General features: G+C 62.5%; 61 protein-coding genes, 6 tRNA genes and 1 other RNA gene (2 of these 68 only partly in view). 46 read left to right on the top strand and 22 right to left on the bottom strand.

Features of this window, described 5'->3' with window-relative positions:
• Positions 1–1679: the 3' end of a DUF6079 family protein gene (locus K5554_RS02520; RefSeq protein ID WP_221039584.1), read on the top strand. The gene continues 3199 nt to the left of window position 1, outside the view; only the last 1679 of its 4878 coding nucleotides appear in the window; its start codon lies beyond the left edge, outside the window; the stop codon is at positions 1677–1679.
• Between the two features lies 1 nt (position 1680).
• On the opposite strand, the gene K5554_RS02515 is transcribed toward K5554_RS02520, so the two are convergent.
• Positions 1681–1947, bottom strand: a complete 267-nt coding sequence (locus K5554_RS02515; protein ID WP_221039583.1) for a MoaD/ThiS family protein — start codon at positions 1945–1947, stop codon at positions 1681–1683.
• 241 nt (positions 1948–2188) lie between these two features.
• Here K5554_RS02515 and K5554_RS02510 point away from each other — a divergent pair, with 241 nt between their 5' ends.
• The 6 genes from K5554_RS02510 to K5554_RS02485 all read left to right on the top strand — a co-directional run bounded on the left by K5554_RS02510 (position 2189) and on the right by K5554_RS02485 (position 8421).
• Complete coding sequence (locus K5554_RS02510) at positions 2189–3256, top strand: redox-regulated ATPase YchF (protein WP_221039582.1); 1068 nt, start codon at positions 2189–2191, stop codon at positions 3254–3256.
• Between the two features lie 49 nt (positions 3257–3305).
• Positions 3306–3599, top strand: coding sequence for a CC/Se motif family (seleno)protein (locus tag K5554_RS14545; RefSeq protein ID WP_264175356.1), 294 nt, complete (start codon positions 3306–3308; stop codon positions 3597–3599).
• A 39-nt stretch (positions 3600–3638) separates the two neighbouring features.
• A complete protein-coding gene (locus tag K5554_RS02500; RefSeq protein WP_255565571.1) occupies positions 3639–5345 on the top strand; it encodes a sensor histidine kinase in 1707 nt (568 codons plus the stop codon).
• Positions 5323–6114: a LytTR family DNA-binding domain-containing protein gene (locus tag K5554_RS02495; RefSeq protein WP_221039580.1), complete on the top strand. Its 792-nt coding sequence runs from the start codon at positions 5323–5325 to the stop codon at positions 6112–6114. The genes K5554_RS02500 and K5554_RS02495 overlap by 23 nt, the downstream gene beginning before the upstream one ends.
• 116 nt (positions 6115–6230) lie before the next feature.
• Positions 6231–6782, top strand: coding sequence for a hypothetical protein (locus tag K5554_RS02490; protein ID WP_221039579.1), 552 nt, complete (start codon positions 6231–6233; stop codon positions 6780–6782).
• 19 nt (positions 6783–6801) lie between these two features.
• Positions 6802–8421 (top strand): carbon starvation protein A, encoded by a 1620-nt coding sequence (locus tag K5554_RS02485; protein WP_221039578.1) that lies wholly within the window; start codon positions 6802–6804, stop codon positions 8419–8421.
• A 118-nt stretch (positions 8422–8539) separates the two neighbouring features.
• Here the strand turns inward: K5554_RS02485 and K5554_RS02480 are convergent, their stop codons facing one another.
• From K5554_RS02480 to K5554_RS02455, 6 genes are all read right to left on the bottom strand, one after another.
• Positions 8540–9532 carry an AIR synthase family protein gene (locus tag K5554_RS02480; protein ID WP_221039577.1) on the bottom strand — a complete coding sequence of 331 codons (993 nt, stop codon included), beginning with the start codon at positions 9530–9532 and terminating at the stop codon, positions 8540–8542.
• A 587-nt stretch (positions 9533–10119) separates the two neighbouring features.
• Positions 10120–10602 (bottom strand): hypothetical protein, encoded by a 483-nt coding sequence (locus K5554_RS02475; protein ID WP_221039576.1) that lies wholly within the window; start codon positions 10600–10602, stop codon positions 10120–10122.
• 12 nt (positions 10603–10614) lie between these two features.
• Positions 10615–10929, bottom strand: coding sequence for a YbaB/EbfC family nucleoid-associated protein (locus tag K5554_RS02470; protein ID WP_221039575.1), 315 nt, complete (start codon positions 10927–10929; stop codon positions 10615–10617).
• Between the two features lie 121 nt (positions 10930–11050).
• The gene (locus tag K5554_RS02465; RefSeq protein WP_221039574.1) at positions 11051–11605 is read right to left on the bottom strand and encodes a hypothetical protein; all 555 of its coding nucleotides are present in this window, start codon (positions 11603–11605) and stop codon (positions 11051–11053) included.
• Between the two features lie 44 nt (positions 11606–11649).
• Complete coding sequence (locus tag K5554_RS02460; RefSeq protein WP_221039573.1) at positions 11650–11868, bottom strand: hypothetical protein; 219 nt, start codon at positions 11866–11868, stop codon at positions 11650–11652.
• Between the two features lie 26 nt (positions 11869–11894).
• Positions 11895–12899, bottom strand: a complete 1005-nt coding sequence (locus K5554_RS02455; RefSeq protein WP_221039572.1) for a S1 family peptidase — start codon at positions 12897–12899, stop codon at positions 11895–11897.
• A gap of 194 nt (positions 12900–13093) precedes the next feature.
• Between K5554_RS02455 and K5554_RS02450 the strand changes: the two genes are divergently transcribed.
• Both K5554_RS02450 and ypeB read left to right on the top strand, forming a co-directional pair.
• Positions 13094–13612: a cell wall hydrolase gene (locus tag K5554_RS02450; protein ID WP_221039571.1), complete on the top strand. Its 519-nt coding sequence runs from the start codon at positions 13094–13096 to the stop codon at positions 13610–13612.
• Positions 13613–13627: 15 nt separating this feature from the next.
• On the top strand, positions 13628–14989 hold the full coding sequence (gene ypeB / locus K5554_RS02445; protein WP_221039570.1) for a germination protein YpeB: 1362 nt from the start codon (positions 13628–13630) through the stop codon (positions 14987–14989).
• Positions 14990–15045: 56 nt separating this feature from the next.
• Here ypeB and K5554_RS02440 read toward each other — a convergent pair whose 3' ends face one another.
• Both K5554_RS02440 and K5554_RS02435 read right to left on the bottom strand, forming a co-directional pair.
• Positions 15046–16005 carry a patatin-like phospholipase family protein gene (locus tag K5554_RS02440; RefSeq protein ID WP_221039569.1) on the bottom strand — a complete coding sequence of 320 codons (960 nt, stop codon included), beginning with the start codon at positions 16003–16005 and terminating at the stop codon, positions 15046–15048.
• A 14-nt stretch (positions 16006–16019) separates the two neighbouring features.
• Entirely contained in the window at positions 16020–16928 is a 909-nt protein-coding gene (locus K5554_RS02435) for a glycosyl hydrolase family 18 protein (RefSeq protein WP_255565473.1), read from the bottom strand.
• 147 nt (positions 16929–17075) lie between these two features.
• On the opposite strand from K5554_RS02435, the gene K5554_RS02430 reads away from it, so the two are divergent.
• From K5554_RS02430 to rsmI, 30 genes are all read left to right on the top strand, one after another.
• Positions 17076–17450 carry a hypothetical protein gene (locus tag K5554_RS02430; protein ID WP_221040640.1) on the top strand — a complete coding sequence of 125 codons (375 nt, stop codon included), beginning with the start codon at positions 17076–17078 and terminating at the stop codon, positions 17448–17450.
• Between the two features lie 58 nt (positions 17451–17508).
• Complete coding sequence (gene clcA, locus K5554_RS02425; protein ID WP_221039568.1) at positions 17509–19116, top strand: H(+)/Cl(-) exchange transporter ClcA; 1608 nt, start codon at positions 17509–17511, stop codon at positions 19114–19116.
• 284 nt (positions 19117–19400) lie between these two features.
• Positions 19401–20669 carry a serine--tRNA ligase gene (serS, locus tag K5554_RS02420; protein WP_221039567.1) on the top strand — a complete coding sequence of 423 codons (1269 nt, stop codon included), beginning with the start codon at positions 19401–19403 and terminating at the stop codon, positions 20667–20669.
• 296 nt (positions 20670–20965) lie between these two features.
• Positions 20966–21052: transfer RNA gene (locus tag K5554_RS02415), tRNA-Ser, on the top strand.
• 39 nt (positions 21053–21091) lie between these two features.
• A tRNA-Ser gene (locus K5554_RS02410) sits at positions 21092–21186 on the top strand.
• A gap of 9 nt (positions 21187–21195) precedes the next feature.
• Positions 21196–21272: transfer RNA gene (locus tag K5554_RS02405), tRNA-Arg, on the top strand.
• Between the two features lie 5 nt (positions 21273–21277).
• Positions 21278–21356: transfer RNA gene (locus K5554_RS02400), tRNA-Arg, on the top strand.
• A 129-nt stretch (positions 21357–21485) separates the two neighbouring features.
• Positions 21486–21959 (top strand): tRNA adenosine(34) deaminase TadA, encoded by a 474-nt coding sequence (gene tadA, locus K5554_RS02395; protein WP_221040492.1) that lies wholly within the window; start codon positions 21486–21488, stop codon positions 21957–21959.
• Positions 21960–22070: 111 nt separating this feature from the next.
• Positions 22071–22162, top strand: a tRNA-Ser gene (locus K5554_RS02390).
• A gap of 38 nt (positions 22163–22200) precedes the next feature.
• Positions 22201–22295 (top strand) — tRNA-Ser (locus tag K5554_RS02385).
• A 22-nt stretch (positions 22296–22317) separates the two neighbouring features.
• Positions 22318–22581: signal recognition particle sRNA large type (gene ffs, locus K5554_RS02380), an RNA gene on the top strand.
• Positions 22582–22613: 32 nt separating this feature from the next.
• A complete protein-coding gene (locus K5554_RS02375; protein WP_221039566.1) occupies positions 22614–22772 on the top strand; it encodes a hypothetical protein in 159 nt (52 codons plus the stop codon).
• Between the two features lie 259 nt (positions 22773–23031).
• Entirely contained in the window at positions 23032–24651 is a 1620-nt protein-coding gene (gene dnaX, locus K5554_RS02370; protein WP_221039565.1) for a DNA polymerase III subunit gamma/tau, read from the top strand.
• Positions 24652–24656: 5 nt separating this feature from the next.
• Positions 24657–24971: a YbaB/EbfC family nucleoid-associated protein gene (locus K5554_RS02365; protein ID WP_370636937.1), complete on the top strand. Its 315-nt coding sequence runs from the start codon at positions 24657–24659 to the stop codon at positions 24969–24971.
• Between the two features lie 12 nt (positions 24972–24983).
• Complete coding sequence (gene recR / locus K5554_RS02360) at positions 24984–25580, top strand: recombination mediator RecR (RefSeq protein ID WP_221039563.1); 597 nt, start codon at positions 24984–24986, stop codon at positions 25578–25580.
• A 64-nt stretch (positions 25581–25644) separates the two neighbouring features.
• On the top strand, positions 25645–25920 hold the full coding sequence (locus K5554_RS02355; RefSeq protein WP_221039562.1) for a YaaL family protein: 276 nt from the start codon (positions 25645–25647) through the stop codon (positions 25918–25920).
• Positions 25921–26006: 86 nt separating this feature from the next.
• Entirely contained in the window at positions 26007–26276 is a 270-nt protein-coding gene (locus K5554_RS02350; RefSeq protein ID WP_221039561.1) for a pro-sigmaK processing inhibitor BofA family protein, read from the top strand.
• Between the two features lie 283 nt (positions 26277–26559).
• A complete protein-coding gene (locus tag K5554_RS02345; RefSeq protein ID WP_221039560.1) occupies positions 26560–27138 on the top strand; it encodes a 2-oxoacid:acceptor oxidoreductase family protein in 579 nt (192 codons plus the stop codon).
• Entirely contained in the window at positions 27135–27437 is a 303-nt protein-coding gene (locus tag K5554_RS02340; protein ID WP_221039559.1) for a 4Fe-4S dicluster domain-containing protein, read from the top strand. The genes K5554_RS02345 and K5554_RS02340 overlap by 4 nt, the downstream gene beginning before the upstream one ends.
• 19 nt (positions 27438–27456) lie before the next feature.
• Positions 27457–28641 carry a pyruvate ferredoxin oxidoreductase gene (porA, locus tag K5554_RS02335; protein ID WP_221039558.1) on the top strand — a complete coding sequence of 395 codons (1185 nt, stop codon included), beginning with the start codon at positions 27457–27459 and terminating at the stop codon, positions 28639–28641.
• A 13-nt stretch (positions 28642–28654) separates the two neighbouring features.
• On the top strand, positions 28655–29581 hold the full coding sequence (locus K5554_RS02330) for a thiamine pyrophosphate-dependent enzyme (protein ID WP_221039557.1): 927 nt from the start codon (positions 28655–28657) through the stop codon (positions 29579–29581).
• 134 nt (positions 29582–29715) lie between these two features.
• A complete protein-coding gene (locus tag K5554_RS02325) occupies positions 29716–29913 on the top strand; it encodes a sigma factor G inhibitor Gin (RefSeq protein ID WP_221039556.1) in 198 nt (65 codons plus the stop codon).
• A gap of 37 nt (positions 29914–29950) precedes the next feature.
• Entirely contained in the window at positions 29951–31405 is a 1455-nt protein-coding gene (locus K5554_RS02320) for an aminotransferase class I/II-fold pyridoxal phosphate-dependent enzyme (RefSeq protein ID WP_221039555.1), read from the top strand.
• Positions 31406–31408: 3 nt separating this feature from the next.
• Positions 31409–32035, top strand: a complete 627-nt coding sequence (gene tmk / locus K5554_RS02315; RefSeq protein WP_221039554.1) for a dTMP kinase — start codon at positions 31409–31411, stop codon at positions 32033–32035.
• Positions 32032–32361 (top strand): cyclic-di-AMP receptor, encoded by a 330-nt coding sequence (locus K5554_RS02310; RefSeq protein ID WP_221039553.1) that lies wholly within the window; start codon positions 32032–32034, stop codon positions 32359–32361. The genes tmk and K5554_RS02310 overlap by 4 nt, the downstream gene beginning before the upstream one ends.
• A 10-nt stretch (positions 32362–32371) precedes the next feature.
• Positions 32372–33361, top strand: coding sequence for a DNA polymerase III subunit delta' (gene holB / locus K5554_RS02305; protein ID WP_221039552.1), 990 nt, complete (start codon positions 32372–32374; stop codon positions 33359–33361).
• Positions 33362–33377: 16 nt separating this feature from the next.
• Positions 33378–34046: a stage 0 sporulation family protein gene (locus K5554_RS02300; protein WP_221040491.1), complete on the top strand. Its 669-nt coding sequence runs from the start codon at positions 33378–33380 to the stop codon at positions 34044–34046.
• Positions 34047–34128: 82 nt separating this feature from the next.
• A complete protein-coding gene (locus K5554_RS02295; RefSeq protein ID WP_221039551.1) occupies positions 34129–35235 on the top strand; it encodes an RnfABCDGE type electron transport complex subunit G in 1107 nt (368 codons plus the stop codon).
• An 88-nt stretch (positions 35236–35323) separates the two neighbouring features.
• Positions 35324–35605 (top strand): initiation control protein YabA, encoded by a 282-nt coding sequence (locus K5554_RS02290; protein WP_221039550.1) that lies wholly within the window; start codon positions 35324–35326, stop codon positions 35603–35605.
• 3 nt (positions 35606–35608) lie between these two features.
• Entirely contained in the window at positions 35609–36463 is an 855-nt protein-coding gene (gene rsmI / locus K5554_RS02285) for a 16S rRNA (cytidine(1402)-2'-O)-methyltransferase (protein ID WP_221039549.1), read from the top strand.
• A gap of 99 nt (positions 36464–36562) precedes the next feature.
• Here the strand turns inward: rsmI and K5554_RS02280 are convergent, their stop codons facing one another.
• On the bottom strand, positions 36563–36814 hold the full coding sequence (locus K5554_RS02280; protein ID WP_221039548.1) for an AbrB/MazE/SpoVT family DNA-binding domain-containing protein: 252 nt from the start codon (positions 36812–36814) through the stop codon (positions 36563–36565).
• Between the two features lie 515 nt (positions 36815–37329).
• Here K5554_RS02280 and metG point away from each other — a divergent pair.
• Genes metG through K5554_RS02265 form a run of 3 tightly spaced genes read left to right on the top strand, consistent with a single transcriptional unit; the run spans position 37330 to position 40655 of the window.
• Complete coding sequence (metG, locus tag K5554_RS02275) at positions 37330–39297, top strand: methionine--tRNA ligase (RefSeq protein ID WP_370636959.1); 1968 nt, start codon at positions 37330–37332, stop codon at positions 39295–39297.
• Positions 39298–39301: 4 nt separating this feature from the next.
• Positions 39302–40156, top strand: coding sequence for a TatD family hydrolase (locus tag K5554_RS02270; RefSeq protein ID WP_221039547.1), 855 nt, complete (start codon positions 39302–39304; stop codon positions 40154–40156).
• Entirely contained in the window at positions 40137–40655 is a 519-nt protein-coding gene (locus K5554_RS02265) for a BON domain-containing protein (RefSeq protein WP_221039546.1), read from the top strand. Before K5554_RS02270 ends, K5554_RS02265 begins: the two co-directional genes overlap by 20 nt.
• A 131-nt stretch (positions 40656–40786) precedes the next feature.
• On the opposite strand, the gene K5554_RS02260 is transcribed toward K5554_RS02265, so the two are convergent.
• From K5554_RS02260 to K5554_RS02240, 5 genes are all read right to left on the bottom strand, one after another.
• Entirely contained in the window at positions 40787–41263 is a 477-nt protein-coding gene (locus K5554_RS02260; protein WP_221039545.1) for a chemotaxis protein CheX, read from the bottom strand.
• The gene (locus K5554_RS02255) at positions 41244–42623 is read right to left on the bottom strand and encodes a hypothetical protein (RefSeq protein ID WP_221039544.1); all 1380 of its coding nucleotides are present in this window, start codon (positions 42621–42623) and stop codon (positions 41244–41246) included. Before K5554_RS02255 ends, K5554_RS02260 begins: the two co-directional genes overlap by 20 nt.
• Before the next feature lie 118 nt (positions 42624–42741).
• On the bottom strand, positions 42742–43245 hold the full coding sequence (locus K5554_RS02250; RefSeq protein WP_221039543.1) for a hypothetical protein: 504 nt from the start codon (positions 43243–43245) through the stop codon (positions 42742–42744).
• Positions 43246–43265: 20 nt separating this feature from the next.
• On the bottom strand, positions 43266–43418 hold the full coding sequence (locus K5554_RS02245; protein ID WP_221039542.1) for a hypothetical protein: 153 nt from the start codon (positions 43416–43418) through the stop codon (positions 43266–43268).
• Between the two features lie 327 nt (positions 43419–43745).
• Positions 43746–43988 carry a helix-turn-helix transcriptional regulator gene (locus K5554_RS02240; protein WP_221039541.1) on the bottom strand — a complete coding sequence of 81 codons (243 nt, stop codon included), beginning with the start codon at positions 43986–43988 and terminating at the stop codon, positions 43746–43748.
• Between the two features lie 145 nt (positions 43989–44133).
• On the opposite strand from K5554_RS02240, the gene K5554_RS02235 reads away from it, so the two are divergent.
• Positions 44134–44499 (top strand): helix-turn-helix domain-containing protein, encoded by a 366-nt coding sequence (locus K5554_RS02235; RefSeq protein ID WP_221039540.1) that lies wholly within the window; start codon positions 44134–44136, stop codon positions 44497–44499.
• Between the two features lie 1072 nt (positions 44500–45571).
• Here the strand turns inward: K5554_RS02235 and K5554_RS02230 are convergent.
• From K5554_RS02230 to K5554_RS02205, 6 genes are all read right to left on the bottom strand, one after another.
• A complete protein-coding gene (locus K5554_RS02230; protein ID WP_221039539.1) occupies positions 45572–47071 on the bottom strand; it encodes a sodium:solute symporter in 1500 nt (499 codons plus the stop codon).
• Positions 47068–47322, bottom strand: coding sequence for a hypothetical protein (locus K5554_RS02225; RefSeq protein WP_221039538.1), 255 nt, complete (start codon positions 47320–47322; stop codon positions 47068–47070). The genes K5554_RS02230 and K5554_RS02225 overlap by 4 nt, the downstream gene beginning before the upstream one ends.
• Positions 47323–47358: 36 nt before the next feature.
• On the bottom strand, positions 47359–47862 hold the full coding sequence (locus K5554_RS02220; RefSeq protein WP_221039537.1) for a 3-isopropylmalate dehydratase small subunit: 504 nt from the start codon (positions 47860–47862) through the stop codon (positions 47359–47361).
• A 4-nt stretch (positions 47863–47866) separates the two neighbouring features.
• The gene (gene leuC / locus K5554_RS02215; RefSeq protein ID WP_221039536.1) at positions 47867–49174 is read right to left on the bottom strand and encodes a 3-isopropylmalate dehydratase large subunit; all 1308 of its coding nucleotides are present in this window, start codon (positions 49172–49174) and stop codon (positions 47867–47869) included.
• Positions 49175–49230: 56 nt separating this feature from the next.
• Positions 49231–50097: an oxaloacetate decarboxylase gene (locus K5554_RS02210; RefSeq protein ID WP_221039535.1), complete on the bottom strand. Its 867-nt coding sequence runs from the start codon at positions 50095–50097 to the stop codon at positions 49231–49233.
• A gap of 299 nt (positions 50098–50396) precedes the next feature.
• Positions 50397–52433 (bottom strand): sigma 54-interacting transcriptional regulator, encoded by a 2037-nt coding sequence (locus K5554_RS02205; RefSeq protein ID WP_221039534.1) that lies wholly within the window; start codon positions 52431–52433, stop codon positions 50397–50399.
• A gap of 529 nt (positions 52434–52962) precedes the next feature.
• Here K5554_RS02205 and K5554_RS02200 point away from each other — a divergent pair.
• The 3 genes from K5554_RS02200 (at position 52963) to K5554_RS02190 (ending at position 55507) form a co-directional block, all read left to right on the top strand.
• Complete coding sequence (locus tag K5554_RS02200; protein ID WP_221039533.1) at positions 52963–53961, top strand: 3D domain-containing protein; 999 nt, start codon at positions 52963–52965, stop codon at positions 53959–53961.
• A 70-nt stretch (positions 53962–54031) separates the two neighbouring features.
• A complete protein-coding gene (gene rsmA / locus K5554_RS02195; RefSeq protein ID WP_370636958.1) occupies positions 54032–54925 on the top strand; it encodes a 16S rRNA (adenine(1518)-N(6)/adenine(1519)-N(6))-dimethyltransferase RsmA in 894 nt (297 codons plus the stop codon).
• Positions 54926–55027: 102 nt separating this feature from the next.
• Entirely contained in the window at positions 55028–55507 is a 480-nt protein-coding gene (locus K5554_RS02190; RefSeq protein WP_370636957.1) for a ribonuclease H-like YkuK family protein, read from the top strand.
• 240 nt (positions 55508–55747) lie between these two features.
• Here K5554_RS02190 and K5554_RS02185 read toward each other — a convergent pair whose 3' ends face one another.
• On the bottom strand, positions 55748–55896 hold the 3' portion of the coding sequence (locus tag K5554_RS02185) for a PFL family protein (RefSeq protein WP_221039532.1). Its footprint extends 1219 nt past the window's final position; the window shows 149 of its 1368 coding nt (coding positions 1220–1368); the start codon falls outside the window, past its right edge; it ends in the stop codon at positions 55748–55750.

Here is a 55896-nt window from a genome sequence, read left to right as displayed (position 1 = left end):
CCGGCGCCGCCGCCAATGACAAGATCAAGGTGGACCGGGAACTTGCCCGGATTCTCAACCTGTCCTGCCCGCGCGGCGGCGGAGACCTGGTGGCCTTTCCTGTTTGCCGCTGCGGTTTTATCTTGGGACAAGAGGTGAGCCTGCCGCCGGTGAGCGAACTGGCTCAAACTATCGAGCAGGGCGTGCGCGAGTACGTCCAAGCTCTCCAGGCACCGCCGGTGAAGGCGGAGATCGAGGGCCTGGCTGCAGCGCTGGTGGAGGTGGGCCGGGGGAAAGAGGCGGCGCCCCTCAAGGAGCTTTTGGCGCTGGCGGCCGAAGACGCCGACCTGCCGGCGCGCCTCGGTGAACTCCTGAACCGGAATGCCCTGGCCCTCCTGAAGCAGGCGCTGGCGCGGCGGGCCCTGGTGGTGCGGCGCAACCTGGACGAGCTGTACGAGAACCTGGTGGGCCGGAGCTTTACGCCGGAACGTCTGGAGGCGATTTTCCAGGAATGGCTGCGCGGCCCCGGCGACCTGGCTGAGGGTTGCTACGTCCGCCTGGAGGGCGGCCGGGAAAAAGCGGCGCTGCCGCTGGCAGCGGAAGAGGAGCCCGCGGTCTTGCCCGGCGGCCACGAGGACCTGTCTGCGCTCCTTAAAGGCCTTCGAGCGGAGAAGGCGGCGGCAGCGGTGGTGGCCCAGGCGCGCCTCTGCCTCAACCGGCTCACGGCTGCTGCACCCGAGGAGCTGGAGGCGGCGCTTGAGGTTTTGGGCGCTGACCCGGGCCTTACCGCGGCGGTGGCGCCCCGCACCGGGGCGGAAGCGGCGCGGGCGGGTTGCCGCGCTGTGGCCAAGCTCATACGGGCGCTCGCGGCCCTCGCGGGCGGGCCGCCGCCGGCGGATTTCGCCGGGTGGGAGGAGCAGGCGCCGGAACTGGTGCGGCTGGAGCTTTATCTCGCCCAAGCCGAAGCCTATCTTAAGGCGGCAGGTCTTGATGCGGCCTTTCCGTTCGCCGCCTACGCTGAGCGCGCTGCCCAGGTCGGGCGCCTGTACGCGCAGTCCTTCCAAGCCTTTACGGCGGCCCACTGGCGGCCGGAGGCGCCTGTCCAGGGAAGGGCCGGCCGGCCGCTCACCCTGGATGGGCTCCTGGCGCGGCCGGAGTTTCAGCCGGCGGCACACCCGGCCGGGCTTTACCTGGTCTTTCTCGACGGCCTGCGCCTGGATCTAGGCGAGCTCCTTACGGCGGAGCTCCAGGCCCGGGGCGGCTGGCGCCTGGGCGCCCAGGGCGTGCTCTGGGCCTATCCGCCGCCGGTTACGGAGGTGCAGCTCGGCTTCCTGCGCGCCGCCGGCTTCAGCGGGCGGATAACGCTCGCGACCGAGGTGGCGCTTCCGGACCTGCCGTATTTAAGGAGCACCCGGGCGTGGCCGGCGCCCGAGCTCCTGCGCTTCAACTTCATCGATGAAAAGGTTCACTCTTCGCCGTCGCCCTATCTTACCTTCCTGGCCGAAATCGGTGTGGCGGCTGAGCGCGAGCTCTACCCCTTCCTCGCAGCGCTGCCGGAGCGAGCGGGCCTCGTCATCTTCGGCGATCACGGCTACCTGCAGGGTCACCAGGAGAAGGAACACGCCAGCGCTTACCTGCACGGCCAGGGCCTGCCGGCGGACACGCTGGTGCCCTGGTATTTTCTGGAACGCCGCTCTTAACCTAGCCGCCCGCGACCGGGGGAAAGAGCTTGACGGTGCCGCCGGCGGGGAGCACATCGCGCACGGAATAAACATGCCCGGCGCCGAGCGGGAGAAGCCGGCTGCGCAGGGCTTCATCGCCGGCTTCGCGCGGCAGTTCCCGCGCGAAATCCGGGTGCTCCCGGGCCAGGGCCTGAAGGAGTTCCCAGAGGGTAATGTCCTGAAGCGGGAGGGTGATCTCCCGCGCGCCCAGGAGGGCGTCAAAAGGGGGGTAGGCGATGACCTGCATGTTCAAAACCTCCTCAGCGTAAGAGTAAACAGCGCCGGCATGCGGCGGGTGCGGGACCGGCGTCCGCTAAACCGGCCCCTACGGGGAAAGGCGTGCAGGCGAGGCGGGGGCGCACTTCGTGGCGCCCGGCGTCTTACAGCGGTATTCGACGCGGCGGGGCGGCTTCCTCTTTCGCAGGGTCGGCAGGCGCAGCTCGCTGTGGTATAATTTAAGGGAAAAGTGAAGCAGTAGGAGGAACAGCATGAAAATCGGTCTCTTAGGGCTGCCGCTTTCCGGCAAGACCGCTTTCTTCAACCTGCTTACCGGTGCCGGAGCGGCTACTTCGGCCTTTGCCCGCGCACGGGAGAGTCACGTGGGGGTCGCGCGGGTGCCGGATGCCCGGGTTGACTTCTTAAGCCGGCTCTTTCAGCCCCGGAAAACCACCTACGCCCAGATAGAGGTGCTGGACATTCCGGGACTCACCCGGGATGGGGGTGCAGCTGCGCTGGCGGACCCGCTGCGCGACGCCGATGCGCTGGTGGTGGTGCTGCGGGGTTTCACCAACCCGGCGGTCGGCATCGGCGAAGAACCGGCGGCGCTCCGAGACCTCAGCAAGCTCATGGCCGAACTCATCCTCACCGACCTGGCCGTGGTGGAAAAGCGCCTGGAGCGCCTGGCCAAAGGGAAAAAGGCGGGCGGTGTCCTCCCGGGCGAGGAAGAGGTGCTGCGCCGCGCCCAAGAGGCGCTGGAAGCGGAACAGCCCGTGGTGAGCCTGGGGCTTGCGCCGGAGGAACGTCTGCCGCTTAGAAACTACGGCCTGTTTACCGATAAGCCCTTTCTTATTGTGCTTAATACCGATGAAGAAGGCTTAAGGAGCGGGCAGGCGCCGGGCCAGGCGGAGCTTGCCGCGTATGCCGCCGAGCGTAACCTGCCGCTCCTCGTCGTCTGCGCCGAGCTGGAGGAGGAGATCGAGGAACTGCCGGCTGCCGAGCGCGCCGCCTTTTTGGCCGACCTAGGGGTGAGCGAGCCGGGGGTGGCGCGCCTGGCGCGCGCGGCCTATGCCCACCTGGACCTGATCTCTTACTTCACCGTAGGCAGCGATGAAGTGAAGGCCTGGACCATCCGCCGCGGTACCACGGCCAAGCAGGCCGCGGGGAAGATCCACTCCGACCTGGAGCGCGGCTTCATCCGTGCCGAGGTGGTGTCCTATGAAGACATGGAGCGGGAGAAGAGCTTTGCGCGCCTGAAGGAAAAGGGCCTGCTGCGCCTGGAAGGTAAGGACTACGTGGTCGCGGACGGGGATATTATGAACTTCCGCTTTAACGTTTGATGGCGTGCCTGGTGCTCCCCATATCCGGTGCTTAAGGCAGGGAACTGGTATGGAGAACGTTCCTGTATGCGACGCCAGGGCGCGCACGTTCATCCTGGCCCATGGGGGTGCGGTGACCGTCTTCCGCCGGAAACCGGCGGGAACGTGAATCTCGGTGCCGCTCCCAGCCGTACGACTGGGTGAACCGCGCACCGGGGAAAAGTATGTGCCGTTCGTTGTGGACGGGGTGCGCATCTTTGTCAGCCCGTCGCTTCTCCGGGACGGGAGACTGCGGCTCAGCCTCGCGGGCTGGGGACCCTTCCGGCACCTGGAGGTCGACGGAGCCGGGATTTTCAGCTGGTGAGGAGCCGCGGCGCAGTTGTTCAGCGCCTGGAAGCAGGGGGTGGTTGGTTTGCTTTCCCTGTTGCTCGAGCTCGCCGTCCGCATGTGCGTCATCTCTACGAGCGCCTTCCTCTTCAGCCGCATTCCCGTCTTTAAGCGGGTCCTCGGCCAGATGGCGAGCGGCCGCGATAAAGTTATCATCACCCTGGGATTCGGACTCTTCACCCTCCTCGGTACCTACTTCGGAATCGAGGTGCAGGGGGCCATCGCCAACTCCCGCGCTGTAGGTGCCGTGGTGGCGGGGCTCCTCGGCGGACCCTGGGTCGGACTGGGCGCCGGGGCCATCGCTGGGCTGCACCGCTGGTGGCTGGGAGGATTCACCGGCTTTGCCTGTGGGCTTTCCACCACCCTGGAAGGGCTCCTGGGCGGCCTGGTGGCAACCCGGGTGCACAAGGTGGACTGGGAGGTGGGGCTTGCCACGGGACTGGCGGCGGAGCTCATGCAGATGGCCATCCTCCTTATGGTGGCGCGGCCCTTTACCGCCAGCCTGGAGCTGGTGAAGGTGATCGGCGTACCGATGACCTTGGTGAATGGAGCCGGCGTGGCCATCTTCATCACCATGCTGCGTAGCCTGCAGGCTGAGGTGGACCGGGCCGGCGCCGCCCAGACGCAGAAGGTGCTGGAGATAGCGCGGCTTTCCCTGCCGCACCTTAGGCACGGACTGATGCAGTGCTCGGCCATGTACACGGCCCGCATCATCCTGGAGCTCACCGGGGTGGATGCCGTTGCCCTCACCGACCGGGAAGTGGTGCTCGCCCACGTGGGCCTGGGAGCGGATCACCACCTGCCTGGACACCCCTTCCTTACGCGGGCCACCGCGCGGGTGCTGGAAGAGGGCTGCCTGCAGGTGGCGCAGACGAGGGAGGAGATCGGCTGCAATCGTCCCGACTGCCCGCTGGGCTCGGGGGTGATCGTCCCCCTTTACTGCCGAAACCGTATTGTGGGGGCGCTCAAACTTTATCGCGCTCGTCCAGAAGGCATCACGCCGGTAGACATGGAGGTAGCGTCCGGTCTCTCGCAGCTCTTTTCCACCCAGCTCGAACTGGCCGAGGCCTCGCGCCGGGCGGAGCTGGCGGCTCGGGCGGAGCTTACGGCGCTGCAGGCGCAGATTAACCCGCACTTTCTTTTCAACGCCATCAATACCATTGTCTCGTACTGCCGCACCGAGCCCAACACGGCCCGCCGCCTGCTCCTCGACCTGGCGGCTTACTTCCGCCGCAACCTGGAACGGGCCGGGGATTTCTGCACCCTGGAGGAGGAACTCGCCCACGTGCACGCCTACCTGGCCCTGGAACAGGCCCGCTTCGGCGACCGGCTCAGGCTGGTGGAAGAAATCTCTCCCGACCTGAAAGCCATTAAACTCCCGCGGCTCACGCTGGAGCCACTGGTGGAAAACGCCGTCAAGCACGGGATTGCACCGCTCGCCGGCGGCGGTACGGTGTGCATCCGGGCCGAGCGCCGGGACCATGGGGTTGAACTTACCGTGGCGGATACGGGTGTGGGCATGGCGCCCGAAACCCTGGCCGCCGTGCTCAAGGGCTGCCCGGCGAGCGGGGGTATCGGGCTCTGCAACGTCGAGGAACGCCTGAAGAGCATCTACGGGCTGGAGCAGGGCCTGAGGATCGAGTCGGCCCCCGGTGCGGGAACGGTCGTCAGTTTCTCTCTGCCGGAGGAGGGCATGAAGCGTGCGTACCTCTCAGCCAGTTAAAATCACCGCCCTTCTGGCCGACGACGAAGAGCCGGCCCGGCGCGAGCTGCGTTTCCTTCTGGAAGAGACCGAGCGGGTGGAAGTGGTGGGGGAGGCGGCCAGCGGCGAGGCGGCCTTGGAGCTGGCCCACAAGCTCGGCCCAGATGCGCTCTTCCTCGATGTCCAGATGCCAGGGCTGGACGGCTTTGCCGTGGCCGAGCGGGTGCTGGCGGAGATCGCGCCGCCGCCGCTTTTTGTCTTCGCCACCGCTTACGATGCTTATGCCCTCAAGGCTTTCGAGGTGAGCGCCGTGGACTACCTCCTTAAGCCCTTCCAGGCAGAAAGAGTGGCGCAGACCGCAGAGCGCCTGATGGAGCGGCGGCGCGGGGCGGAAAGCCAGGTCCTGGCGGCCGGCTTGAGGCAGCTTTTGGAGCAGGTACGGCAGGAGCGCGCGCCGCTCAGGATCCCGGTGGAAAAGAACGGGCGCATTGTTCTTCTTCCCGCGCGCGATGTCGTTTTCGCCGCCTGTCGGGAGGGCGGCACCTACGTCAAGACGGCGGCCGAAGAGTTTCCGGTCCGCACCACCCTGGGTGAGCTGCAGGAGCGGCTGGGTTACCGCTTCCTGCGCGTGCACAAGGGGTACGTGGTGAACCTGGATCGCATCGCCGAACTCATCCCCTGGTTTCATGGAACGTACCTCCTCGTCATGGCCGACTGCGAGCGTACGGAGATCCCGGTGAGCCGCCGCCTGGCGCAAACCCTCCGGGAAAAATTGGGACTGACTTTGTAGAGAACCTTTCATCCTACAATTCGTCCCGTTCAGAGAAAAATTGGACCCGGTAAGGGCCATCCCCTGGCTTAGGGAGGGCCTTTTTTGTTACGTTAATTACGGAGGGGTGAGTGGAGTTGCCGACCCCGCGCGCTGAATATATCGACGTCCTGGCGAAGCGCCTGAGCCGCTACTACGACCTCGCCTGGGATGAGGAGGTGGCCGGCAGGCGTCTCGACCTGGTGGCCCGTTTCAAGGTCCGCAACGAAAAGTACTTCTTCGTTAAAAGCTTAACCCTCTTCGCCTATGAAAACCACGATATTGTTCTTGTGGAGGGGGGGGAGAAGCTGGATAGGGCCGAGGCGGAGGGGTTTGGCGCCTACCTTAAGACCCTGGTTCCTCTGCTGGTTGAGCCGAGCGAGGAGCACATGTCCACCACCCTTACGGGGGTTCTGGTGGCGGAGGAAGGGGTAACGGAGGAAGCACGGACCTTTGTCGAGGGCTTCCGCCACAGCCGGGGCTTCAAGTGGCTGCTCGAGGGCTGGTGCGACGTGCGGCTCCTGGCAGTGGACCTGGCCGCCGGCCGGGTGTATAGCAATAAAGCCGCGCGCGCGGTGCGGGAGGCCTACCGCGTGCCGGCCGAAGGGGGGAGAGCGCAGGGTACGTGCCTCCAACTGGAAGATAAATAAAGCGATTAAAGGGGGTTTTATGGTGAATACCACGCTGATGGTAGTGGTGGGGGGAATCATCCTCTTCATCGGCTACGTGTTTTACGGACGCTACCTGGCGGAAAAGGTGCTTAAACTCGACCCGAATGAAAAAACCCCGGCTCATACCCTGTACGACAACGTGGACTACGTGCCGACGCCGGCTCCTATCCTCCTGGGGCACCACTTCTCCAGCATCGCCGGTGCGGGCCCCATCACCGGTCCCGTGGCGGCGGCGGCGTTCGGCTGGGTGCCGGTGTTCCTCTGGATCGTCATCGGCAGCGTTTTCTTCGGCGGCGTGCACGACCTCACCTCCCTGGTGGCCTCGGTGCGTCACGAAGGTAGGTCCATCGGCGAGATCGTCCGGCGCCACATCGGCGAGCGCGGCCAGTTCCTTTTCCTCTGCTTCTCTTACCTGGCCTTGGTGCTGGTGGTGGCCGTATTCACCATCCTAGTGGTACAGACCTTCGTTGCCGTACCGGCGGTGGCCACTACCTCGCTCCTCTTCATGGCCCTGGCGGTGGCCTTCGGGCTGGCCGTCTACCGGGCGAAGGTTCCCCTCGGGACCGCCACCATCTTAGGTGTAATCCTCCTTTTCGCCTGCGTCTTCCTGGGGGTTCGCTTCCCCCTTACGGGTTCAGCTCCCTTCTGGACTTACTTCTGCTTAGTCTACATCTTCCTCGCCTCCACTTTGCCGGTGTGGATTCTGCTGCAGCCGCGTGACTACTTGAACTCCTTCCTCCTTTACGCCAGCCTCTTGGGTGCCCTGGTGGGGCTTATCATCGGCAATCCGTCGCTGAAGTTCCCGGCTTTTATCGCCTTTAAGACCTCGGGCGGCTACCTCTTCCCCATGCTGTTTGTCACCGTGGCCTGCGGCGCCATCTCCGGCTTCCACTCCCTGGTCTCTTCCGGTACCACGGCCAAGCAGCTGGCGAATGAAAAGGACGCCCGCCTCATCGGCTACGGCGCCATGCTGATCGAGGGCCTGCTGGCTCTGGTGGCCCTGGGCACAGTGGTCTACCTCACCAAGGACGGCTACGCCCAGACGCTGAAGGACATGGGCGGCCCTACCGGTCTCTTTGCCGCCGGCGTCGGCCAGTTCATGAACTACTTCGGCGTGCCGGTGGCCTTCGGCACCACCTTCGGTGCCCTCGCCGTGAACGCCTTTTGCCTCACCTCGCTGGACACCGCCACCCGCCTGGCCCGCTACGCCTGGGAGGAGTTCTTCTCCACCCGCGTCCCGGCCCTGGCCAACAAGTATCTTGGGACGCTGGCGACGGTCATACTGGCCGGTGCCCTGGCGCTCTCGGGCAAGTGGAGTGAGATCTGGCCGATTTTCGGTGCTTCCAACCAACTCTTGGCCGGCCTGGCGCTGCTTTCGGTCTCGGTCTGGTTGGCGGGCCTGGGGCGCGACAACCGCGCTACGCTCTATCCCATGGGCTTTATGCTGGTGGTTACTCTGACGGCCCTGGTTTTCCTCATCAGGGACAACCTGGCCAAGGGTAACCTGGTGCTCGGCATTCCCGGCATCCTGCTCGTTGTCCTGGCCATCTTCTTGGTGGTTGAGGCGGTGAACGTGCTGGGCAAGATCAAAAAGACCGGCCCCGACATCAGCGCCTGAACGTACGGGAGCGGCGGGCAGCCCACCCCCGGCAGGGTGAAGCGGCTGCGAAAGAAAGAAGGCGCGGAGAACTACTTCCGCGCCTTTTTTTTTTGTTTTGTCCCCGCCTTCCTGCGGCTTATTCCCCGGCGAAGGCGCGGTAGAGCTCGTCCCGCGGCGGGACGATGAGCGGTTGGCGCACGCCGGCGGCGCTGAGCCAGAGACCCTCCGCCTTCGGCAGTAACCGGCCGATGGCGGCGACCGCGATACCGGCCCGGGCCAGGGGCTCTTGAACAGCTTCGGGCTCTGCGGCGGCGATGAGCAGCGAGCCGCTGCCGATAAGCCCCAGGGGATCGAGGGACAGCGCCTCGCAGATGGCTACAGTTTCCGGGGCGAGCGGCACCTGGTCGGCCCAAAGCTCGGCACCGCAGCCCGAGGCCGTGGCCAGCTCGGCCACGGCGCCGAGGACGCCGCCTTCGGTGACGTCGTGCATGGCGTGGGCGCCGCAGCGCGCTGCGATACGTCCCTCCGGTACCACGCTGATATGGGCGGTGAAGCCCTGGGCGCGGGCCACGAGTTCGTGCCCCAACCGTTCCGAAAGCGGCGCGGCCAGGTCGGCGGCCAAAATGGCGGTGCCTTCACAGCCGGCCGTCTTGGTGAGAAGCAGCGTGTCGCCGGGCCGTCCCCCGGCGGCGGTGATGCACCGGCCTTTGACGGCGCGTCCGAGGGCGGTCACGGCGGCTACCGGTCGGTGCACGGCGGGGGTGAACTCGGTGTGCCCGCCCAGCACCGCCATATTAAGGCTGGCCGCGGCAGCGTGGATCTCCTGCATGATGGCCTCGATTTCCGCCGGCCGGGTGCCGGGCGGCAAGAGGAGGGTGAGGAGAAGCCCTACCGGCTCCGCCCCCGTAGCGGCCACGTCGTTGGCCGAGACATGTACCGCCAGGTAGCCGAGGTGATGCCCGCTCGCGGTAATGGGGTCGCTGGAGAGAACGGCCAAGTCAGAGCCGAAATCCACCACGCTGCAGTCCTGCCCGATGCCCGGGCGCACGAGGACGTCCTGGCGCTTTGCCCCCAGGTAGGGAAAGACGATTCGGTGTAAGAGCTCGGGCGCAAGTTTTCCCGGTTGCAACCTTTACTGCCCCCCGTCCTCTGGGTACTGCCTTGGGTATACCACTCCCATTATACTATAGCCGCCGGCGGCCGCAAAGACCGCGCGGGCGGGGTAACGTTTTGGCGCCGGCCGCCATAGTATAGACTGACCCCACGGGAAGGCGTGGAACGGCCGGTTCCCGCCAGGTTGTAACATCTAGGGCCCGGGTGTCATAGGATAAAAAAGGCCGGCACAGGCCGGCCATCCCGTCAAACTGTGAAAGGAGGATTCTCCATGGCTGAACCCCTAGCTCCTGATCCCGGCGGCCGCCGTACGTTCCTGGTTTTCCTTATCCTGATCCTGCTGCTTTTGGGCGATTGGTTCTAATGGGCTGACTGCACGAGGAGGATCAATATGGGAGGCTTCTTGGCTGATCGCAGGTCATTCCTGGTTTTCCTGATCCTCATCCTGCTCCTCCTGGGTGACTGGTTCTAAGAGCCGGTAGGGAAGGAGGGTCAAAATGGCTGACCGCAGATCATTTCTGGTTTTCCTGATCCTCATCCTGCTGCTTTTGGGCGACTGGTTCTGATACAGAGGGCAAAGAAGCTAGGGGGTAGGCCCGGTGCCTACCCCCTGCGCGTGTGTCCTTCTTTTGTTTCTTTGCTTTCCAGCCGTTCCTTGTCCGGCGCCGCCTCGCTGGCGTACTGCGCCCGGGTGGCCGGCTCCTCGCGGCCGGCCAGCGAGCTTACCAGGCTCATCAGCGCCGCCGGGTCGAGCTTGCGCCCACCGCCCCCCTGCGTGCTTAGGGAGCTCAAGAGGCCGGCCAGGGCGGCGTCTTTTTTCCCACCCTCCCCCTGCGATCCAAGGAGGGAGAGCAGGGTACTGGTGAGAGCCTGCTTATCGATGCCTTCGCGCCCGGCTCCGGCACCGGACGGAACCGGCACGCCGCTTTGCGCATTGAGGTAACCCACTATCCCGAGCAGGTTGGTGAGGCTGAGGAGGGCTACAAGCAGCTGGGGACTCAGGTCCTTTTGCCCGCTGAGAAGGCTCGTGACCAGGTTGAGGTAGCTATCCCCGGACAGGCCGGGCAGGTCAGTTCCTTCGGCCATCCTAACCACCCCTCAGTCCAGGTTGGGATAGCGGCCCAGTTCCAGGTTGCCACCCGTCAGGCGGGCGATTTCTTTATTCAGCTCCAGGCGCGCCTGCTTCAGGGCGGCATTGCAGGCAGCAACAACGGCCTCGCTCAACTCGGCGGGCGGCAGGCCACGGATGATTTCCGGGCTGACGTCCAGGGCGACCAGCATTTGGAGTCCGTTGGCCCAGGCCTTGACCTTACCTTCGTGCGCCGCCCCTTCGAAGGTCGTGTTTTCCAGCCGGTTCTGCAGGGCGGTTATCTCAGCTTGAATCTGTTCCATGAGCATGCCCATATTAAACATGAACCTCACCTCCAAGCCTTCTTCTTAAGTTTATTCCGGGGCGCCGCAAAGAGACCACCCGGCAACAAAAACCCCGCCCGGGCGGCGGGATTTTTGCTCAGGCCGGCAGGGGAAGGTTGTGTCAGGCGCCGGGAACTTCCGGCTCCGGCGGCAGCGGGACGTAGCCAGGGAACGACGGCGGCGCCGGTTTAAGCTCCGGTTTCGTTTCCGCCGGGGGCTTTTCTTTCGTCCCCTCGCTGGCCTGAGCGATAAGGTTGATCAGGTTGGCCAGGGCCTCCGGGTCGACCTTTTTCTCCGGTGGGTTGTTGACCACGGCCAGAAGGTTGACCAGGGCATCCACCAGGGTTTGGCTCTTCGAGGACAGAAACGGCTTTATCGCCAGCATGAGCGATACATCTTTGGTATCAAAGGGCACCTTGGACACTAAACGTCCCTCCTCCGCTGAGCCAGCGGCAAGCGACCGGGCACCCGCTTGGGCTTTAAGCTCTGAGCGGGTGTGGAAGAAGTTCAGAAACTGTAGCGCCGGCAGGGGGGATAAGTCCTGCTGCAGCTGCCTGCTCGTCAGGCAGGCAAAAGCGAGCAGCCCGTCCACCAGATCGCGCCCGCGCAGGCTCAGGTGTGGTTTGAGCAGCTGGAGCATCTGGACGTCCTGGGCGGTAAAGGGCAGAAGTTCCACAGCGGTCACCTCTGGTCTTCAGCATACCAGGGCATTGCCCCGACCTACTTTAAGCTATGCTGACCGGAGCCGGAGTGTTCGCCTGCCTCACGCCGGGACGGGGCGGCCAATTGCTCGGTGGCTCCCAAAAGCAGGATGAGGATCAAAAACAGGGTGAAGGGGCTGACGCGGGCCCCAGGAGGAGGCGGCGCCTCGCCCGGCGGCGCGGCGGCCGCGGGAGGCTTTGCCGGTACGGGCAGAACGGCGGGTAAGTGTTCCTCCATGGCAGCATTCTCCTTCCTTCCTGACCCTAGAAAGTAACGGCGAGCTCGTGCATGACGTTTTGGATGCGGTTGAGGATGGTGGAGCGGTCAGAGCCGGCAAAGAGGAGCCCCACCGCCTCGTTGCGCTCGTTGAGGACCAGCGATCCGCTGTCGCCGCCCTGGCTGTTTAAGTTGGCGACGATCTGGTCGGTGAACAGGGCGTAAACGCCGGAGTGCATCTGAATACGCAGCGTGGCGGCCAGGGCGGTCACCGCGCCGCGGGTTAACCCGCTGGTGCGGCCGCTTTTCACCAGGGTTTCACCGAGTTTAGCCTCGGCCACACTGCGCACCGGCCCTACTTCCATAATCTCCGGCGTCACCAGGCGGTCGGACAGGGGCCTGGCCACGGCGCAGTCCACCAGGTTGCCGTCGCTGTTGCGCTTGTGGAAACGCACGTCGTAGTTAGGGCGTACCAGATGTACAAACAGGTTCTCGGTGCGGGCGAGACGCTGGCTGATGGGGCAGGTGGATTCCTGGTATTCGGTTATCACCGGCGTAAAGCGCTCCAGGTGGGCGATGGTGTCGTCGCTTGTGCCGCCGTCGTACGGGCCGGGCTGGTAGATGGGGTCGCCGATCTTGGAACGCCCGTCCCGCCCGTTGGAGGAATTGGCCAGGATGTGATTGTTGGAGAGGATTAAGGGAGCGCCGGTGTGTGCGTCCTTCACCACAGCTCCCAGGGTGCCGGCGGTGATCTTGTAGTGGCCGATGCTCACGCCGGGCGGGGCGGGACGCTGGCGCGTGGTGCGGGAACCGAGGAGGCGTACCTCACCGATTTCCACCACGTCGGTCTCGACCTCGCCGATGGCGCGGGGCACCACCTCAGCAGTGGCCAGATCGCGTGCGGGCACCTTTTTGGAAACGAAGATCACCACGGCCAGCTTATCGGTGCGTTCACGGCCTTTTTCTTTGTAGCCAATCCCCACCCCGATCACGTTGGGCAGGGAACTGCAGCGGCTCCAGGCTTGGCGCAAGGCCAAGGTGTAGTTCTCCATGGTTTCACCTCCAGAGCGGCCGGCCTGCTTTGGGCGCGCACGCTGCACGCACTCGGCAGGCCGATCCTGACTTACTACACTATATTCAGGGGGCCGGCGAAGGTGAAACCGCTGCGCGGCTGCATAATGTCTGAACGACCGGAACATGCTAAAGCCGCACTAGCCTTGGAGCTAGGGAGGAGGAGGTGGCAAGCATGCACAAGCCGGAGCCTCTCGGGCGCTTTCTGGGCGTGGCCCTGGCCGTCCTCGTGGTGGCCGCTTTTGCCCGGGCTCAGGGCGGGTGGCGGGGTGCAGCGGTGCCGCAGGCCGCTTCCGCCCTGAGTCAGGCCGCCCTCTCGCCCCAGGTGGGTTACCCCACCTACGACGACCTCTGGCTGCTGGCGCGCCTGGTATCCGGTGAGGCCCACAGCGAGCCGTACGTCGGCCAGGTGGCGGTCGCTTCCGTGGTGCTCAACCGCGTGCAGAGCCCGCGCTTTCCGCCCAGCGTCCCGGGAGTGATCTTTGAGCCGGATGCCTTCGAGTCGGTGAGCAACGGCATCATGTGGGGCCTGCCCCCGACCGACGAAAACATTGCGGCGGCCCAGGCGGCCCTGGACGGTTGGGATCCCACCTACGGAGCACTCTATTTCTGGAACCCGGCCAAGGCCGTGAGTCCCTGGATCTGGACCCGCAATGTCATCACCAGCATCGGCCGGCACGTTTTTGGGCGTTAGGAGAGGTGGGATAAGATGCAGCGTTCCCGATGGCTTACCGTCGGCGTTGTCCTGGCGCTCCTTACAGGCGGGATTTGGTTCTGGAATTACAACCTGGAGAACACGCGGGCGCGCAACTCGCTCGAGGCCAGCTACCAGCGGGCCCTCTTCTCCCTGGTGGGCCATGTTCAGAACCTCAACACCCTCCTGGCCAAAGGGCAGGTGACGCAGGACAACGGCCAAGGGGTGCTCACCCTGGCCAGCGCCTGGCACGAGGCGGAGAGCGCCCGTACTTCCTTGAGCCAACTGCCGCTCGGGCGTTTCGATCTTACGGCGGCGCAAAGGTACCTCGCCCAGGTGGGGGATTACTCTTACACCTTAGCCCGGAAGCTTGCTTTAGGGCAGCCTCTTTCCACCGCGGAGCAAGACAACTTGGCCGCCCTGTCCAAGGAGACCGGTAAACTCAATAAGGACCTGCAAAAGATGATCGGCGGCCTCAGTTCCAAGCCGGCCTGGGGGACGACAGGGGTGACCGTGGGCCTCAAGGGTAAGCCGGTGGCGCCGGCCGGGAGCATTGCCGACGGCCTGGCCAAAATGGACTCTCGGCTCAAGGACGAGGCACCCACCCTTACCTACGACGGGCCCTTCTCAGAGCACATGGAGAACATTAAGCCGCGTGGCGTCACCGGGAAGCCCGTCACCATCGAGCAGGCGGGCCGCATCGCCGAGGAGTTCGTGAACCGGGGCGGAGCCGCCCGGTATACGGCCGTGAGCTCCCGCCGGGTGGCCGGCGCCATCCCTGCCTATTCCATCACGCTGCGCCCCCAGGGCGGCCGGCGCCTGCCGGACATCACCGTGGATGTTTCTCAAACGGGCGGTCACGTGGTGTACTTCCTTAACCCCCGCCCCCTGGGGCCGGTGCGCCTCGACGTGGGGGAGGCCGTGCGGCGGGCCGAGGACTTCGTCCGCGCCCGCGGCTACAAGGACATGCTTACCACCGGTTCCCTGCGCCGCCCCAACAACATCGTGGTGACACAGGCCTGGACGCAGGACGGCGCCGTAGCCTATCCTGACTTCGTCAAAGCGACGGTCGCCCTGGATACCGGCGAGATCGTGGGCTTTGACGCCCGCGGCTACCTCACCTCCCACCGACGGCGCGACCTGCCGCAGGCCCGCTTCAGCGCCCCGGCGGCGCGGGAAAAAGCCGCCGGACGGATGACGGTGGACCGGGTGCGGGCGGCCATCATCCCCATGAGCGATGCCAGCGAGCGCTACTGTTGGGAGGTGCGCGGCCGGGCGAACGGCCAGACCTTCCTGGTTTACTACAATGCCACGGACGGGCAAGAGGAGAAAATCCTGCAGGTGATCGAAAGCCCGGACGGTACCTACACCATGTAACAGCAGACGAAACGAGTTACCAGAAAAGCGGAGGGGTAACCCCTCCGCTTTTGCGTTCACTCTTTACCCTCGCCGTTTCCTCTTTCCCCGTCGCCGCTTTCAGTCCGGGCGTGCCAGATGGCCTTTTTGATGTCCGGCAGGGCGGCCGTGGCGGCCAGGACGCCTTTTTCAATGGCCTGCGGGATACGGTCAAAGTCGGTGAGCTTCATCGCACCCACCCGGGGGCGGATGACCAAGGCGCGGCTCGCCTTAAGGTGCAGGTCCGTGATGGTTTGCCCCATGATATCGCTGGACTGCAGCAGCACTTGAATGATGTTGCCGACGTCGGCGTCTTCAACCGAGAACCCCAGATCCACCGCCAGAATCACCCGCGCGCCCCAGGCCTCCAGGAGGTGGACGGGCACGTTGGCCTTCAGGGCCCCGTCGGCCAGGTCCAGGCCGCCCACCTGTACCGGGACAAAAATGCCGGGAATGGCGGAGCTGGCGGCGACGGCCGTGCCCAGGAGTACAGTGGAGACAAAGACTTGCTGCGCCGCATTGCGCAGAAGGTACCGGCGCGCGCCCTCCGGGGCGAAGATCACCTCGCGCCCGGAGCGGAGGTCCGTAGCCAGGAAAGCGGCCGGTATTCTCAGACCGCTTAAAGAGCGCTGATCGGTCAGCCGGTTGATGAAATCACGCAGGAAATCGGTCTTTAACAGCCCGCGCGGCAGAGCGAGGCATTGGGCGCGGGGCCCATGTGCGATGAGGCCAAAGCGTTCCAGCAGGGCCAGGATGAGGGTCAAGGGTGAAATGGCGGGCGGAAAGAGATTGGCGGGCAGGTGGCGGAAGGTCTCTTCGATTTGCCCCAGCGGGAGGCCGGCGGCGTAGAGGGCGCCCACCATACTGCCGGCGCTGGTGCCTGCCAAGAGGTCCACCTTGATCCCCTGTGCCTCGAGGACCTTAAGGATGCCGATATGGGCCGCCCCCCGCAGACCGCCGCCGCCCAAGGCAAGGCCGACCAGGGGCCTGGTGCGCACGAGCAATCTCTCCCTTACGGGTCGACTCCGGCTAGGACGTCCCAGACAGCGGGATCCTCCAGTCCCAGCCGCCAGACGCCGATACCGGGCAGGCTGAGGCTACGGGCCAGGCTGAGCTTAGCCGCAAAGCTGCGCGCCTCCTCGAACCAAACGATGTGGCGGATGCTGTTTTCTACGTACTGGAACGTGGCTTCCTGGGCAGTAGGGTCGTAACGGATGGTCGCGCCGGTGCGCTCAGCCAGGGCGACGGCCTGGTTATAAGACAGGGTGCGGGGAATACCGCCCGTCTCGGGCCAGTCGTAGCCGTACACCGGCATCCCCAGTTTTACTTTGGATACAGGTATCACCGAGAGGGCGTAACCCAGCACCTGGCGTACAAAGCCGATGGAGGCGATGGGTCCCGGGGTGGCGAAGTGCTCGTCGTAGGCCAGGACGTAGACTTGGTCGCTGGGGGCGGCCAGGTCCGGGTAGCTGAAGGCGCCGGAAAAGGGGTGACGCGGGTTATCCTCAAGCTCTGCGGGGACGGAAATGGTGGTCAGGTACCCGGCCGGACGCAGGCGGGCTCCCAGCTCTTCCATAAAGGCCGTAAGGTACGGCCGGTCTTCCGGGGGCACAAACTCAAAATCGATGTTAACGCCGGCGAAGCCGTAACGTTCGAGCATGGCAAGAATGTTTTCCACCAGGGCATGGCGGGCCCCGGCCGTGGTGAGTACCTGGTGGATGAGCGGTCCGTACTGGGGGCTGGCGTAGTTGTGAATGATGGCCAGGATGGGGAGGTTGTAGGTGCGGGCTGCTTCCAAGGCTTCAGGGTCAGCCTGGTCCACCAGTCCTCCCTGAGCGGTGATGCCGAACCAAAACGGTATGATTGCCGTTATCTCCCCGGCATGTGCCCTGAGGTCCGCCAGGGCGTCCGGGGAGCTCACGTAGTACCAGTTTTTCTCAAAGGCAGGCAGGGTAGATCCCTCCTTCCCAAAAGTTCCTCTGCCACAGTGTATGTTGAGCCGCGAGCCGAGGTGCCCGGCCGGGGGAAGGACACATACACTGGTAAAAAAGCGGAAGAGGGGATCTTTGTGCTGGGACTGGCCAAGACCTTCGCCCGCCGCCGGGAGCGCCGGCGGCAGACGGTGCGGCGTCACGCGGGCCTGGCCGATCTCATAGAGCTGCGCCTGAACGGGCTGTACATTCTTCTCAAACGCCGGCTCGGCCTTAACTGGCCGCACGAGATACACATCCTGGTACCGCGGGCTGAATTTATCAAAACGTATCAGAATGGGCGCTTGGTGGAGGAGCGCACGGTTTTAAGCAGCATTTCCATCGTCCATGCCCCCTATCACCCGCCGGCCGAAGGCGGCGGACCGCCCGGTCCACCACCGGCGCCGCCCACAATTCCGCCGTACTGGCGGGAAAAGAGGCAGGAAATCGCAGGCGGCAAGGAGAACCCTTAACAAGTAACAAGCTGGGTTAAAACGTTACGGGAACAGGGAGAGGGTGTTCGCAAGCGGGATGCGAGAGAAAACACACACTGAATCCACCACTTCTGCCGGTACGCTTTTTTCCACTTGGTACAACCTTAGATTAAGGCTCTTCCTCGAAAGCGCCCTGGCCGGTCTGGCGGCCGGGATGCTGGGGGTGGCCTTTCGCCTGGCTCTCGGCCGGGCGGATGCGTGGCGCGAAGTACTGCTGGCCTGGGCCAGGGAGGTGCCGGGTTACGGCTGGGCTGTTTTCCTGCCGGTGCTTTTAGCCCTAGGTGCGCTGGCCGGCTGGCTTACCCGGTTTGCGCCGGAAGCGGCCGGGAGCGGCATCCCGCACGTAGAAGCGGTGCTCCTGGAGCAGCGGCGTCTCGTGTGGTGGCGCCTTATTCCGGTAAAGTTCCTGGCCGGGGTTTTTGCCATCGGTGCGGGACTTTCCCTGGGGCGTGAGGGGCCCACGGTGCAGCTGGGTGCGGCCAGCGGACAGGCCATGAGCCGTATCCTGAAGCGCTCTCACGTGGAGGAACGCTACCTCATCACCTGTGGTGCCGGAGCAGGGCTGGCGGCGGCTTTCAACGCACCTCTGGCCGGTGTAGTCTTCGTGCTCGAAGAGCTCAGGCGCAACTTCTCACCCTATGTCTTTCTCTCGGCGCTCACCGCCAGCGTAGCAGCAGGGGCGGCAGCTCAACGCTTGCTCGGTCTACGGCCGCTCCTTCCCCTGGCCGGAATAGCCCCCCTCCCGCCCAGTGCGCTTCCGCTCTTTATACTCCTCGGCCTTATCACCGGGTTCTTCGGGGTTGCTTTCAACAGCAGCCTGAGCTTTACCCAGGACCTTTACGCCCGGCTTGAGGGGCTTCCCCGCTGGCTCCATCCGGTTCTGGCCACCGGCCTGGCGGGACTTATCGGTTACTTCTTGACGCCGGCGGTGCTGGGCGGTGGGCACGCACTGGTGGAGCAGGTGCTGGCGGGGGAGGTGCTGCTCAAGTTCATACCCCTTTTTCTCGTGGCTAAGTTCATTCTAACCATGGTTAGCTACGGCTCCGGAGTGCCGGGCGGCATTTTTTTGCCGCTTTTGGCCATCGGCGCGCTCCTGGGTTCCGGGTTGGGGCAGGTGGCGGACGCGTACTTTCCGGGCATCGCCGGGCTTTCTGCCATGTGCGCGGCGGCGGGGATGGCGGCCTATTTTACCGCCATTGTCCGGGCACCGATCACCGGAATCGTTCTTATCCTTGAGCTGACCGGCAGCTATGCCAACATGCTCTTTGTCCTAGCGGCCTGCCTGACGGCTTACCTGGTGGCGGAGGGCCTGAAGAGCCTCCCCGTATACGAGATGCTCCTGGAGCGGGACCTGGCACGTGGTGCCGATGCGGTGCCCGGCACCTGCCCGGAGGGCATGATGCTGGTAGAACTTACCGTGGAAACAGGCTCATGCCTGGACCGGCATCTGGTACGGGAGGTGGACCTGCCTGGCGACTGCCTTCTCCTGGCTATCCGCCGCGGAAGCCAGGAACTGGTGCCGCGCGGCAACACCAAGGTACGGGCCGGCGACCAGGTGGCGTTTCTCATACCCCGGGAAAAGGCGGCTCAGGTTATTCCCCGGATTCGCTCCCTCACCCTTTGCCAGTTGGAACCCGAGTGCTAGGTCGCTTGCTTTTTTAAACTGCTCCTGTATAATTAAACTAAGACAAGCCACGGCGAGGAAGGGAAAAACTACGCCGGTTGTCCGGGCGAAGAGAGCTGGCGGGTGGTGTAAGCCGGTGCCGGAGCCGGGGGAATCCGTCCTGGAGCCGACGGTCGAAGCCGTTCCGGTGGTGCCGTTATAACCGCCGAGGTGGGCCTGGGGCCAACCAGGGTGGCAACGCGGGCGAGCCCGTCCCTGCTGGGGACGAGCTTTTTTGTTGCCAATACACATACGGAGGGATAAGCGTGTTAGATGCCAAGTTTGTACGAGCCAATCCGGAGGTGGTGCGGGAGGCGCTGCGTAAGCGCCATGTGAGCGCCGACCTGGATGACTTCTTGAGGCTCGACGAAGAGCGGCGGCGGCTCCTCGGCGAGGTGGAGCAGCTCAAGGCGCGCCGCAACAGCGAGTCCGAGGAGATCGCCCGGCGCAAGAAGGCGGGCGAGCCGGCGGAGGAGCTTATCGCCGAGATGCGCGCTGTGTCCGAAAAGATCAAGGAGCTCGATGACCGCGTGAAGGCGGTGGAGGAGGAGCTGAACCGCACGCTCCTTTACATCCCGAACATTCCCGACGAGAGCGTCCCGGAAGGGGAGTCCGACGCGGACAACCCGGTGGTGCGCACCTGGGGCGAACCCCGTAAGTTTACCTTTGAACCCAAGGCCCACTGGGATATCGGCACCGACCTCGACATCCTGGATTTTGACCGGGCGCGCAAGATCACCGGCGCGCGGTTCAGCGTGTACAAAGGGCTGGGCGCCCGGCTGGAGCGCGCCTGCATCAACTTTATGCTGGACCTGCACCTGAAGCAGGGTTACACCGAGATCTTCCCACCTTTCATGGTGAACGGCGACAGCATGGTGGGTACCGGGCAGCTGCCCAAATTCAAAGAGGACATGTTTAAACTCGAGGGGCTGGACTACTACCTCATCCCCACGGCGGAGGTGCCGGTGACCAACCTGCACCGGGAAGAGATCCTGGCCGGAGAGAAGCTGCCCATCTACTACGTCGCCTACAGCGGCTGCTTCCGGGCCGAGGCCGGGGCGGCGGGGCGCGACACCCGCGGGCTCATCCGCCAGCACCAGTTCAACAAGGTGGAGCTGGTGAAGTTCACCACGCCCGAGACCTCCTGGGACGAGCTGGAGAAGCTCACCCGCGACGCAGAAGAGGTGCTGCAGCTTCTGGAGCTACCCTACCGCGTGGTCACCCTGTGTACGGGCGACCTGGGCTTCAGCTCGGCCAAGACGTACGACATCGAGGTGTGGCTGCCCAGCTACGGGAGCTACAAAGAAATTTCTTCCTGCAGCAACTTCCGCGACTACCAGGCCCGCCGGGCGGGCATCCGCTACCGTCCCGCACCCAAGGCCAAAGTGGAGTACGTTCACACCCTGAACGGCTCAGGCCTGGCCGTGGGCCGTACGGTGGCGGCCATCCTGGAAAACTACCAGCAGGAAGACGGTTCGGTGGTGGTGCCGCAGGTCCTGCGGCCCTACATGGGCGGGAGCGAGGTCATCAAATAAAAGCGCCGCTGGGGTGTCCCCGGGCCTTTTTCTCTTGGGGGACCGAGGTCGGCTGCGAAAGCCGGCCTCGCACCTGCGCCGGGGCCGCTTCTCTGCCGGCGCAAGCCGACGAAGGGCCCTCTCATCCGAGCGGGGACGCTTCTCCAGGGCCCAGGCCCCTCGTCCGGGCGAGTGCTGCGGCACGCAGGGCGCCTGCCGCCGCTCGCCGGGCAGGTTGACAGGGCAAGGTGGGCTGTGCTATAGTATAGCTGTACCGTCCAAGGCGGCTCGCCGCCATGGGCGGCGGACGCCAGCAGGGAAGGGTGTCCGAGCGGTTTAAGGAGCTGGTCTTGAAAACCAGTGACTCGCAAGAGCCGTGGGTTCGAATCCCACCCCTTCCGCCAATTGCCCCTTGCATTCTCCGCTTTGGTCCCTTAAAATACGGAGAGGTGGCCGAGTAGGTCGAAGGCGGTCGCCTGCTAAGCGATTGTACAGGCGAAAACCTGTACCCCGGGTTCGAATCCCGGCCTCTCCGCCATATTTACGCGCGCCCGTAGCTCAGCTGGATAGAGTGTCTGACTACGAATCAGAAGGTCGGGGGTTCGAACCCCTCCGGGCGCGCCATACTTGTCCCTATAGCTCAGGTGGATAGAGCGGGGGATTCCTAATCCCCGTCTGCCGGAGGTTCGAGTCCTCCTAGGGACACCATTTTTATGCCGCCGTTCGCGCGGAGGCATGTTTATGCCCCATGCGAAAGGCACAGCCGGGATTTTTGCTCCCCACACCCGGGGAAACACCCCGGGGTGGCGACGACGGGCGGTACCTTAAGCTCGGGTGATGGTTTTGACCGGCGCAGACGACGAGTTTTACATGCAGCGGGCCCTGGAACTGGCCCGCGCGGCGGCCGCCCGGGGAGAAGTCCCTGTGGGGGCGCTTGTCGTTCGCGGCGGAGCCATCATCGCGGAAAGCGCCAACCGCCGGGAAGAGGCCAAGGACCCGACGGCGCACGCCGAACTCCTGGCCATCCAGGCGGCGGCGCGCGAGTTGGGCGGCTGGCGGCTCACCGGCACCACCTTGTACGTGACCCTGGAACCGTGCGCCATGTGCGCCGGGGCGCTGGTCCTGGCCCGCGTGGAACGCCTGGTGTACGGGGCCGACGATCCCAAGGCCGGAGCCGTCCGTTCCCTCTATCGCTTGGTGGAGGACGAACGGCTCAATCATCGACTGGAGGTTGTGCGTGGGGTGCTGGCCGCCGAGTGCGGTGAGCTGCTGCGGGAGTTCTTCCGCCGGCGCCGCCGGCGGGAGGATTAAGGCAGTCCGCGTACGGTGCTCAACTGAGCAGGACGCTGAAGGTGTACCTGATCTTACGGCAGGGGTTCGATCCGGCGAGCACAGGTTCCGGCAAAGTGAAAAAGTTTAGGTGGAGAGATGGCCGAGCTGGTTGAAGGCGCTCGCCTCGAAAGCGAGTAGGCGGTTAACCTGCCTCGTGAGTTCGAATCTCACTCTCTCCGCCATTACAATTCAATATACAATTTTGGTGACCTGACTATGCGGAGAGGTGGCTGAGTTTGGTCGAAGGCGCCCGCCTGGAGAGCGGGTAGGCGGAAGTTCTCTGCCTCGTGGGTTCGAATCCCACCCTCTCCGCCATATTACTAGGTTTAAGGCTTGGCCGTGCTAGACGGGGAGGTAGCGGTGCCCTGTACCTGCAATCCGCTGGAGCAGGGTCGAATTCCTGCCCGAGGCCTGGTCTTGTGGGGTCCGGCCGCGGTAAGCAGTGAGGAAAGCTGGGTCCTGCGCAACGTAAATTCATGAACCCCGTCAGGCCCGGGAGGGAGCAGCGGTAAGTGAACCCTTGCGTGTGCCGCAGGGAAACCTGGCTGGAGCCGGCTGCCGGGGTAACGCCCGGAAGGCCCTGTCGACGGCAGGTGCACGGCCAGGATTTTTGTACCGTTAAGAGGTTGGATCATGACGATCACGGCTATCAAGATCCTCGCGGTGCTGGGTATGAGTATGCTTGTGTCAGGGCTGGCGATGAAAAGACGCTGGCTGGTATTATTGTCGATTGTTCCGTTGACGGTGGTGCTTTACCATATGGGGCTTCTTTTCGCGATCGGTATGCATTAAGTGGTAGAAAAGTAACAGGCAGTGGGAGAACAAAGCTTTAAGGCAGCCAAGGGTGCTGCCTTTCTTGGTATTTACGGCAGGAGTTTAATTAGAGCGCTGCGAATATTACAGGTGGCACCAGGGAAAAGACTTGAGCTATCCTGAAAAACAACAGCCGCGGCAGCCTCGCGGGAGAAGCAGGGGTGAAAGGCGCCGAAGAGGAAGGCCCAAGTGCCCAAGTGCCGTGCAGCAGCAAGGGGGTCTAGTGGGAGGTGCGCTCATGACTTACCGCGCCCTTTACCGGGCTTGGCGTCCGCAAACCTTCGCTGAGGTGCTGGGACAGGAACACGTCAGCCGCACCCTAAAGAACGCCATTGCCGGCGGGCGGCTGGCCCACGCTTACCTGTTTTGCGGCCCGCGCGGCACGGGGAAAACCAGCATGGCCAAAATCCTGGCCAAGGCCCTAAACTGCGAGCGCGGTCCCACCCCTACGCCGTGCGATCGCTGCGCGCTCTGCACGCGCATCCGTGAGGGCTACTGCCTGGACGTGCTGGAGATGGACGCCGCCTCCAACAGGGGCATCGATGAGATCCGCTCCCTGCGGGACCAGGTGAATCTCACCCCCACGGAGGCCCGCTACAAGGTATACATCATCGACGAGGTACACATGTTAACCGCCGAGGCCTTCAACGCTTTCTTGAAGACCCTGGAGGAACCGCCGCCGCGCGTGGTCTTTATCCTGGCCACCACCGAGCCGGAGCGCATCCCGGCCACCATCCTCTCGCGTTGCCAGCGCTTTGATTTCCACCGCCTCAGCCCGGAGACCATCCGCACCCGCCTGGAGCGGGTGGCGGCGGCGGAAGGCCTTGAGCTCGAGCCGCGCACGCTGGGGCTTATCGCACGCTCGGCCGAGGGCAGCCTACGCGATGCCTTGGGGCTCCTGGACCAGTGCATCTCCTTCAGCGGCCGTACCATCCACCATGCGGATGTACTGGAGCTTTTGGGCGCTCCCCCCGGCGAGACCCTGGCGGGAATCATCGCCGCCCTGGGCCGCCGGGATGCGGGGCGCGTCCTGGAGCTTTTGGCCGCCTTGCGGAATGCGGGCGGCGACCCGCGGCTTTTCCTTAAGGACCTGCTCCTCTGGCTGCGCAACCTGCTGCTCCTTAAGGTGTGCCACGATGCGGGAGCGCTCCTTTCGCTCAGTCCGGAGGAGGTAACGGACCTGAAAAAGGCGGCGGGCGACTGGCCGGCCGCGCGGGTGCAGCAGGCCCTCGCGGAGCTCGGTAGCGAGGAGGGCACGCTGCGCTGGTCCGCCCAGCCCTGGATTGTGCTCGAAACGGCCTTGACCGGCCTTTGCCTCGCGGGGGAAGCGGAAGCTGCGGCCGCCCCCGCCCCCCCGGCCCGCGCGGACCAGGCGGGCCCTGCAGCCTCGGCGCCGCCCGCCCCCGCACCGGCCCCGGAGGCCCTTGCGGCCGGTGGCGGGGCAGCGTGCGTGCCCCGTAAGGAGAGCGCCGGGGGTGCGGTAACGCTGGACGCTGTACAGGCGGCCTGGCCGCGCATCCTGGAGGAGATCAAGGCCCACGGGCCGGCGCTGGAGGCCGTGTGGCGCTACGGGCAGCCGACGGCGCTGGCCGACGGCCGGCTGGCGGTGTCCTTTACCGCGGAGGGCATTAAGAACGTAGCTGCGCAGCCGGAGAAGACGGCGGCCTTGGAGGCGGCTCTTCTGGCGGTACTCAAGGTGCCGCTTAAGGTGCAGGCGGGGGCCGAAGCGGCGCCTGTGGCCGCCTCCCGGCGTGAGGGCGGGGGGACGGCGGCGGAAGAGCCGCCGGGCGTGCGGGAAGCCCGCGCGCTCTTTGGCGCGGACAAGGTGACTATTCAAGATGAGGAAGAGAAGGAGTGACGGCCATGGGCATGGGTAACATGAACAAACTGCTTAAACAGGCACAGAAGATGCAGGCCGAGATGGCCCGGGTGCAGGAGGAGGTGGCCGCGCGTACGGTGGAAGCCAGCGCCGGCGGCGGGGCGGTTACCGTAACGGTCAACGGGCGGCCGGAGGTCGTGGCGGTGAAAATCGACCCGGCGGCGGTGGACCCGGACGACCTGGAGATGCTCCAGGATCTGATTGCGGCCGCCACCAACGAGGCCCTGCGCAAGGCCACCGCGATGCTCACCGAGGCTATGTCCCGCTTCACCGGGGGCCTGGGGCTGCCGGGATTCTAGGGAGAGCCGAACATGTACTATCCTGAACCCATGGCACGGCTGATTGAGGAGCTGCGCAAGCTTCCCGGCATCGGCCCGCGCAGCGCGCAACGCCTGGCCTTCCACCTGCTGGATTCACCGGCGGAGGCGGTGAAGCGCTTAGTGGGGGCCATCGCCGAAGCCAGGGAAAAGGTGCGGCACTGCTCCGTGTGCGGCAACCTGGCCACCTCCGACCCGTGCGGCATTTGCACCGGGCCGGGGCGCGACCACAGCGTCATCTGCGTAGTGCAGGAGCCGCGGGATGTGGTGGCCATGGAAAAGACGCATGAGTACAAGGGTCTGTACCACGTGCTGGGCGGGGCGATCTCCCCCATGGAGGGGATCGGTCCCGACGAACTCAGGGTTAAGGAACTTCTGGCCCGCTTGGGAAGCGGGGAGGTAAAAGAGGTTATTCTGGCCACCGACCTGAATGTGGAAGGCGAGGTTACAGCTGCTTACCTGGCTCGGCTCCTTAAACCGCTGGGCGTGAAGGCCACCCGCCTGGCGCACGGCCTGCCGGTGGGCGGGGACCTGGAGTACGCCGACGAGGTGACGCTGGCCAAGGCCCTGGAAGGGCGGCGCGAGCTGTAGAGGTATGGGTGTGTTCCCTCCTGGTTATCCTGAAGAAAGGAAAGAAAACCCAGGAGGGGAAAACATGGATGCGCGTCTCGAGGAAAACCTTAAGGCCGTTTTAGCCAAAGCTGCTACCCTGGCGGCGGGCTTTTTCGAGCCGCCGCGGACGGCACTGCCGGTTACGGACCTTTACACCGCGGTGGAGGAGGCCAAGGCCGATTGGGTGGCGGCGCGCCAGTATTTCGAGACCGTTACCGACCCGGACCTTATCGACTTCGCCATCTTTAACCTGGAGGCGGCCGAGCGGCGCTACACCTACCTTCTCAAGCAGGCGCGGGCCTGCGGGGGAACAGGTTGAGGCCGGCTGAGACATATTTTCCTGCCCCGGGCCGTATACTCTGTTAGACAGGTTGTGCGGCCCGCTGCCGCCGGGGAGGGGTTTCCGTGGATCTCAACATCAACATCATCATCGCCTACGCCTTCGGGCTCTTTCTGCTTTATTTGATCGCCCGCCTGCTCCTGGTGCCGCTGAAGATACTCCTGCGGCTCCTTTACAACGGCCTTATCGGCGGCGTGGTGCTCTGGGTGGTAAACCTGGTGGGCGGCTACTTCGGCCTCTTTATCCCGATTAACCCCATCACCGCCTTGGTGGCCGGCTTTTTGGGCGTCCCGGGGGTGGTTCTCCTCGTTTTGCTGCAGTTCCTGCGCGTGTAGGGCCCACCCCCTCGACCGCCCTGCCAGATGCGTGACAATTTTCCTTGACGCCCAGTCCGCTTGTTTGGTATACTTGAATACGGGCACCTGGGCGTAAGGTGTGTATACTGTATTCACCCACCCCCGCGAGGGGTTTTTTTGCTTTCCAGTGTTATACTACAGCCGGACGGAAGCTCAGCCTCCTTACGCGGCCGGCCCAAAGGAGGTGGGGAGCACGGAAGGGGCCTCAGCGTTGGGAAGGGCTAGGAAGAGTGCCTTCGAGCACGGAGGAAGGAGGATATTTATGGCAAAGCTTCTCGAGATTCGCTGGCACGGCCGCGGTGGCCAAGGTGCCAAGACGGCGGCCCAGCTCCTGGCGGAAGCAGCCTCGTCGGTGGGCAAGTACATTCAGGGGTTCCCGGAGTACGGTCCGGAGCGGATGGGTGCACCGGTGCTCGCCTTTACGCGGATCAGCGACGAGCCCATCGATGTCCACTGTCATGTGACCGAGCCCCAGATCGTGGTGGTGCTGGATCCCACCCTGTTGGCCAAAGGTGATGTCACCGCGGGCGTACCCGAAGATGGAATCATCCTCATCAACACCGACCGTACCCCCGCCGAGATGCGCCGGGCCATGAAGCTCAGCGGCCGCAAGGTGTACACGGTAAATGCCAGCCGCATTGCCGAAGAAACCATCGGCCGGCCCATTCCTAACACCCCCCTCATGGGCGCCCTCATTAAGGTGACAGGGATTATGAACCTGGATGCCCTGCTCGAGGATACCCAGAAAAAGCTGTCCAAGAAGTTTGCCGGTCGCCCCGAAGTGGTGGAGGGCAACCTCAAGGCCGTGCGGCGGGCGTACGAGGAGGTGCAGGGAGAGTGAGCAAGCTCCTTACCTGGAAGGAAGTACCCAAGGCGGCCTGGATTGAAAAACCCGGCAATGCCGCGGACTACGAGACCGGCGACTGGCGCTCCATCAAGCCGATCTGGAACGCACAAAGCTGCATCCACTGCCTGCGCTGCTGGGTGTTCTGCCCGGATGCGTCCATTATGACCCAGGACGGCAAGGTGATCGGCATCGATTACAAGCACTGCAAAGGCTGCGGCATCTGCGCCAACGAGTGCCCGGCGAAGCCGAAGGCCCTGGAAATGGTGAACGAGAGCGACAGCGGCGATAAGTAACCGGAAGGGAGGAAGAGGAATGCAAGAGAGAATTGCCCTGACCGGCAATGAAGCCATGGCCCTGGCCATGAAGCAGATCAACCCGGACGTCGTCGCCGCGTACCCCATTACGCCGCAGACGGAAATCGTTCAGATCTTCTCCAACTACGTGGCCAACGGTCAGGTAAAGACGGAATTTATTACGGTCGAAAGCGAACACTCCGCCATGAGCGCCACCGTCGGTGCGGCGGCCAGCGGCGTGCGGGCCATGACGGCGACCTCCTCGCAGGGCCTGGCCCTGATGTGGGAAGTGGTTTACATTGCGGCCTCCAACCAACTACCCATCGTGATGCCGGTGGTGAACCGGGCCCTCTCCGGCCCCATCAACATCCACGGTGATCACAGCGACACCATGGGCGCCCGCGACTCGGGCTGGATTCAGATCTACTCGGAGAACACGCAGGAGGCGTACGATAACCTCATCCAGGCCGTGCGCATCGCCGAGCACCCGGGCGTCCTTCTCCCCGCCATGGTGATGATGGACGGCTTCATCATCAGCCACGCCATGGAGAACCTTAAGATCCTGTCCGACCAGGACGTGCAGAAGTTTATCGGCGAGTTTAAACCGCACCGGCCTTCCCTCCTCGATGTTGACCACCCGGTTACGGTAGGCCCGCTGGCCCTGTACGACTACTACATGGAGTTCAAGCGGCAGCAGGCGGCGGCCATGGCCGGGGCGAAGCCGGTGATCCTTCAGGTGGCAAAGGAGTACGCCGAGCTCACCGGCCGCCGGTACGGCCTCTTCGACACCTACAAGCTCGACGATGCCGAACTGGCCATTGTGGTGCTTTCTTCTACGGCCGGCACGGCCCGCCTGGTGGTGGACGAGCTCCGGGAGCAGGGCGTCAAGGCCGGGCTGCTCAAGCTGCGCGTCTTCCGTCCCTTCCCGCACGAGGAGCTGGCCGCTGCCCTGGGCGATCGCAAAGCCGTCGCTGTTCTGGACCGGGCCGACAGCTACAGCGGTTTCGGCGGGCCCCTCTTCACCGAGGTGCGGGCCGCCATGTACGATGCCAAGCAGCGCCCGCCGGTGGTGGACTACATCTACGGCCTGGGCGGCCGCGACGTGAACCTGGATCACATCCGCAAGGTCTACCAGGATCTGGCCGAGATTGCCCGCACGGGTGCGGCGGTCCAAACCGTCAACTACCTGGGTGTGCGGGAATAGGAGGTGGCAGTAGATGGCTAATCTCAAACAACTCTCGGAGCACGAGGGATTCTTCACCCCCGGACATCGCATGTGCGCGGGTTGTGTAGCCCCCGTAGTGGTCCGGCAGGTAGCCATGGCCGCCGGGGACACGCCCGTGGTGGTGGCCAACGCCACCGGCTGCCTGGAAGTGGCCAGCACTATTTTTCCTTACACCGCCTGGCGCTGCTCCTGGATTCACAACGCCTTTGAGAACACGTCGGCGACCTTAAGCGGCGTGGAGACGGCTTACCGGTCGCTCAAAAAGCAGGGCAAGATCGATAAAGAGGTTAAGTTCATCGCCTTCGGCGGCGACGGCGGTACCTACGATATCGGCCTGCAGTCCCTGTCCGGTGCCATGGAACGCGGCCACAACATCGTGTATGTCTGCTATGACAACGGCGCCTACATGAACACCGGCATTCAGCGCTCCAGCGCGACGCCGCAGTTTGCCGACACCACCACCAGCCCGGCCGGCAAAGTCATCCCAGGGAAGGTACAGTGGCGCAAGGATCTCGCGGCCATCATGGCGGCCCACAACATCCCCTACGTGGCGCAGGCGGCGCCCAGCCACTTCAACGACCTCATCGCCAAGGTGCAAAAGGCCCTGGCGGTGGACGGGCCGGCCTTTATCAACGCCATGGCCCCCTGCCCGCGCGGCTGGCGGTACGATACCCGGGAGGGCATCGAGATGACCCGCCTGGCGGTGGAGACCTGCTACTGGCCGCTCTACGAGGTGGAGAACGGCGAGTGGCGCCTCACCTATAAGCCGCGCGAAAAGAAGCCCCTCGTCGAGTGGCTGAAGAAGCAGGGTCGCTTCCGCCACCTGTTCACCGAGGCGAACAAACCGCTCCTTGAGGAGTTCCAGCGGCGCGTCGACCAGGAGTGGGAGAAGCTCCTGAAGCGCTGCGGCGAGGCGTAAGGAACCCTGAACGCGAGGCGCCGGTAAACCGGCGCCTTTTTTTCACGTCGCAGGCGAAGCAGCATAGACTAGAACAAACAGCAGGAATCGGCGCTACGGTGCCGAAACTTATCCCAGGCAGGTGACGTGCTATGGTGGCCGCTGCTGAAAGCACAAAAGCCGCCCCGGCTGCCTGCGGCCCCTGCATCATCTGCGCCGCTGCCGGCGAAGAGGGGCTTTCCATCCGGGGATGCTACATCTGTGAACGCTGCGAAGCCAGAATTGTCCGGCTTCAGGCCGGCGACCGGGAGTACGACTTCTTTCGCGAACGCCTCAAACTTCTCTGGGCGTAGTTTCCCTGTACATCGGCGCGGAGGGACGGTATAATAAGTGCAGAGACAGGAAAGGGCACCCCTTTGGGAAGCGCTGGTGGCACACGTGCGTCACGGCTATGCCGCCTTTCACGTCCCCGGACACAAAGGGGGGCGGGGGGCGCCGCCGGAGCTGGGCGCGGCGTGGGGCCGGCCTGTCTTCAAGTATGATCTTACGGAACTACCGGGTTTAGACAACCTGCATGCGCCGGCGGGGGCCGTCCGGGCGGCCCAAGAGCTGGCGGCGGAGCTTTACGGCGCCCGGGCGACGTTTTTTCTGGTGGGCGGAACAACGGCCGGGCTAGTGGCGGCGGTTTTGGCCGCTACCCGCCCGGGGCAGCGCATTCTCCTACCACGGCACGCCCACCGCTCGCTCCTTGCGGCCACAATCCTGGCCGACCTGGAGCCGGTTTTTTATCCCGTCGAGGTGGACAAGGAGTGGGGCCTCCCGGGCGGCTGGGACGAGACGGCCGTGGAAGCGCTCATCCGGCAGACGCCGGGTGCAGCCGCCCTGGTGCTGGTCCATCCCACCTATCACGGCCTGGTCGGCCCGGCCCGGGAGCTTATTGCAGCGGCACAGGCCGCCGGACTTACCGTAATTGCCGACGAGGCGCACGGGCCGCACTTCTACCTGCACCCGGAGCTGCCGCCGGGGGCCCTTACCCTGGGTGCCGACCTGGCGGCCCAGAGCACGCATAAGCTCCTGGGCTCGCTCACGCAGAGCTCCTGGCTGCACCTGGGCGGCGGGCGGGTGCCGGCGGCGGCCGTGGCGGAGGCGCTGCGCTGGGTGGAGAGCTCCAGCCCTTCTTATCTTCTTTTGGCTTCGCTGGACCTGGCCCGGCGGCAGGCCGCCCGTAACGGGCGTGCGGCCTGGCAAAGGGCGCTGGAGCTTGCCCGGATGGTGCGCAGCGGCGCGGCCCGCCTTCCCGGGCTGGCCTGCCTGGAGGCTGCGGGCTGGCCGGGTGTGACGGGGCAGGACTTGTGCAAGCTGACCGTGCGTGTGTCCGGCCTGGGGCTTACCGGGCGGGAGGCCGCTTGTTACCTGCGGCGGGCGCACGGGATTCAGGCGGAGCTGGCCGATCTGAGGACGGTGCTGTTTGTCCTTACGCCGGCGGACGGCGAAAAAGACGGGGAAAGGCTGCTTACGGCCCTGGCGGCCCTGGCGCGGGAACGCCGGGGTGAGAAGGCGCGGGTGGGGGAGCTCCCCGAACTTCCCCGCCCGGTCCAGCGACTGCGGCCGCGCGCGGCGGCCTTCGCGCCCAAAGCGTACCTGCCCTGGCGAGCGGCGCGCGGGCGGGTGGCGGCGCGGGCGGTGGTGCCCTATCCGCCGGGCGTCCCCCTCGCCTGGCCGGGGGAAGAGCTGACGCCGGAGGTGCTGGCGGCCGGCGAGGCCCTGCAAGCAGCGGGCACTGAGCTACACGGACTGACACCGGGAGAGGGCGGTGAGCCCCTGGTGGCGGTGGTGGAGGAATGATGCTTGTTTATCACGGTGGAGGGGATTGATGGCTGCGGCAAGACCACCCAGCTGGAACTTTTGGCTGAGTGGCTCAGGGAGCAGGGGGAGGAGCCCGTGCTGACGCGCGAGCCGGGCGGTACCTGGCTCAGCGAGGAAATCCGGCGCCTTCTCCTCAGGCCGGGGCCGGAGCCGGTGAGCGCCGTAGCGGAGCTTCTCCTCTACGCGGCCGCCCGCGCCGAGCACGTGGCCAGGGTGATCCGGCCGGCCCTGGCGGCCGGGCGGCTGGTGCTTGCCGATCGCTACAGCGATTCCACCCTGGCCTACCAGGTGGCAGGCCGGGGCCTGGAGCGCTCCTGGGCGGAGGCAGTACTGGCCGGGGCCACCGGGGGGCTGAGGCCGGACCTGACTTTCCTCTTCGATCTTGCTCCCGAGCAGGCGCTGGCGCGCGCAGCACGGGCGGACCGGTTGGAGCAGGAAGATCTGGCCTTTTTTGAGCGCGTGCGGGCGGGGTACCTGGCCATCGCCCGGGCCGAACCGGAACGCGTGGTTGTTATCGACAGCAATGGGCCGGTGGCCGCGATCCAGGCCCAGGTGCGGCGGCTTGTCGCCGCGAGGTTGGCACAAGCCCGAAGGGAGGGCGACAGATGAAACTGATCATCGCCGTGGTTCAGGATCAAGACGCCGGCCGGCTGCTGGAAAAACTCCTGGCCGCCGGCCAGCGCGCCACGCGCCTGGCCACCACGGGCGGGTTCCTGCGCCAGGGCAATACCACCCTGCTCATCGGTATGGAGGATGAAAAGGTGGGGGAAGCGCTGAAGCTCATCGAGGAAACCTGCCGCTCCCGCACCCAGGTGGTGACCCCCTGGGTACCGCTGGGCGGGTCGGTGGACAGCTACGTCCCCTACCCGGTGGAGGTTACTGTGGGTGGGGCCACTGTCTTCGTTCTCAGCGTTGAGGATTTCCACAAGCTGTGAAGTAGCTATGGTGTGGGAAGAGAGTGAACAAAGGGCGGCGCGCCGGTTGCTGACGGGCGCCGTGGCCGCCGGCCGCGTTGCCCATGCCTACCTTTTCCTCGGCCCGGACGGGCGGGGGAAGGAGGAGGCGGCCCGCTGGCTGGCCCAGGCCTTGAACTGCGAAACCGGCCCGGGTACGCCCTGCGGCCGCTGCCGCAGCTGCCACCTCATCGCGGCGGGGACGCACCCGGACGTACGGACTTTTGCCCCCAGTGGGCGTTACCTGCGGCTGGAGGATGTGCGGGCGCTCTGCCGCGCGGTGGGCAATTCTCCCCTGGTCGGCCGGGCCAAGGTATACCTCGTAAAAGAGGCGGATAAACTTTTGCCGGAGGCGGCCAACCACCTCCTTAAGGTACTGGAAGAGCCACCGGCGGATACCTTTTTCCTCCTCAGCGCGGAGCGACCGTATGCGCTGATGCCTACCGTTGTCTCGCGCTGCCAAGTGGTGCCGTTTCACCCTTTGCCGCCGGAAAAGGCGGCAGAGTTGCTGGTGGCGGAGGGCCACGCGCCGCAGCTGGCCCACCGGGCGGCCTACCTGGCGGGCGGGGATGTAAAAGCGGCGGCGGGCTGGCTGGAGGAGGAAGGGCGCCGTGCCCAGGAGACTTTTTTGGCGCTGGCGCCGCGTCTTCCCGCCGGCCGAGGTGCTTTGGTGACGGCGGCGGAGGCCTTCGCCCAGGACGCCGGCCGGTTTCTAACCCTTTTGGGTGCCTGGTACCGCGATCTTCTGGTGTGGCTTACCGGGTGCCGTGACCTCATCTGCTTTCAAGGGGCCGAAGCGGCCATCGACCGGGTGGCGGCCTTCTATCGGCCGGTGGAGTTGGTGCGCGCCAACCAGGCCATTGAAAAGGCGGCGCGCCGGTTTTCCGGGCGCAGCAATGTCAATGTGCGCCTGGCTTTCGAGGCGCTCCTGGTGGAACTTATCGTCGCCGCGGGGACGGACAGGTGGCCGCAGCGGCGCTAAAGGAGGCGAAGGTGCTATCCAACGCGTGGTGGGAGTCCGCTTTAAGAAGGCGGGCAAAATATACTATTTTGACCCGGGAGAACTCGAGCTGCCGCAGGGCAGTCATGTGATAGTGGAGACGGCGCGCGGGGTGGAGTTCGGCGAGGTGGTGATGGCCCCGCGCGAGGTACCCGATGAAGATGTGGTGGCCCCTCTGAAACAGGTGATGCGGGCGGCCACCCCGGAAGACCGGCAGCAGGTCAAGGAGAACAAGGCCCGGGAGAAGGAAGCCTTTAAGATCTGCCAGGCGAAGATCGCCGCCCACGGCCTGCCCATGAAACTGGTTGATGTGGAGTACACCTTCGACCGTTCCAAAATCATCTTTTACTTTACGGCGGAAGGCCGCGTTGACTTTCGGGAGCTGGTGCGCGACCTGGCCTCGGTTTTTCGCACGCGCATTGAACTGAGGCAGATTGGTGTGCGCGATGAGGCAAAACTTTTGGGCGGGCTAGGGCCCTGCGGGCGCGTCTGTTGCTGCAGCAGCTTTCTGGGCGAATTCCAGCCGGTTTCTATCCGCATGGCCAAGGAGCAGAACCTCTCCCTTAACCCCACCAAGATCTCGGGCCTCTGCGGCCGGCTGATGTGCTGCCTAAAATTTGAAGCAGGCAACGGTGCAGGCAAGGAGTGTGCCAAGAAACGGGAATAACTGCCACCTTGCTTGGCAGGAAGCCCTGCTTTGATGTAGAATACAGTTAAGGTTAAGGATACTGTGGGGGAGGAGAACAACTGTGCAGAGTCCTGTGCGCCTGGGCCTTACGCTGATGCTCCTGTGCGCGCTGGCAGCGGGCCTTCTGGCCTTTACCAACGCCCAAACCGCACCGGTCATCGCAAAAAACGATCAGGCCAAGCTGGAGGCGGCGCTCAAAGAGCTGCTGCCGACGGCTGAAAAGTTCGAGACCACGGAAGAAGACGGCAAGACCTTTTACCAGGGTCTCAAAGGGGACGAAAAGGTGGGCGTGGTCGCTGTTTTCCCGCAAAAAGGCTTCGGCGGCTTCATGAAGCTGATGCTGGGCGTCGACAGCGAGGGTAAGATCACCGGGTTCCGCGTGCTGGAGCATTCCGAAACGCCGGGGTTGGGCGCGCGCATCACCGAGGCCGAGTTCCAGCAGCAGTTTGTCGGTAAGAGCGTGTCCGACCCGTTCCAGGTGGGTAAGGACGTGCAGGCCATCTCCGGCGCCACCATCTCCTCGCGTTCGGTTACCGGCGGCCTGAAGCTCATGGCCGGGGAGATTGAAAAGAAGTTCCTGGCCAAGGAGCAAGCCGCGGTCGACCTCAAGGCGGTTCCCGACGGCAACTACGAGGGTCAGGCGGACGGCTTCGAAGGTCCCATCAAGGTTACCGTTAAGGTGGCCGGCGGCAAGATCGTCGACATCCAGGTGGCCGAACAGCACGAGACCCCCGAGGTGGGCGGCAAGGCCCTGCCTGAGGTGACCCAGCGCGTGGTGCAGGAGCAAAGGCTCAATGTGGATAATGTCAGCGGCGCTACCTTTACCAGCGAAGGTGTGAAGGCGGCGGTGCAGAGCGCGCTCTCCAAGTTTGCCACGGCCGGTCCGGCGGCGGCCGTTGACCTCGGGAAGCTCGCCGACGGGACCTACAAGGGTACGGGCAGCGGCTTCGGCGGCGATATCAACGTGGAAGTCACGGTACAGGGCGGCAAGATCGCGGACATCAAAGTGGACGCCGCACAAGAGACCCCGGAAGTCGGTGGAGCGGCTGTTAAAAAGCTGGTGGAAGAGGTTAAGACCCAGCAAAAGCTCGATGTGGATACGGTGAGCGGGGCCACGTTCTCGAGCCAGGGATTCCTGGATGCCTTAAAGAACGCTCTGCAGAAGTAAGCAGGCCGCAAAACGGGGGGGTTTGGCCCCCCGTTTTTGCACCGGCAAAGGTAGATATGCGCCTGGCGGTAAAGGAGAGGTTCTTAAGATGCAGGGAGAGCAAGGAGATATCGAAGCGCGGCTGGCCTGGCTGGAAAAGCAGCTGGAGATGCTTACGGCGGCGGTGCGGGAGCTCCGCGCCCAGCTTGCGCCGGCGGCGCCAAATGACGTCGCGCCGCAAACACCGCAGGAACGCCAGCAGGTTTTAGGCGAAGGCTATGCCAACCTGGCGCGCCTTTACCAGGAAGGGTACCATATCTGCCCCATGCACTTTGGCAGCCAGCGCGGCGGTGAAGAATGCCTGCTCTGTGCCGCCCTGCTGCGGAGGTAGCCCATGGCCGGCACCCTCTACCTGGTGGGCACCCCCATCGGCAATCTGGAGGACATCAGCCTGCGCGCCCTGCGCATTCTCAAAGAGGCAGACCTGATCCTGGCCGAGGACACGCGGCGCACGCGCAAGCTCCTCAGCCACTACGACATTCATACGCCGCTTAGAAGTTACCACGAGCATAACGAACGCGCTCTGGCGCCGGAGGCCCTCGCCCGGCTGGAGGGCGGCGCGGACCTGGCGCTGGTGACGGACGCCGGCCTGCCGGGCATCTCCGATCCCGGTGCCTTCCTGGTGCAGGCGGCGGCGGCCAGAGGCATACCGGTGGCGGCCGTTCCCGGCCCTACGGCCTTTGCCCTGGCCCTGGTGGTATCGGGCCTTTCCACAGAGCGCTTTGCCTTTTGGGGCTTCCCACCGCGCCAGGGGCGCGAACGGCGGGAGTTTCTGGCCGCGGCCCTGGCCGAGGAAAAGACGGCCATCTTCTATGAAGCGCCGACACGCCTCGCGCGCACCTTGGCGGACCTGGCGGAGCTGGCGCCGGCGCGGCGTGCGGCGGTGGTGCGCGAGCTCACCAAGGCGCACGAGGAGGTTTGCCGCGGCGTCCTGGCCGAGCTGGCAACGACCTTCGCCGACCGGGAGGTGAAGGGGGAGATCTGCCTGGTGGTGGCCGGGCGGCCGGCAGGGGAGCAAGAGGGGACGGCGGCGCGGCTGGAAGCGGACCCCGTTCGCCTGGTGGAGGACCTGCTGCGCCAGGGCTGGGAGCGCAAGGAGGCCCTGCGCGAGGCGGCGCGGCGCTCGGGGCTCTCCCGCCGGGCGGTTTACAGCGCCTGGGTAGCCAAGAAGGAAAAGGGCTCCCTGTAGGCCGGGGAGAAACCCAAACAAAAAAGGGCAACAGCTGCGTGTTGCCCGGGAGACTCTGCCGCCCAGCAGAGAGCTTACCTTATCTGTTAGACAGATCTGTTAGACAGCCTTCGCCTGCATGGCGTGCAGGCAGGCCTGGCAGACGTTCTTCCCGCGAAAACTGACAACGTCTTCGGCGCTGCCGCAGAAAACACAAGCCGGTTCGTACTTCCGCAGGATGATCTTATCAGCGTCCACGTAGATCTCTAGGGCGTCGCGCTCCGCTATATCCAGCGTACGGCGCAGTTCGATAGGAATAACGACCCGCCCCAGTTCGTCTACCTTCCGCACTATTCCCGTTGACTTAATCATGGTTCTCTCCTTCTCCCTCCCTTTCGACAACCTTTTACAAGTAAAGTATACCAAGGATGGCAATTAAAGTCAACCGGGTAGATAAAATTTCACACAGGAAGTATGCGTCGGAGGGAAGGAGGACCCCATCGCCAGTCCTAGAGCACCTAGGCTTTAGACATAGGACTGGAGTGCCCGGGCGGCGCAACTTGACAACGGAGAAAAAATCGATTAAAGTGGATGGCAAGATAAAGGCGATGCAGGGGAAGAGTAGGCAGCGGGCGAGCCTAAGAGAGCCGGGGAAGGTGCGAGCCGGTGCTCGGAAAACTGCCGAACATGGCCCCGAAGCCGCGGGTGGAAAGCCTGGCACGGCCGGGCGAGTACGCTGCGCCGGGCCCCGTAGGGGGAAGGCAACCGTTACCTTGCCGGGGTATAAGGCTGCGGCCTTGTACCTCACGAGGCGCGGCCGCAAAGCCGCGCGAACTGGGGTGGTACCGCGAGGAAATCCCTTGCCCCTGGCTGAGCCGGGGCAGGGGATTTTTTATACAAAGGAGGGTAAGCACCGAGTGACAGCGAAAACCTTTTACCTGACAACGCCCATCTACTACCCGAGCGACAAGCTGCACATCGGCCATGCCTACACCACCGTGGCCGCCGATGCGCTGGCGCGTTTCAAGCGCCATCAGGGCTACGACGTGATGTTCCTCACCGGCAGCGACGAACACGGGCAAAAGATTGAACGTATCGCCCGGGAACACGGCGTTGCCCCCATCGAGTACGTGGACAAGATTGTGGCCGGCATCAAGCAACTGTGGAAAACGCTCGACATCAGCTATGATGACTTCATCCGCACCACCGAGGAGCGCCACGTCAAGGCGGTGCAGACCATCTTCCAGCGCCTTTACGACCACGGGGACATCTACAAGGCCGAGTACGCGGGTTGGTACTGTGTGCCCTGCGAGACCTTCTGGACGGAGCGCCAGGCGGGGGCCGGGCATGTCTGCCCCGACTGCGGCCGGCCGGTGGAGCTGGTCAAGGAGGAGAGCTACTTCTTCCGCCTCTCCAAGTACGCCGACCGCTGGCTGAAGTTCATTGAAGAGAACCCGGACTTCATCCAGCCGCCCTCGCGCAAAAACGAGATGGTCAGCTTCGTCAAGCAGGGCCTGGAGGATCTGTGCGTCTCCCGCACCACCTTCGACTGGGGTATCCCCGTACCCTGGGACCCGAAGCACGTTATCTACGTGTGGGTTGACGCCCTTTCCAACTATATCACCGCCCTGGGCTACGCGTCGGCGGACGAGAGCAAGTTCCAGCGTTACTGGCCGGCCGACCTGCACCTGGTGGGGAAGGAGATTGTCCGCTTCCACACCATTATCTGGCCCATGATGCTGATGGCGCTGGATCTGCCGCTTCCGAAAAAGGTGTTCGGCCACGGCTGGCTGGTGCTGGAAGGGGGCAAGATGTCCAAGTCCAAGGGCAACGTGGTGGATCCGCTGGTCCTGGTGGATAAGTACGGGGTGGATGCCGTCCGCTACTTTCTCCTTCGGGAGATCCCCTTCGGCGCCGACGGTTTTTACTCCGAAGCGGCCCTGGTGAAGCGTATCAATTCCGACCTGGCCAACGACTTGGGGAATCTCCTTTACCGCACGCTCACCATGCTGGAGAAGTACTTCGACGGGCGCGTGCCGGCGCCGGGGCCGGAGGAGGGACCGGACGCCGAGCTGAAAGCGGTGGCGCAAGCGGCGGGCGCCGACGCGGAGGCCGCCATGGACCGCCTGGAGATCAGCGCCGCGCTCGAGGCCATCTGGGAGCTGGTGAAGCGGGCCAACAAGTACATCGACGAAGTGGCACCCTGGACACTGGCCCGCGAGGGTAAAAGCGAGCGGCTGGCCACGGTGATGTACAACCTGGCCGAAGCCCTGCGCACCTTGGCTGTGATGCTCGTTCCCTACCTTACCCACACTCCGGGCGCCGTCTGGCGGCAGCTGGGTCTCGCCGGCAGCCCGGCCGATGCCGGCTGGCAGGCGGCGCGCCGGTGGGGCCTGCTCACCCCGGGGGTGCAAACCCGCCGCGGCGCCCCGCTCTTCCCCCGTATTGAAACCGTTAAAGCCGAAAAGGAGGAGAGAAAACAAGTGAGTACAGAAGCTGCGGCCCCGGCGGCCGCAGAAAAGATCAGCATCGACCAGTTCGCCCAGGTGCAGCTGAAGGTGGCCGAAGTGCTGGCCGCCGAACGCGTACCCAAGTCCAAGAAGCTCATCCGCCTGGAGATCGCCCTGGGCGGGGAGCGGCGCCAGATCCTGGCCGGCATCGGCCGCTCCTATACACCGGAGGAGCTGGTCGGGAAAAAGATCGTCGTGGTGGCGAACCTTAAGCCGGCCAAGCTCATGGGGTACGAGTCCAACGGCATGCTGCTCGCCGCCAGCATCCCCGGCGAGGGCGAGGAGGAGAGCATCTCCGTGCTCACCGTAGACCGGGATATCGCAAGCGGCGCCCGCATCAGGTAAAGCCATGCTCATCGACAGTCACGCCCACCTGCAGGACCCGGAGCTTTTGCCCGACCTCGAGGCGGTGCTGGCGCGGGCGCAGGCGGCCGGCGTGGAAGGGATCATCTGCGCCGGCTACGACCTCACCTCCTCAAAGCTCGCGGTGGAGCTGGCCGGCCGGTACGCCAGCGTGTGGGCGGCCGTGGGTCTGCACCCGGAAAACCTGGCTTCCCTAGAGGCTGAGACCTTTGCCGAACTTGCCCGGCTGGCACAGCACCCGCGGGTGGTGGCCTGGGGCGAGATCGGGCTCGACTACGTCAACGGCGCTCCCGACCGCGACCGGCAAAAGGAGGCCTTCCGCCGGCAGCTGGTACAGGCCCGAGCCCTCAACCTGCCGGTGATCATCCACGACCGCGAGGCGCATGCTGATACGCTGGCGATCCTCAAGGAGGCAGGGCCGCGGCCGCGCGCCGGCGTCATGCACTGCTTTTCGGGCAGTGCTGCCTTCGCTCAGGAGTGCCTGGCGCTCGGCTACTACATCTCTTTTGCCGGACCGGTAACGTTTAAAAACGCCCGGCGCGTGCGGGAGGTGGCCGCCACGATTCCGGTCGAGCGCCTTCTCTGCGAGACGGATAGCCCCTACCTATCCCCGGAGCCTTATCGCGGTCAGCGCAACGAGCCGGCACGGGTGCTGGAGGTGGCGGGGCGGCTCGCGGCCCTCTTTGGAGAAACGCTCCCGACTTTCGCCCCGCACCTTACGGCCAACGCGCGCCGGCTGTTCGGCTTAGAAGCATTTCCTGGGGATTCCCTGCGCAGGCCGGGGCATACTATCCTTGAGGATTTGCGAGAGGGGGAAGAGCATGCCCGAGAGGTCCGATGACGACCGGCTCAGGGAAGAAGTACAGGCTGAACTCGAGCGCGACCCGCAGCTTTCGAGCTACGGCCTGAAGGCCGATGTGGTGAAGGGCGAGGCTCAGCTTTCCGGCGTGGTCGACGTGCTCGCCAAGAAAAAACGGGCTGAGCGCCTGGCGCGAAGCGTTTTGGGGATCCGGGGCGTCGCGAGCGCCATCGCGGTCAGCACCGACGGCGACATCACCGACGGCGACGTGGAAAGCGAGGTCGCGGAGGAGCTGGCGGCCGACCCGCGGGTAGATGCGCGCCGCATCCGTGCCCGGACGTCCGGCGGCACAGTTGTTCTGGCGGGCCGGGAAGAAGATCGGAAGGCCGTGGCGGCTGCCCGGGAGGCCGCCGCGCGCGCCCGCGGGGTTACACGGGTACTCGACCAGGTGCGCACCCGAGAGCCTAACCCGACGCTCGAAGAGATCTTCCATAGCCAGGTTCGGAACGACCGCGAAACCGAAGAGCCGGAGCACAGCTAGCCCCGGCTGAGCTACCCCCTTGACTTGCGCCAGCACGTCTTCAATCTCATCGTAAACCGCGAACGGCGGAAGGGCTTCCCGGGATGACCTTATCTGCTCCGGCCTCCTGGAGGGCGTGGCGGGAAAACAGCTTAGCGGGCAGCCTTCTCCACCATTGATGCACTCACCCGGACCACGCCAACAGGCGTATCCAAAATCACCGCTAACAGGGGACGGTGTACTACAGAGACGGCCCGGAGACGCCCTATGATGACGGACGGCGGTCCCAGCAGGGTACAAGTCAGACCTTCATTCTCTAACTTTTTCATGGCCTGCCCGCTGACGATGTTAAACAATTCTTTTAGCGAATCTTCGACCTCGCAGCAATAGTCCTGGAAGCACTTATTCCTGTAAAAGGCCCCGGCCAGGGCACAGGCCGTACCTTCCTCCATGCCGTAGATAACAGCTCCTTCTGCCCCGCCCGTGATGTCTATAAGCACGTTTACCGCATGCCAGGTCACTGGGACATACTGGAGGCAAACGTTTTTCTTTTGGCAGGCCATGGCCAGCTTCTCTTGGAAAACCATCACCATTTCTTCAATAAAAGGATTAATTATCCCCGCTCTCATCTTCTGCTCCTCCTGCACTGCCAAGCCTGCCTAGAAACTCCTCTACCTCCGAGCGCGTAGCTTTATAATCATTGAGCAATGCTCTGAACTTTTCCCTAAGACGGTTTTCGATCTCGGTCAACTGCTTTTGGCTCTCACGGCTTAACCTCTCTATGCTCGCCGCAGCTTTGGCCCGGACGTTTTCGATTTCCGTCTCGGCGTTGATGAGGCTTTCTGCCACCGCCTTTTCCCAGCGTTCGTTACTCGCCTGGCTGGAGAGGTCTTCCAGATTGTGCCTTAGCAGGGCGTTTTCCTGCCTTAGTTGTTCGATGACTTCCATCAAGAGGTTGAGCGTCTTGGTAAAATCCGCCCGCCCTGACCGGGAAAAGGAGCGCTGCGCCGGGAGCGGGAGGGCCGCACTGATGCCCAGGGCCTGGCGAACCGCGGCCGCTTCTTCTCCCTCTGCAGTCAACGCGGTGGGAGCCGGGTGCTTCTCAAGTCTTGAGTTGGCCTGCTTCCTTCTCCTGGGCACGATAAGCCAGGCCAGGAGAGAAACAAGAAGAAGACCGCCCAGGAGCTGCGGCCAGGGAAGCAAAAGGAATGGAGCCCGATAAAGCATAGTACTTCCCTCCTGTTCGATTTTCAGCACAGCCTCGTGCAACCCCCAGATATTCTCAAGCTGCAAGTAGCCCTTGACCTCGCGGACAGTCTGTGGGTAAGAAATAACCTCATCCACCTGTGTGCGATTGACAATCTGGCCTCCGCGCAACACCTCTATCTGGGGGCGCAGGTTGATGTGGACGTTGCCACTGTTAAGGAACCTGAAGGCGAAGGGAACCTGCCTGTAGCCGATTGGAGGGACGTGAAAGTCAAGTATTTCTCCCTTGATAATCACGTTGCCGGGAACGGTAATCAGAACCACTGACCCTACTCGAACGCCTAGGGGCGAGGTGGGCGCATTGTTTCCTGTCGCCCTGCCTTCGGCAAAGATGACCGCCCAGTAGCTGCCAGGTTCGGCACCTGGCGGCACGCGCACATGATAGGGGAGCCTGATACTTGCGCCTGGGGAGAGGTGACCAGAGACTCGCCCGACTTCAAACCACCTGCTGGCCGACCACCTTTTTTCCCGGCCCTCGGCGAAAACGATCTTGCCGTCGTCTGTGAAGTAATAGTCACGAACGTAGAAGCTTACTTCCAAAGGTTCACTGCCTTCGTTGACCACAATTATTTCTCCGCTGCTGCCTTCGCCGCCAGCCAGAGACAACTCAACCTTAGCCGGCGTGAGTCCCAACCTTACTTCCGCATAGGCCGTCGGACTGAAAAGCAACCAGGAGAACAAACTTAGAAAAAATAACACGGCTTTCTGTTTCAGGTTATTCAACGGCATCCCTCCGTCCCCGGCCGCGAAGTTAGCCGTGCGCTACTCCTCACCACCGGGCCGGATAAAAAAAGAGAAGAGGTAAGCTATAGAAACTACAACTGCTTCGCCCTCGCACGGTCTAGTAGGCAACAGCGGTGTAGACGATTTCCGTGGAATAGGCTCCTACAGGATCGCTTGGATCAATTACAAACCGGTAATCAAAAAGATAGTCTTTCCCGCCTCCTACAGCCTTGGGCTCAGCAACGGCGATGGCTGTGTCCGCCAGGCTAAAGGCCGTCCAAGCCCCTGTTCCTGCCGGCGCCCAGCTCAAGCGGCTGATAGGCAGGGTCGAGGCCGGGCTCACACTGGTATCCGTCAGGTCCTGGGTCGCCTGGACGCTTAAGTTGTAGTCCACATTAGACTTGACGTTGACCACCACCGGGCTGCTGCTGGTAACTGTAGAACCAGGTATTCCTTCGAGCAATATGCTGGTGGGGTCGACGCTCACGGAGATGTTAGGGTTAACTTTGGCCTGTACGGTGATGCTTCCCGGAACTGCCCCCGCTGCGCCGTTTTGTAAGAAGAACAGGATTATGCTTGTGGTAAAAATTATCGAGGCGCCCGTTAACAACCACTTCTTCATGCTGCTTCCTTCCCTCATGATCAACTCATGTGCATAGCACGCAGCTCATTGGAAAAACAATCACCGGCTTCTCCTTCCAGCTTGGACCGGTCGGCGGGTGCCGGAATTCCTTCCTTGATCAGAGCTACTAGCAGTTCTTCGATTTCTTCTCGGGTTAATGGGCCATCGACCATCCTTTGTTCCTCCTCCTTCCGAAAATACGCCCCCAAGCCCGTTAGGTGCGGCAAAGCTGGCGTCGTATTTGATTCCGGTGGCGCCGGCTTTATTGTCGGCCGCCGTGGCGCCTACGTTTATATGAGAGCCGCCACCCTGGAACGGCCGGCAAGAGCCACGCGAATAGGGCGAGAGCGTAATAAAAACCACCCTTCGCGCACCCTTATAACGTATACTTGTGCCATTATCACTCACGGTTGTTCGCGGCTTTTCCGTACGAAGACTTTTTTATTGTATTTACGCGCCCCTCCTCCGCCTACCGCCTTCTCAAGTGTCGTGTTCGCCGGTCAACTACTGTACCCCCGTCTTTCTCCTACCTTTTGCAGCCCGGCCGGTGGGGGCTTATCGGCGAAGAGTTCCTCGACAGATCTGTTGAGAACCTGGGCGATGTGCAGAGCGGTGACTACCGAAGGATTCTTATGCCCTCTCTCGATGTTTGTATAGGAAGCGCGCGTAAGACCAGCCCGCCGTGCCACTTCAGATTGGGTCAAACCTAGCGCGAGGCGGGCCTTGCACAGCCTGATGCGCATTGGCTGCCTCCTTTGTGGACTTAGCATAGTTGCCTGGCGTGTCGCCTGGACACATTATATGTGTTCTGATGGAAACTTGTCAATGGGGTTGAGAAAAAGTAAGGTTTCTATCGGAAACCTTAAAACCCCATTGGAGGTGGTTGTCATGATCCAGTTCGGAGATACTTTAAAGAAGCTGCGCCAAAGGATGGGCCTCCGGCAGGACGATGTGGCCAGGATGGTCGGTGTAGAACGTTCCACTGTAGCCAACTGGGAACGCGGGGCGAAGCAGCCCAGCCTTGAGACGCTGGTGAAGCTGGGCCAGCTCTTCGGTATTTCTCTGGACGAACTGCTGGGTGTCACCAAAGTCGCCACCGCATTACCCCTGGCCTGCTACTGCTCCCTGGTTTCTGACCCGCTGGTAAAACTCCTGGCCGAGCGAACCGGCGTCCGAGCGAAGAGCATCGCTGCCTTTATCGCTGCGCTCCAGATTTCGGACAACGATTGTACTGGCGGCGGGAAAGAAGTTTGAGACAGAAATTACCACACCGGATAGAGCTACTTCAGGCTCCGGCGCGCGGCCGGCACAGGCGGCAAGCGGTATCCCAGCTCTTTCTCTAATTCCCGGCTCTCTTTTTGCAGTGCTCGCCGGCTTCGCGGCGAGTCTCTTTCAGCACGTTCTACCTACGGTGGCTTGACGCCGGTAGAGTAAACTCTTAGTAGTCATCCATGCCGCCAAGTAGCGGCACCACGAAGGATGAAAATGGATAGAGGGCGAACTTGTATCGCACTACCCGGATGAAGAAGGTCGTTTTCCCTTGGTGCCGATAAGCCCGATTAGTAGTCTGACCTCGGCGATCGCAGGGGCACGACAAAATGTAGCTTCCAAGGGGAGAGCGCGCGAAGGAAAATCGCATAAGGGCGATCGCCGCGCCGGGAAAAACGGAGGGTTAAGGCGATGCAAGTGACCTATGAACGTTGCAGCGGGTTGGATGTTCACAAGAAGAGCGTGAATGCGTGTGTTATCACCCGGAAGGAAAAGCAATGCGGACGTATGGGACAATTTGCGGCACGGAGGAGGAGAAGAGGAGATCTCTAGCGAGATATACAAAGAGAGATCTCACGCAGGGTTGGTCTGGAAAACCACCCAAATCCCGCCAAGGAGCGTGAGATCTCTCATATTAAGTATTCGCCACGCTATTGATGCAGTCCTTCTTCTGATCAAAGGAATTCTAACCCTTCTACGCGAGAGCCACGATATGTCAGAACTAGAGCGGGGAGTGCAGGCTTTCACCCAGCAGGTGGCGGCCGACCTCCGGGGAGCCATCTTGGAAGCCATGCACCGAGAACTTATGGCCCAACGAGAAGACTCCCTTCGCCCGGTCGGAACTCGCTCCCGAACGATACTGACACCGAGACCGGTAGGACAGTGTTTCTCCTTGATGAGGTGCTCGGGCTGCCCGCTTACGCCCGAATATCCGGGAACCTCGCCCAGATGTGCCGGCTGATCGGCCTTGATGTTCCCTAGCCAGGTTCGGAACCGCGAAACCGAAGAGCCGGAGCACAGCTAGCCCCGGCTCTTTCTCAAGTGCCTGGCACACATCTTAATCTTGTACGACCCACGAATATACTTCTTCGGCTTGTTCCTGTTCCTCTTTCTTGTCAGGGAACAGTAGGCTGAAAACCACTGCAATCGCGATGTTAAGACCAAGACCCAGCACACCGCCGTGCCATCCCCACAGAGTCTTCATGCCCGAGAAAGTCATGCCGCCGGCCAAGATAGCTCCGGAAAGCATCCCGAGAAGCACCCCTGTCTTGCTGAGACCTCTCCAATACAACCCCAGAAGGAAGGCGGGTGCTACCTGGATGAGGACTTCGAACTTCAGGGTGAATATCTCGACCAGAGTAGCAGGCGGTTTCCACGCGATCCAGAGGAGGCAAAAGACCAGGATTATGCCTGCGATCTTGCCCCAGATGACCTTCTCCGCCTCATCGGCGTTGGGCTTTATGACCTTGCCGTAAATGTCGTTGGATAAAAGAGAAGACAACGACAGCAGCACCGAGTCGGTGGTGGACATGATAGCCGCGATGACGCCGGAGAAGAGCAACATCATGAACCAGTAATTGAACGCGGATTTTCCTGCGATCACGTTGGCCATCATCCCTACCAGCTGTTCCGACTGCATTTTGTCGAGTCCCGGAAAGGCCTGGGTACCGATGATCCCGATGAGGAACACGACACCGGTGGTGAAGAAAGGCATCCAGGCCATCCGGAGGAGGGACTTCTTGAGAGTCTTCTCGCTCTCGGCAGCGTAAATCCTCTGAATGGCGTGGGGATAAACCGCTGCCCCTATCCCGACCAGGATATACATACTAATCCAGTTGACCGAGGTCTGAAGCGGAGGGACTGCCACTTTCTTAGGTGCCGTCGCAATCAGATTCTGTGTCGCTGAACTGAGGGACCCAAAATTCGCCCACGCCAGCAACACAAAACCTATGACACCGATAAGTATAACGACTCCATTGATAAAGTCGGCTAGGGCGACCGCTTTCATCCCGCCCATCCATTCGTAAATAAGCATTATGGTCACCAGGAATATAACCCCGTAGATGTATGGGATGACGCCGGCCGTGAGGCCAGAGATCGCCTGGCCCATGGCGACGAGCTGTTCCAGAAGGTAGTTCAAGAGCCCGTATGCCATGAGAAGCGTAGCAACCAGAGTCACGGCTTTGGAGTTAAACCTCTTGTCAAACCAGTCAGAGGGAGTGACGAATCCGTATTTTTTTGAGACAACATGAAGCCTAGGAGCAAACAACAGGTAGCCGGCGATCACCAGTACCATGTAGGGTACCGACTGCCACCAGGCGAAACCGAGCCGATATGCGGTGGCTGGGTATCCTATAACCGTGTTACCGCTGTACTGAGTCGCAAACAGAGTGAAGAACAGGAGCAGCGGTCCTAAACCCTTGTTTGCTAAGTAGAAACTGCTGAGATTCTTCCGGCTCACCCCACGGGTAGCCAGGTACAATGTGCTTCCCAGTATGAAGAGGGCGTAAGCTACAATGGTTATTACTCCATGCCAGCCTATAAATGGCAGCTTCACTTCCGTTCACCCCCCTTGCCCTTTCCGGAACTGTTATCCAGGAGAGTTTCCATGTCCCAGCAACGATTGATGACGTACCCGAGGAAGAGAGACAGTATTGCCGTCATTAGGAAGGAAATAAAAGCCCAGTAGGGGAAGCCCATTATTACAGGCTCGATTGTGCCCTGGGGAAGGTACCACGGAACCCCGAGCAAAATGATAACGACGAGGACCGGCCAGATCCATTTAATCCTTACCGGTTCGCGAACCACCGCTTGTCCCTCCCTTTATAACCTAACCGACCTGTGCTACTTTTCCGAGGACTGTAACCTCATCTGTACGTAAGGCACCAACCCGCCGGCCTGAATGATACCAGCGACCAAGGGTGGGTACGGAGCAGCCTTAAACTCCTCCCCCGTAGTCAGGTTTTTGATCACACCGAGTTTCGGTTGAATTAAGAGTTCATCCTGGGGTTTGGTCTTGCGGTAGGCTTCCTCGGATTCCAGAACCAAAAGGCCGATGTTTACGGCGTTCCTGAAGAATATCCTTGCGAAAGAAGACGCAATTACCGCTCCCACTCCGCAAGATTTCAGGGCTAAAGGGGCATGCTCCCTGGAACTCCCACAACCGAAATTTTGGCCAGCCACCAGTATGTCTCCGGACTTTACCTTTGAGGCGAAATCCCGGTCGGCGCCTTCCATGCAGTGCTTACCCAGCTCTTTCGGGTCCTGAACCGTCAAATACTGGCCGGGAATTATAAGGTCAGTGTCGATGTTGTCCCCGAATTTCCATGCGCGGCCACGCACTTCCATGACGTTACACCTCCTCGGGATGGGCGATCCGACCCGCTATGGCTGAGGCCGCTGCAACGTAGGGACCTGACAGGTAGACCTGGCTCTTTTCGTGGCCCATCCGCCCCACGAAGTTTCTGTTGGTGGTGGACACGCAGCGCTCACCTTCGTCCAAAGCCCCCATATGGCCGCCAAAACACGGCCCGCAGGTAGGAACAGAAACGATGGCTCCGGAGTCTACAAACACGTCGATGAGTCCTTCCTCGAGAGCTTGTTTGTAGACCGCTTGACTCCCGGGTATGACAAGGGTCCTCACCCACTTACTGACTTTTTTCCCCTTTAGAATCTCTGCAGCAGCCCTGAGGTCAGAAATCCTACCGTTTGTACAAGACCCTATAACGACCTGATGGATCTTCACATCCTTGATTTCAGATACCGGCCGTACATTTGATGGAAGGTGGGGTGCGGCAACCTGGGGTTCAAGTGCCGCAACGTCAAAGGTTATGATCGACTTGTAATTGCAGTCCCCGTCGCTACGGAGCCGGGCAATGGCCTCGTTCAACGGACCATCAGCTTCACTGACGGGTTTCTCTACCATCCCTCGGCGCGCTCTGATCTCTTTCAACCATTCCAGAGTCTTTTCATCGGGTTCGACTATCCCCGCCTTGGCTCCGGCTTCAATGGCCATGTTACACATGGTGAAGCGTCCATCCATCCCCAGAGAGGCGATGGCTTCACCGCCGAACTCCATGGCGCAGTAAAGGGCTCCGCTAACCCCTATCTTCCCGATAGCGAGCAGGATCAGGTCTTTTCCGCCTATCCACCTGTTTGGCCTGCCTTTAAATTCGAATCTTATGGTCTCCGGCACTTTGAGCCAAATCTGTCCGAGCGCCATGGCCCCTGCAAGGTCCGTGCTTCCCACACCCGTGGCAAATGCACCCAGGGCGCCGTAAGTCACCGTGTGAGAATCGGCGCCTATCACCAAGTCACCGGGCTTAATCAGGCCTAATTCAGGTAGCACTACGTGCTCGATGCCAAAGCCTGCATCGTAGAAGTGAACGAGACCTTGGCTCTGGGCGAATTCCCGCATTTTGCTGCTGGATTTCGCCGCTTTCACATCTTTGTTCGGCGTGAAGTGGTCAAGGACTATAACTACCTTCTCCCGGTTGAACACCCTGGCCGCTCCCATGCTCTTGAAAACATCGACGGCTATGGGCCCCGAAATGTCGTTTGTCATAAGGAGATCGGGACGGACTTCAACTATCTCTCCGGGACATACCTTATCTCTTCCTGCATGGGCCGCAAGAATTTTCTCGGTTATCGTCATACCCATTTGGGACCTCACCCCCCGGAATTTCGTTACCCGGCCGAGAAATGGCCGGCCACAGTTTATTTGACCTGGTATTGCCGCTCGAGGGCCTGGAAATCCTTAAGCCCGACCAGGTCATTGAACTCGTGAAAAGCAAGCATTCTGTCAACAAGGCCGGCCGTAGTACCTGTGTCTTTGAGTTCCTTCACGGCCTCGCACATCGCCTGTGTTGCCATGTAAAGAGTCGCCAGAGGGTAAATAACCAGGCTGTAGCCGAGTTCCTGAAGCTCATCCACCGACAACAGAGGTGTCTTCCCGTGTTCGATCATGTTGGCCATAACCGGGACGTCAATGGTGTCGGCGACTTTCTTTAGTTCATCGACGCTTTGGGGGGCCTCCACAAATATTACGTCAGCTCCGGCTGCGACCGCCATCTTTGCTCTCGAAAGAGCCTCGTCCAGACCGTACACCGCTCTAGCGTCGGTCCTGGCGATAATCACGAAGTCACCATCGGTCCTGGCGTCGACTGCGGCCTCGATCTTCTTGGCCCAGTCCTTGGCGTCAATCACCTGCTTTCCTTCCATGTGCCCGCAGCGCTTAGGCATTACCTGGTCTTCGAGGTGGATGGCCGCGACACCAGCCCTTTCGTATTCCTGAATAGTGCGCCTGACGTTAATTGCATTACCGTAACCCGTATCGCCGTCGGCTATGAGGGGAACGTTCACCGCCTGGGCCATCCTCGCTGCGTGATTGGCCATCTCGGTCAAAGTCAAGAGCCCGTAGTCGGGAGCGCCTAAGAGGTCTGCAGAGGCGCCGTACCCGGTCATGTAAACCGCCGGGAAACCAGCCTGTTCGATTATCCTTGCCGAAAGCGCGTTGAAAGCTCCGGGTGCCACAACGATTTTCCCGCTAGAAAGAAATTTTCTGAGCTGCGTCGTCTTTTTCATTGCAATAATTACCTCCTTGCCAGTCATCTGCCGTCTTCTGGAAGATGAACGTAGCCAGCTACGGCAGAGCTTTCGAAATAATACATACTGAAGCCTCAGCAGTACCGAACATGTTCGCGACTTTCATAAAGAGCAAGAACCGTGCCAACGTCTGACGACGCATATTGCATGAAAAGCACTGGTATCGTGTTGCAACACGTACACAGTGCGTTTCAATCATGGAACATATGATGTTTCGGCTACGTTACAGTTCACACCCAACACTCAAAGACATGGGGAACGCCGGCACCGCGACTATTTCACCGGCTAGGACTGATGCGCTCTAAATCTTTCAGATGTCTCCACAGCGTGGTGCGGCTTATGCCGAGCAGGCGGGCGGCTTGAGCTTTGTTGCCCCCCGCCTTGTTCACAGCTTCCACTAGTTTTTCGAGTTTGAATTTCTCCAGTTCCCGGGCCAGAAGTTTGTCTGCAACAGGACCGGTTCGGGAAAAACTCGGGAAAAAACTTAAAAGGGTAGAGCCTGTGTCTTTGTGTTTCTCTGCCGTACCGATACTAACAGCAGGCTGCAAGGAGTAGCAGTTGTCGGCACTCCGTTCCGCCCACGACGTAACAAGGAGATCCCCCACGCAGGTTTCAAGTTCTACAGGGGAAGGGGCTTGTCCGTCAAGGACAACTAAGAGCCGATCGATAATATTTTCCAGTTCCCTCACATTTCCAGGCCAGTCATACTTGCACAGAACCTTACAAATAGCGCGAAGCCGCGTTTCCTCGAGAAGCCGCGGGTTTGCCTCCGGACGCTTTGACAAAAACGATCCTACAAGAGCAGGAATGTCCTCAATCCTCTTTCTCAACGGAGGAATATTCAGCGTGAGCACGCTGAGTCTGTAATAGAGGTCGTCCCGGAAGCGGCCCTCCCGTACCATCTGCCATAGGTTCTTGTTGGTCGAGGAAATCACCCTGACGTCCACAGGGATGACACGAGTTCCACCCACCCGGAGTATCTCTTTTTCTTGAAGGACCCTGAGAAGCCGGGCCTGCAGCCCCGGAGAGATATCTCCGATTTCATCCAGGAAAATGGTGCCACGGTGGGCAAGCTCAAAGAGCCCCTCTTTGCCGCCTCTCCTAGCACCGGTAAAAGACCCTTCTTCATACCCAAACAGCTCGCTCTCGAGGAGGTTCTCAGACAAGGCGGCGCAATTCACAGCAACAAAGGGGCCGAACCTGCGGGGGCTTTCGTTGTGGATGCTCTGGGCAAACAACTCCTTCCCCACACCACTCTCACCTGTTATGAGTACGGACAGATCCGAGTAGGCAAACCGGACGGCCCGATGTATGACAGAATGTAGCTTTGAACTTTTGTGAACTATGTCCTTAAAGGTGGCTTTTGCTTCGAATCCCTTCTTGTACTGGGACCGCCGGATTGCTTCGGTAGCCGTCTGGATGGACCCTACGTCCTGGAAGGTAGCTACGACACCCACAATCTCCTGGCCGTTGGTGATGGGCACTCTGTTAGTCACTATTTTCACGTCGCCAACATCCTGCACTTGATTCAGCTCAGCTTGACCTGACTTGAGAACTTCGTCAATCCTGGAATTCTCTATTACCTCAGTGGCTTTCTTGCCCACTACCTTTTTGGCCGAGATACCCATGATACGTTCGGCGGCCGGATTGAACAGGATAATTCTGCCTTCGGCGTCCGTGACCATAATCCCGCCGTAGGCAAAGTTGATTATGGTCCGCAGCCTTTCGGTCCTTTCACTTTCCCTTCTTCTGGACTGAGCGACTTCAAATGCGTGCCTGATGGCAAAGCGCAGGCTTTCATTCGAGTACACAAGGACGCTCTCGAGTCCGTGATAGCGGGCTGTTTCACAGACCAGACTGGCTCCTACCACTGCTCTACAGTTCTTTTCTTTGAGAGATCTTATCTTGTCCCACAAATCTTGGTAGGTATCGTATATCACGGGTATAACCTCGGGCTTCAACACATCAAGAACCTCGGAAAGACCTTCTATAGGTTCGCGAAAGCTTACCACCGCTACCGTACCCCCGTATGAAGAAGCCGTCTTGATGGCCGACATGAGATCGAATGCACTGACGTTGATGCTGACCACGGGGGTCTGCAGGTGCGGTTTGATAAAGCTGGCATTGGCACTGCCGCTTACGAAGACGTCGACGGCCTCCTCTTGCTCGAGCCTGGTTGCTATTTCCAGGGCCTTTTCGAAAAGAACATCGTAAACTTGCATGGATATTTTGCCTACCAGGTCGGGAGGCAGAGTCATGTTCTTGAACAGATCCGCCAGTGTCTTGTATCCCATGACAGCTACCTTGATACGCATGGACATCGCCTCCGAAAAGGTTTTGCATTTTTAGAGCCTCACATAGGAGCGACTCTCGGGGCCGCACACTATCGAGCCGCTGGAAGGCGTGCGGTGGCCACAGACATCTCGGGGAATGGGTCCGCGCGGGGTCTCTCTTCCGCGTAGTTGGCCTGTTCCGCTACGCCGATAAGATCCTCGATCTTTTTCTTTAGTTCGTCTGCCTTTCTTTTCATTCCTTCATAGTTCGCGGCTTTATGCTTGGATGCGTTTGCCTTGACCTTAATGTCGTCCAGAACTATAGGCCGAGCTTACGGGTTTTGCTTTTTGACAGGGCTTGAACCTCAAGAAAGAATCCCTTGCGGCCCTTAAGGCGGCACTGCTTGGAGGCAGCAATGATTCGGAAGTCCGGCATGCTGCCGTCGGCCAACCTGCGAAAGGGTTGACACCCAGCCCCTGTTTAATTGACTTTTAGGAAGAAATTCGGTACAATAGGTGACATACAATAGAGATTAGAAAAGATGTCGGTTAAAGGAAGGGGGTTCCAGGTATGCCGGAGATGCCCGCCCTGCGGCCAGGGAAAGTAAGAAGCTGGGCTGCGGCAGGCCTGGCGGTGGCCGCGCTCCTTTCCCTCTTTGTGGTTGGGTACGCGGATGCGCACAAAGAGGTCACCCTGGTTGTCGACGGGGAATCCCGGGTAGTGGATACCCTAAAGGACAGCGTAGCCGGACTTTTGGAACAAGAAAAGGTAAAGCTGGGCGAGGGAGATTTGACCCTGCCCGCGCTGGAGACGGAGCTCAAGCGTGGGATGACCATCACCGTGCGCCGGGCGGTGCCCATCACGGTGTGTGCGGGCGGAAGCAGCCGGGCAGCGCGCACTGCCCAGGAGACGGTGGGCGAAGCCCTGGCGGCCCTGGGCATTGCCCTCGGCCCCTTGGATAAGGTGACGCCCGGACGGCAAGCGCCCGTCCAGGCCGGCCAAACCATTACCGTCGTTAAGGTGGAGGAGAAGCTCCAGCCTCGTTATGTGGCCGTACCGTACAGCGTGCAGCGCCGGGAAGACGACAACCTGCCACGCGGGCAAACGCGGGTTCTCCAGGCGGGCCAGAGCGGCCTCCTGGAGCGGCAGGTGCGCGCCATCTTTGAAGATGGTCAGCTCAAGTGGGAAGAAGTGGTAGCCGAACGCCTGCTGCGCCCACCGGTAACGGAAGTGGTGGCCGTCGGCACCCTGGGCACCATCAGCCGGGGCGGCCGTGACTATCGCTACATACGGGCGCTCGACCTGGTGGCGACCGCATACTGCCCTAGCGATCGCGGCGGTAACTTTACCGCCCTGGGCCTGCCGGCCCGGCGGGGGATAGTGGCGGTGGACCCGCGCGTCATCCCGCTCGGCACCCAGCTTTATGTGGAGGGCTATGGTCCGGCCCTGGCCGGCGATACGGGCAGCGCCATCAAGGGCCAGCGTATCGATCTTTTTATGGACTCCCACCGCGAGGCCGTAAATTTCGGCCGCCGGCGGGTGAAGGTGTACGTACTGAAGCAAGAGTAAAGAGGGCAGCAACTGCCCTCTTTTTCACGCTTAACGGGGGCCGGCTTGATTTCGGCGCTCGGCAAAGGTTATACTAAAAAGAGGTTGGGAGCAGGGGGTAAGAGCCATCGTTTCTAGCACACGCGCCCTTCTTAAGCGGCACCGCTTCCGGGCCAAGCGGCACCTGGGGCAGAATTTCCTCCTCGACGCCGGGATTCTCGCCCGGCTGGCCGAGTCCGCGGAACTTAGCGCCGCGGACACCGTGCTCGAGATCGGCCCGGGTACCGGCAACCTTACGCTGGAGCTTGCCCGGCGGGCCGGCACGGTGATAGCGGTGGAGCGGGACCGCGAGCTGGCGCCCCTGCTGGCCGAAACCCTGGCGGCCTGCGAGAACGTCCACCTGGTGTGGGGCGACTTTCTCGCCGCGGACCTGGATGCCCTCTGGGCGCTGGCTCCCCCGGCCGCCGGCGGGGCGCGTAAGGTGGCCGCCAATTTGCCTTACTATATAACCAGCCCTATTCTGGTGAAGCTTCTGACCAGCCGGACGCCACCGGCCCTGGCGGTGCTCCTGGTCCAGGAAGAGGTGGCGGACCGCTTGCTGGCCGCTCCTGGGACCCGGGCGTATGGCAGCCTGAGCGTGTTGGTGCAGTTCTACAGCGCGCCGGAACTGGTGCTTAGAGTGCCGCCGGGCGCTTTCTTTCCTCCGCCGGAGGTTTCCTCGGCGGCGGTTCGGCTGCGCCTGCGCCCGGCGCCGCCGGTGGAAGCCGGCGATCCTGCCTTTTTCTTTCGGGTGGTGCGGGCGGCATTCGGGCAGCGGCGCAAGACAGTGCTCAACGCCCTGGCGGCGGGGCTGGCGCCCGCCATCGGCAAAGAAGGGCTCAGCGCGGCCCTGGCGACAGCCGGCATCGACCCGGCGCGCCGCGGGGAAACCCTGAGCCTGGGGGAGTTCGCGGCCCTCACCCGCGCCCTTTTGGCGAGAGGCTAGCAAAGGCGCCGCGCGGCCGGCCGCGCCGCCGGGGAAGGGCCGGGGAGCCGACGCTTTACGCTCCTGAATTAGGATGTCTAGGGGAAGAAGGTGCGCGCTGTGGTGCGCAAAGAGTTCATGAGCCCCACCAGGGGGCCCATGTCCTTGCGACAGGTTTTCGCCGACATCTTAGAATATGTTTCCGCCGAGCCGGATATGAACTACCGCCTCATCATCGGCAGCGACTCGCAGCCGCGGGAGGATCATGTCTGCTTTGTGAGCGCCATCATCGTCCACCGCGAGGGTAAAGGGGCGCGCTACTACTACAGCAAGCGCTACCAGAACAAGTTTTTCTCCCTGCGCCAGCGCATCTTCTATGAGGCTTCCCTCAGCCTGGACGTGGCCAGCCGGCTCACCGCGCTCCTTGCCGACAGCGGCCACGGAGACCTCAACATCGAGATCCACCTGGACGTAGGCAAGGTGGGGGAGACGCGGGAGCTGATCCGCGAGATCGTGGGTATGGTGACCGGGAGCGGCTTCGAGGCCCGCATCAAGCCCGACTCATACGGCGCCTCCAAGGTGGCGGACAAATACACCAAATAGACAAGGCCCGGCCGGGCCTTTTTTGTTGGTCCCAGTTGACTCGGGCATCCAGCCCTCAACCGCCGCCTTGCACGTCCTGTGCTTGGCCCCGCCTCTGAGTTTTGGCCTCGCTGTAGATCCTTACCCGCTCGCTTTAAAGCCGTTCCGCTCGGAATTTCCCCGCTACGGTCGTCCCTCCGGGGAAGCTCCCTGTGGGAAATGCTTCCAGGGATGTTCTTCCTACGCCCGCACCGGTAGGCCCTAGTTCCCCAGCGCCATAAGCGGTGCCGGGATGCGGCCGCCGCGGGTGACGAAGGCGGCCGGGCTGAAGGTGTTCACGGGCATGACGGGGGCACGGCCCAGGAGGCCGCCGAACTCCACCGTGTCGCCCGGCTTCTTGCCTGGCGCCG

The organism is Gelria sp. Kuro-4 (assembly GCF_019668485.1).
Classification (GTDB): domain Bacteria; phylum Bacillota; class DTU030; order DUMP01; family DUMP01; genus DUMP01.
This window is presented reverse-complemented; position numbering and strand designations above follow the sequence as displayed.

Bases quoted from the DNA above. Each gene is read 5' to 3' on its own strand.
- K5554_RS02515 (WP_221039583.1), bottom strand. From the start codon at position 1,947: ATGCAGGTCATCGCCTACCCCCCTTTTGACGCCCTCCTGGGCGCGCGG.
- K5554_RS02510 (WP_221039582.1), top strand. From the start codon at position 2,189: ATGAAAATCGGTCTCTTAGGGCTGCCGCTTTCCGGCAAGACCGCTTTC.
- K5554_RS02485 (WP_221039578.1), top strand. From the start codon at position 6,802: ATGGTGAATACCACGCTGATGGTAGTGGTGGGGGGAATCATCCTCTTC.
- K5554_RS02475 (WP_221039576.1), bottom strand. From the start codon at position 10,602: ATGGCCGAAGGAACTGACCTGCCCGGCCTGTCCGGGGATAGCTACCTC.
- K5554_RS02470 (WP_221039575.1), bottom strand. From the start codon at position 10,929: ATGTTTAATATGGGCATGCTCATGGAACAGATTCAAGCTGAGATAACC.
- K5554_RS02460 (WP_221039573.1), bottom strand. From the start codon at position 11,868: ATGGAGGAACACTTACCCGCCGTTCTGCCCGTACCGGCAAAGCCTCCC.
- K5554_RS02455 (WP_221039572.1), bottom strand. From the start codon at position 12,899: ATGGAGAACTACACCTTGGCCTTGCGCCAAGCCTGGAGCCGCTGCAGT.
- K5554_RS02450 (WP_221039571.1), top strand. From the start codon at position 13,094: ATGCACAAGCCGGAGCCTCTCGGGCGCTTTCTGGGCGTGGCCCTGGCC.
- ypeB (WP_221039570.1), top strand. From the start codon at position 13,628: ATGCAGCGTTCCCGATGGCTTACCGTCGGCGTTGTCCTGGCGCTCCTT.
- clcA (WP_221039568.1), top strand. From the start codon at position 17,509: ATGCGAGAGAAAACACACACTGAATCCACCACTTCTGCCGGTACGCTT.
- tadA (WP_221040492.1), top strand. From the start codon at position 21,486: ATGGTTTTGACCGGCGCAGACGACGAGTTTTACATGCAGCGGGCCCTG.
- K5554_RS02375 (WP_221039566.1), top strand. From the start codon at position 22,614: ATGACGATCACGGCTATCAAGATCCTCGCGGTGCTGGGTATGAGTATG.
- dnaX (WP_221039565.1), top strand. From the start codon at position 23,032: ATGACTTACCGCGCCCTTTACCGGGCTTGGCGTCCGCAAACCTTCGCT.
- K5554_RS02365 (WP_370636937.1), top strand. From the start codon at position 24,657: ATGGGCATGGGTAACATGAACAAACTGCTTAAACAGGCACAGAAGATG.
- recR (WP_221039563.1), top strand. From the start codon at position 24,984: ATGTACTATCCTGAACCCATGGCACGGCTGATTGAGGAGCTGCGCAAG.
- K5554_RS02355 (WP_221039562.1), top strand. From the start codon at position 25,645: ATGGATGCGCGTCTCGAGGAAAACCTTAAGGCCGTTTTAGCCAAAGCT.
- K5554_RS02345 (WP_221039560.1), top strand. From the start codon at position 26,560: ATGGCAAAGCTTCTCGAGATTCGCTGGCACGGCCGCGGTGGCCAAGGT.
- porA (WP_221039558.1), top strand. From the start codon at position 27,457: ATGCAAGAGAGAATTGCCCTGACCGGCAATGAAGCCATGGCCCTGGCC.
- K5554_RS02330 (WP_221039557.1), top strand. From the start codon at position 28,655: ATGGCTAATCTCAAACAACTCTCGGAGCACGAGGGATTCTTCACCCCC.
- K5554_RS02310 (WP_221039553.1), top strand. From the start codon at position 32,032: ATGAAACTGATCATCGCCGTGGTTCAGGATCAAGACGCCGGCCGGCTG.
- K5554_RS02290 (WP_221039550.1), top strand. From the start codon at position 35,324: ATGCAGGGAGAGCAAGGAGATATCGAAGCGCGGCTGGCCTGGCTGGAA.
- rsmI (WP_221039549.1), top strand. From the start codon at position 35,609: ATGGCCGGCACCCTCTACCTGGTGGGCACCCCCATCGGCAATCTGGAG.
- K5554_RS02280 (WP_221039548.1), bottom strand. From the start codon at position 36,814: ATGATTAAGTCAACGGGAATAGTGCGGAAGGTAGACGAACTGGGGCGG.
- K5554_RS02270 (WP_221039547.1), top strand. From the start codon at position 39,302: ATGCTCATCGACAGTCACGCCCACCTGCAGGACCCGGAGCTTTTGCCC.
- K5554_RS02265 (WP_221039546.1), top strand. From the start codon at position 40,137: ATGCCCGAGAGGTCCGATGACGACCGGCTCAGGGAAGAAGTACAGGCT.
- K5554_RS02260 (WP_221039545.1), bottom strand. From the start codon at position 41,263: ATGAGAGCGGGGATAATTAATCCTTTTATTGAAGAAATGGTGATGGTT.
- K5554_RS02250 (WP_221039543.1), bottom strand. From the start codon at position 43,245: ATGAAGAAGTGGTTGTTAACGGGCGCCTCGATAATTTTTACCACAAGC.
- K5554_RS02245 (WP_221039542.1), bottom strand. From the start codon at position 43,418: ATGGTCGATGGCCCATTAACCCGAGAAGAAATCGAAGAACTGCTAGTA.
- K5554_RS02240 (WP_221039541.1), bottom strand. From the start codon at position 43,988: ATGCGCATCAGGCTGTGCAAGGCCCGCCTCGCGCTAGGTTTGACCCAA.
- K5554_RS02235 (WP_221039540.1), top strand. From the start codon at position 44,134: ATGATCCAGTTCGGAGATACTTTAAAGAAGCTGCGCCAAAGGATGGGC.
- K5554_RS02220 (WP_221039537.1), bottom strand. From the start codon at position 47,862: ATGGAAGTGCGTGGCCGCGCATGGAAATTCGGGGACAACATCGACACT.
- leuC (WP_221039536.1), bottom strand. From the start codon at position 49,174: ATGGGTATGACGATAACCGAGAAAATTCTTGCGGCCCATGCAGGAAGA.
- K5554_RS02210 (WP_221039535.1), bottom strand. From the start codon at position 50,097: ATGAAAAAGACGACGCAGCTCAGAAAATTTCTTTCTAGCGGGAAAATC.
- K5554_RS02205 (WP_221039534.1), bottom strand. From the start codon at position 52,433: ATGCGTATCAAGGTAGCTGTCATGGGATACAAGACACTGGCGGATCTG.
- K5554_RS02200 (WP_221039533.1), top strand. From the start codon at position 52,963: ATGCCGGAGATGCCCGCCCTGCGGCCAGGGAAAGTAAGAAGCTGGGCT.